The organism is Streptosporangium sp. NPDC053982, assembly GCF_055585205.1.
This window is the reverse complement of record NZ_JBVJKQ010000011.1, coordinates 255,725-311,227: the sequence shown is the minus strand read 5'-3', so window position 1 is coordinate 311,227 and position 55,503 is coordinate 255,725. Positions and strand designations below refer to the sequence as shown.

Here is a 55,503-nt window from a genome sequence, read left to right as displayed (position 1 = left end):
TCCCGGACCGGGAACGGCGGCGGTACGGCGAGCACGTGAGAGGCCGTGGAAAAGCAGTGGATGGCCGGCACGGAGGGACCGCAGACTGGGACCCGTGATCGACATCACCGCCGAACTCGTGCACACACTGGTCTCCGGGCAGTTCCCCGAATGGGGCGACCTCCCGGTCCGGCCGGTCGACCGTCAGGGCTGGGACAACCGGACCTTCAGGCTCGGCGAGGAACTGGCCGTACGGCTGCCCAGCGCCGAGGGCTATGTGGCCGCCGTCGAGAAGGAGGACCGCTGCCTACCCCTTCTGTCCGGATGTTTGCCGCTGCCCGTTCCGGTGCCGGTCGCGGTCGGACGCCCGGCGGACGACTACCCGTTCCCCTGGTCGGTACGGCGCTGGCTTCCCGGGGACACCCTGGATGACGCGGCGGACGTCGACCGGATCGGGCTGGCCCGCGATCTCGGGGGCTTCCTGACCGCGCTCCGGGAGGTTCCGGCACACGGGGGACCCGCCGCCGGGCGCCATTCCTTCTTCCGGGGCTGTCACCCCAGCGCCTACGGCGACCAGGTCGAGCAGGCGCTCGGCACGCTCGGGGACGTCGTCGACGTCGCCGCCTGCCAGGCGGTGTGGGCCGCCGCGCTGACCTCGGCCTGGCCGTCCCGGCCGGTGTGGTTCCACGGTGACGTCGCCGCAGGCAACCTGCTCACCACCGGCGGGGAGCTGTCCGCGGTCATCGACTTCGGCACCTCCGGCGTCGGCGACCCCGCCTGCGACCTCGTCATGGCCTGGACCTACTTCGCCGGTGACGAGCGGAAGGTCTTCCGGGAGGCGGCCGGTCTGCCCGACGACGCCTGGCGGCGGGCACGCGGCTGGGCGCTGTGGAAGGCGCTGGTGACCATGGCTCACCTGTCCAGCCCCGATGCCGGGGGCTTCCAGAGCCGTGTCCTCGTTCAGGTCCTGGAGGACCCGGTCGTCGGCTGACCGGGTGTGAGCGGCCGGCGGGGTCGCGGAGGGCCGGACGTGCCGGAGCCCTCCGCCCTCACCGCCGGCCTGCTAGGTCCGGGAGTCCGGTGGGTCCGGGAGCCCGGTGGGTCCGGTGGGTCCGGGAGCCCGCGAGGTGCTCCCGGACCCTGCGGAACGGGCCTCGCTAGCAGGGCGCGGTGGCGACGGTCACGCAGCAGACCGTCGAGGCACTCGCGACCGGGACGGCGACCGGGATCGGGACGGTGACCTCCGGGCACGCGACGGACGGAGGACGCCAGGCGCCGGGACGCCCCCCGATGACGGCCGTACCGGTCGTGACGGCCCTACCGGGGTAGACGGCCATGCCGGCCTGGGCGGGGGAGCCGATCACTCCGAAGGAACCGCCGCCGGTGAGCAGGCAGGCGACGCCGGGGTACTCGATGAACCCGACCGCTCCGTACCCGCAGACCGGGGTGATGGACGCGGGGAACGGCCGCGGACGCCCGGCGAGCCACATGACGCCTTCCGCGACGCCCGTCATCTGGCAGTAGGTGACGGACGTTGAGCTGGTGAGGCTCGGCGTGCAGTTCGAGGACGCTCCCGCCGGGCCGGCGGGCCCTCGCGGACCGGCCGGTCCCTGCGGCCCCGCCGGCCCGGCGGGTCCCCGTGGCCCCTGCCCCGGACCGAGAGCGGCGCCGGGTTGCCCGGGAGGCCCTTGAGGTCCGGCAGGACCCTGGGGACCCGCAGGTCCGGCAGGTCCGGCAGGGCCTGTGAGTCTTGTCAGACCGGTCAGTCCGGTGCGGCCGATCGGTCCGGCGGGTCCGGTGAGTCCGATCGGTCCTGCGGGTCCTGCGGGTCCGATCGGTCCTGCGGGTCCGGCCGGTCCGGCGGGTCCGGTGAGTCCGATCGGTCCTGCGGGTCCGGCCGGTCCGGCCGGTCCGGTGAGGCCGATCGGTCCGGCGGGTCCGGCAGGCCCCGCCGGTCCTGCGGGGCCGATGAGTCCCGGCGGTCCGGGCGGTCCGGGGGGGCCGGGTGGTCCGGGGGGACCGACGATCGACTCTCCGGGCCTGCCGTCCAGACCCCGGGGACCCACCGGGCCCACCGGGCCGCGGAAGCCGCGCGGTCCGCGGCATCCGCGGTGGCCGCCGCAGCCGAACCCTCTCCGGCATCCTCGGCAGCCTCCGGGGCAGGCGCAGGAACGTGGCCCCACGGAGACGTGCCGGGCGTGCGGGACGATGCCCTTCTCGGCGTTCTCGTATATCGGAGGGCCTCCGTAGGCGTTCGCGGGCATCTGGTTCGACGCCATCGTGAGGACGCCCGCCGTCGCGGCGAGAGCCAGGCCCGTGAGGCGCCCGCGATGGGAGGAAACCGGCATACGCCTTTTATTCTGAGAAAATCCTCTGTTTTCCATGTCGTTCCAATTCTGGAGGGGTGTATCTCTCAGTGCCATGACAGGCGGCACTGTTCGGCAGATACCCAGAAAATGGGTGTAGGTCATATTGGAACGGTTCGGCGAGGGTAAACAAAGCTTCAGGCGTTCTGTCGGTAATCTGCACCGGCCTGCCGTCCGACCGCCCTTTTGCTGATATTTCCTGGAAAACGGCGGTGTTTTCTGCCGGCCGATGCCCGGCGACCGTGCTGATCCAGTGACATGGCTGGGATTTCGAACTATGGCTCGCTGGTCACTGTTTCAGTGCATTATCCTGATTGTAGGAGAAGAATCGCATATTCCGGCGTTCGCCGCTGTCCGACGGTGCCGGGCCCGCCCGGCGGACGTCTCCACCGGGCGGCGGTGCCGCTCAGTTCGGCGGGGTCAGGTCGATGAACGGGATGCAGTTCTCCGGCCACCTGGGGTTCCCCGGCGTCCCCGGGGTGGGCTGTACGACGCACGAGGTGTAGGCCAGTTTGCCGTTCGCGTTCCGCACCGTCAGGTGGAGGTCGTTCCCCAGGCTCGACATGGTGAGGCCGACCACGCCGCCCGGATAACCGGGCACCGACGAGAGGTCGAACCAGCGAGGGGTCGTCCGCGGATCCCGGAGCAGCAGCGCTCCGTCGCTGCGGGGGGCGCCCAAGAAGGCGGTGCCGCCCTGGAACGCCATGGCGACGCCCGCACTCGGTCCCTGGGGTCCGGGCCGGCCCGGCGGGCCGGGGATCCCGGGCGGCCCCTGGGGTCCGGGCGGTCCCTGGACGCCGGATGAGCCCGGGGGCCTGGACGGAACGGGCTGTCCCCGGAGGTTCCCCGATCTCATGGCCGGGCGACGGCACCTGCCGTTCCTGAAGACGTATCCCTTCCGGCCCCCGCAGATCTCCCTGGCGAAGGCGTCCCCGGCGCCGGGGGACGGCCGTACGGCGGCCCGGTCCGAGCCGTGGGCCGCCGGCTCCGAAACATCCGAAGCCTCCGCCAGGTCGTCGGCGGTCTCCGCTCGGTCCCCGGCGGCGAGCCCGGCGAGGAAGTCCAGGGCGAGGTCCTGGGCGCCCTCGGCCGTGCCGGCCGCCATGTCCCCGGCCGTGTCTTCCGTGCCCCCGGTCATGACGACCTCCGCGTCCTCGGCCGCCGAGGCTTCCGCGCCCACGGCCATGCCGGTTTCCTCCTCCCCGATCCCACCGCTTTCCGTGCTTCCGGCCGTCTGGGAACCGTCGCCCGAGACCGTGCCGGTTCCCAGGATTCCGGCCGCTCCGGTGAGGCCGGTCGCCCCGGCGGATTCGGCGGCTTCGGCGTTCGCGATGCCGACGGTTCCCGTGCCGCGGGCCGTCCGGTGGACCGCGGCGGTCCCGGTGTCCCGGGTCGTGGCGGCCCCGTCCGTTCCGGTCGCGGCCTGTGCGGGCGCGTGGAGCGGGGCGGCCAGGTGGAGGACGGTCACCGTCACCGCGACGGCCCAGGCTCGGGCGTGCCCGCCGTATCCCTTCTCAGGGCCGTATCTACTGCTGCTCGATATCATTTCATTCCATATCGTTCGTGGCGTATGGGAAATCAGGTCCGTCCGGGCCGCGAGAGCGGCACCGGTCAGGAGATACCCGACGCCAGACACGACAGGGTGTTGATTCAGATGACGAACGTTAAACGCGCGTCACATCGGTAGGAAAAGCAGTCCGGTCTTCCCGCCGGCCGACGCGTAATGCGCAGCCGATCGGCCTTTCAGTGCTGATATCGGCCTTCGGGGCATTCGCGCGTTGATCCCTGTTTTTCGGGGTTCCCGTGCGCGCCGCCGGACCGGAGGGCGGGCCGTCCCCGCAGCCGTTCACGGAGCGGGGAAACGTTCCGGCGGTCGTTCACGGAGCGGGGAAACGTTCCGGCGGCCGTTCACGGTACGGCGGGGCGCGCGGCCCGCGCGTAACGGGACGCCATCGCGCCGAACACCTCGCGGGGCCGCCACCGGGTTTCGTCGAGCATGCCGACCACGCCGTAGGAGGCGAGGTCCCGGTCACCGACATGGGAGAAACCGGCGAAGGTGAACCACAGCGCGGTGTCCACCCCCTCCTCCTCGAAGACGTCCATCAGCTCGGTGAAGTACCGGACCTGCTCACCCTCGTCGCGGACCGCGTCCCGGGGCGGCCGCCAGGCCATGCCGCCCAGGTCGGCCGCGCCCCGGTAGGGGCAGGTGCCGAACTCGGTCACCGCGACCGGCTTGCCGTGCCCGAACCGCTCGCGCAGCTCGGCGCGGAAGGAGCCGGCGTTGCGGGCGTCGCGGTAGGCGTCGACGCCGACGATGTCGAACGGGCTCCAGTCGACGAACTCCCACGGGCCCGAGGCGTAGGTGATCCGCCCGCCGAATCCGGCCCTGACGGTCGCGGCGGCCTCGGCGAGGAAGCCGTTGAAGCGCTCCATCACCTCGTGGAACGACGCCCACCACGTCATGTCGGCGGTCATCAGCTTCGCCAGGCGGTCGAGGTAGCCGTCGCCCGGGATGAACCCGGCGCCGAAGGCGCTGCTCTCGCACCCAGTCACGAACACCACCTCGGCGCCGCCCCGCCGTACGGTCTCGGCGCGGCGGGCGCAGTCGGCGAACAGCGTGAGCATCGCGCCGGGCTCCAGGTCCACGGGGAAGGGGGCGAACCAGACCTCCAGCCCCGCGGCGGCGGCGTGCCCGGCCGCCACGCCCAGCCGCTCCGGGTCACCGCCGGAGATCCGTACGGCGTCGCAGTGCAGCTCGCCGGCGATCACCTCCATGTCGCGCCGGACGGTCTCGGCGTCGAACGCCCTGCGGCCGAGGTCCGGGCCGGGAAGGAACCCGGTGTCGTAGTTGATGCCGCGTGCGCGCATGTCAGTGTCCTTCCGATCGTTCGATGCCGTGTCGCAGCAGGTCGAAGGCGAGGTCGATGTCCCCGGTGAGACGGGCGCCGGCCTCCTCCGGTGACGCCCCGGCCATCAGGCGGCCGAAGAACGTCTCCTGGACGGTCTGCACGGAGGCGGTGATCTGCGCGGCCGTCAGGGCCGCGACCGGCTCGCCGTACTCCTCCTCCAGCGCGCGGGCCAGCTCCCGCCGCTGGCGGTAGAGGAGGGCGCCGGCGGCGGCGGTGAGCGCCGGGCTCTCCGTGATCACCCTGATCCGGGTGATCAGCTCGTCCCGGTCCATCGCGTCCGCGGGCACGGGCGCGGCGGCGAGCCCGTGGTAGTGCGCCCGCAGCGCCTCCAACGACGACGTCCCGGCCGGACGCCCCGTCACGGCTCCCGCGGGGTCGTCCTCGCCGACCCCTCGCAGGACGAGCGACTCCTTGGTCGGGAAGTACGCGAACAGCGTCGCCTTGGCGACCTCGGCCGCCTCGGCGATCTCGTTGACCGTCACCGCCTCGAACCCGCGCTCGGCGAACAGCCGCATCGCCGCCGCGGTGATCCGCCGGCAGGTCTGTTCCTTCTTCCGCTCCCTCAATCCCGCCATGCCCATAGATTAACTCGTACCGAGTACGAATTCATACCCGGTTCAAATTTTTCGGCGGCACGCCGAAGGACCGCGGAGAAGGGGGATGCAACAGATGCGGTCCCCCGGGCGTCCCTGGGATGTGGAGTTCACCGATTTCGTCGCCGCACGGGCCGACGCGCTGTACCGGTACGGCTACGTGCTCACCGGCAACGCCGACGACGCGGCGGACCTGGCGCAGGAGGCGCTGATGCGCCTGGGGGACGCCTGGCCGAGGATCAGGAAGCGCGATGACCCGGAAGGGTACGTCCGCACGACCATGGCCCGCCTGCACATCAGCGTCTGGCGGCGGCTGCGCAGGGAGCGGCTGGTCGCGGCGGTCCCCGAAGGGGCCTACACCGACGACCGCGTCGGGGACGACACCGGCCTGTGGAAGGAGCTGAAGGGGCTGCCGCCCAGGCAGCGGGCCGTACTGGTCCTGCGGTACTACGAGGACCTCTCCGACCAGGAGATCGCCGAGCTCCTCGGCGTCTCACGCGGCACGGTGCGCAGCCAGGCGGCCCGTGCGCTGGACAAACTCAGGGTGCGGGTCACCGCTCTCGAGACGGGGCGAGTGTGATGAAGGACAGGGACGAACAGGATCTGGTCCGCGCGCTGCGCGGAGCCGCGGATGACGCGCCCGGGCCGGCCGGGGACGTGCTCACGGCGATCGCCGACCGGCGCAGGCGTCGGACACGCAGGCGGGCGCAGTCGGTGCTCGCGGTGGCCGGCGTGGTGGCGGTGATCGGCGGCGGTACGGCGGTGGCCAGGGGCGCCTTCCCCAGCGGGGGCGGGGAAAGCGCCCGGATCGCCGGCGTGGCGGCCGGCCCGTCGGAGCCGGCCGCCACGTCCTCCGCCGAAGCGGACGACCCCTCCCGGGCGGCCGGGGGGGAGCCGGAGGCGGACGTGCGGCCCGTCACGGAGGTCTGGCCGGAGGCGGTGTCCACCATCCCGGCCAAGGCCGCGGACGGCTGGAAGTACCGGCCGATCACCGGGCTGAGCGCCACGGAGCTGCTGCTCTCCGCCGAGTCGTCGTTCGAGAAGGCGGGCCGGCTGGAGGTCTACGACACCGCGGCGCACAGGAGCACCGTGCTCGCCGAGATGCCCGCCCCGCCGGGTGTGAAGGGCTATTTCGCACAGGACGTCGAGGCGGGGGCCGACTCCATCGTGTGGTGGGGGGAGACCCCCAACAACAGTGACGAGTGGGCCGACTTCTGGGTCGTCCCCCGAGGCGGCGGCACGGCGCGGCAGGTCGGCGAGGTCACGGGCGCCCAAGCTCACGTGGAGCGGATCGGCGTCACCGCGGACTCCGTCGTCTGGTCGGTGAACGCCGGGGGGCTCTACCGCATGCCGCTGACCGGCGGCTCCCCGGAGCCGATCCCGGGGACGGACGGCCTGCACCTGCTGTCCTGGCCGTGGGCGTTCGACGTCGCCAACGGAGAGGAGGGCGAGGACTGGGACAGGAACCAGACCAAGCTGGTCAACCTGGAGACGGGCCAGGCGACCGAGGTGAACGTCCCGGACGCCGCCCGAGGGCTGCGCTGCGGTCCGGCCTGGTGCTTCGGCGCGCGCGGCGAGGAGACCATCGTGCAGCGGACGGACGGCTCGGGCCGTAAGGCCCTACCGGGACTGCTCGGCAGGATGGAGTACACACCCCTCGCTGACGGCAGGTTCGGGTTCTTCAGTCTGTCCCCGGTCACCGGTCTCGACACGGAAGGAGAGGAGATCGAGGACTTCCACCTACCGCTGGCCGCGGTGTACGACCCGGTCACCGGCCGTGCGGCAGGCGTCGGTAAACGGAACTCGTCCGGCGGCGGGGGCCTCGGCACCGGGATCTCCTCCTCGCCGACCTCGATCATCTACTGGGACGAGGACCGGCGTCAGGTGGAGGAGTGCAGGATGGAGGACGCGTCCTCCATCCCCAGACCGTCGGGGGCTCCGAGCCCGACCGGGAAGGTCAAGGCCTGCTCGACGGTCGAGAAGGGCGGCGGCAAGGAGTTCACGGTCGTGAACCTTCTCGCCGTGCCCTCGACGGAATAACGTTCTGCCCATGAGGATCTTCAGCGATGTCAGGGAGCTCAAGGCCGCCCGCGGCGAGCACCTGGGACACACCGAGTGGCGGCCGATCACCCAGGAACGGGTCGACGGGTTCGCCGACGCGACCGACGACCACCAGTGGATCCACGTGGACCCCGAGCGGGCGAAGAACGGCCCGTTCGGGGCCACCATCGCCCACGGGTACCTCAGCCTGGCGCTGCTGCCGTCGTTCATGGCGGAACTGGTGCGGGTGGACGGCCTGGCGATGGGGATCAACTACGGGCTCGACAAGGTCCGCTTCCCCTCGCCGGTCCCGGTCGGGGCACGGATCCGGGCCGGAGCCGAGCTCCTCGACGTCAAGGGGACCCCGGCGGGCTACCTGGCGAAGGTCCGCATGACCGTCGAGGTCGAGGGCGGGAAGAGGCCCGCCTGCGTCGCGGAGACCCTCTCCCTCTACGTCCCCGCCGAGAACGACTGAGCCCCGGCGCTCCGGCGGGTCCGGGCGCCGTCGGCGGTTCCGGATGCCCCGGCCGGGGCCGGCGGATCCCGGACCGGCCGGGGCCGCGGAGGTCCGCGCGGCGGGCTCCGGCCCGGGTGCCCCTCACGCCTCCGGCGGGAGTCCCCGGGCCAGGATCGCCGCCTGGACGCGACTGCGCAGTCCCAGTTTGCCCAGAAGCCGGCTGACATGGGTCTTCGTGGTCGCCTCCGCCATGTCCAGCTCGGCGGAGATCTCCGCGTTCGACAGGCCCCGCCCGACGCACGCCAGCACCTGGCGCTCACGCGGGGTCAGGCTCCCCAGGTCGTACGGCTCGCGCTCCGGCACGGACGTGGCGAAGGCCGAGATCAGCCGCCGGGTCACCGAGGGCGAGATGAGCCCGTCGCCCCGGGCCACCACCCGCACCGCGTCCACCAGCGCGTCGGCGTCGGTGTTCTTCAGCAGGAAGCCGGCGGCTCCGGCGCGCAGCGCCCCGAAGACGTACTCGTCGAGGTCGAACGTGGTCAGGATCAGCACATCGGCGACCCCGCTCAGCTCGCGCGTCGCCGAGACGCCGTCCAGCCTCGGCATCCGGACGTCCATCAGCACCACGTCGGGCCGCAGCTCGCGCGCCATCGCGACGGCCTGCTCGCCGTCCGCGGCCTGCCCGACCACCTCGATGTCGCCGTGGCCGCCGAGGATCAGGACGATCCCCGCGCGGACCGCCGCGTGGTCGTCGGCGACCAGGATCCGGATGGTCATGCGAACTCCTCGGTGGGCAGCAGGGCATGGACCCGCCAGCCGCCGCCGTACGGCCCGGCCTCGAACTCGCCGCCGACGAGGGCGGCCCGCTCCCGCATGCCGATGATCCCCGCACCGGCGCTGACGACCCCCGCATCCGCGCCCGCGCCCGTGATCACGCCCTCGCCGGAGAGCGGGCGCCCGGCGTCGTCCAGCGGATTGTCCACGGTCAGCGTGACCGCACCCGGCCGGTAGCCGACCACCACGTCGGCGGCCTTCCCACCGTGCTTCAGCACGTTGGTGAGCGACTCCTGGATGATCCGGTATCCGGCGAGATCCACCGGCGCGGGCAGGTCGCGGGCCTCGCCGTCCACGTGGAACCGTACCTCCATGCCCGCCTCCCGGGCCCGCTCGGCCAACTCGCCGGCCTCGGCCACCCTCCGCCGGACGGCCTCGGCCTCCTCGTCCTCCCCCCGGAGCAGACCGATCATGGCGCGCATCTCGGTCATGCCCTGGAGGCTGTTCTCCCGGACGGATTCCAGCACCGTCCGCACGGTGTCCCCGTCCAGGTCGGCGCGGGAGAGCACCGCGGTGGACTGGATGGCGATCGCGCTGAAGTGGTTTGCGATCATGTCGTGCAGTTCCCTGGCCATCCTCGCCCGCTCGGCCTGCACGGCCGCCGTCCGGTCCAGTTCGGCGAGCCGCGCCACCTGCTCGGCCCTGGCGCGCTCGGCCGCGGCCTGCTCCTCCAGCTGTCTGATGATCATTCCGGTGATGACGGGGGTGGTCCCGACGAGGGCGCACTGGACCAGGATCACCGCGGCCATCTCCACCTCACGCATGAGGATCCCGGCCGTCACGCCCGCGACGACGGCGAAGACCGAGGTGATGCCGAGCATCCACCGGCCCAGGGCACGGGGGCCGTACCTGACGGCGGCGTAGATGTTGTCGGTGACCACGATGACGGTGCCCAGGGAGAATCCCATGGCGAAGTCACCGGCGAAGGCCACCACCCCGAGGCCGAGCGCGAGCAGCGGCCTGCTCCGCCGTACCGCGACGCCCAGGCACGTGAGCGCCAATGGGACGGCGAACAGCGGGGCGGGCGCCCAGCGGTGCTGGTAGACGCCGGCGGCGAGCAGGGCGACGCCCCCGAGGAACGATGCCACGGCCCACAGCACGTCGTCCCGTCTCATGCCTCTCATCTCACCATCCGGGCCGCGTGGTGGACATACGCGTACGGGGCGGCTTGGCCGTACATACAAGTATGTACGGTAGTTCCTCACCAGCGACGATGTCCCGCGGGCGCGGGGCGGCGATGCTGGAGGCATGATTCTGGCCGTCATCATCGGGTGCGAGATCGGGTTCTGGGTCCTTCTCGGACTGGGGCTCGTCACGCGCTATCTCTGGCGCATGCGGCGGATCAGCACGGCCCTGCTGATCGGGGTCCCGCTGCTCGACGTGGTCCTGCTGGCCGCCTCCGTCATCGACATGCGCGACGGCGCCACCGCCGACTGGCGCCACGGCCTGGCCGCCGCCTACCTCGCGTACTCGGTCGTCTTCGGCCACCGGACCGTGAAGTGGGCCGACGCCAAGTTCGCCCACCGCTTCGCCGGAGGCCCCGAACCGTGGAAGCCGCCGGCCGGAGGCATGGCACGGGCCCGCTACGAATGGGGCATCTGGTTCAGGATCGTCCTCGCGTGCGGCATCGCCTGCGGCCTGCTGCTCGGCCTCGCCTGGATCGTCGGAGACCCCTCACGGACCGCCGCTCTGAACGATTTCATGCTCAGCCTGCCGAGGATCATCCTGATCGCCCTGATCTGGCCGGTGAGCTACACCCTCTTCCCGAAGAAGGCGAAGGAGGGCCGGGGAGAGGCGGATGACGTCCCGGCGGAACCGCGGGAGTCCCGGAGGGTGTGAGTCTCGGCGGGTACGAGCTCCGGAGGCGCTTCGGAGGAGAGCGGACAACTGGTTCGAGGTACTCCACGGAACCCGCTATAGTTACTTACGCAGCGAGCGGCCGTAGCTCAATGGATAGAGCATCTGACTACGGATCAGAAGGTTAGGGGTTCGAGTCCTCTCGGCCGCGCCAGGCGAAAGCCCAGGTCATCAACCGGTGACCTGGGCTTTTTCGTGCTCTGGATCAGCTGTTGGTGTCCGGCTGTCGTCGGTTGTCTCCGGTTGATCGTGCCGAATACGTGCCGAAGGTTCAGCCCAGAGCTTCGCTGATCCGGCGCATGGAGACCTCGTCCTGGCCCACGAGGCACTTGGCGTAGGCGCGCAAGAACACTTCCACGCCGATGCCTGCCCACTCGGCCACCCGCCTCGGCGAGGTGCCGGTGTTGAGCCGGGTGGATGGGCGCGCATGACGGGGGTCGTAGACGCGCTTCACTGGCGGTGAGCCGTACTCCTCCGGACCGAGGGCGGCGCGGCGGGCCTTGTCCCGGATCCGCTGAATGGTGCTGGTGGCGAGCACGCCACCGTGAGCGCCGTAGAGGACCCGCCCGTCCGGACCGGCGCCGAAGGTCTTGAAGTGATCGCGGAGGACGGTGACGAGTTCGGAGGCGCGCGGCCCCTTGGCTCTCGATCCGTCGGCGTTCCGCCCGCCTGTGCTCGGTCCTCATCAGTTTTTCGGTCACCGAGCAGGGCAAAAGGAGCGCACCGCGGCAGGAAGAACCGGGGCGGGCAGGAGAGGAGACGGGGCGGTCAGCTCTCCGGGTCCGGAAGCAGGACGGAGGGGAGGGAGGTGTCGGGGGAAAGGCGCAGTAGCTGGTAGAGCATGCCGCCCACTCCCGGCATCAGACCTGGGCTGAAGGCGTCACGTGAAAGGCCGCTCACCGGGCCGTGCTCCTCCATGCTCCCGATCATGTACGCGGCGAGGTACTCCGTGGTCAGCCCTTCGGGTCCGACACCCCCATCGATCGCGTGGCGCACGATTTCCCAGTTGCCGAGGTCTCCGTGGCAGAGCGTGTGGTTCCAGCCGATGCCCCTCGACCAGGACGACGCGGCGGCCCGGCGCAGCACGTCCGCCCAGCGCGGGTCACCTTCGCGGGCCAGCCGGTCGGCCGCGACGAGGCCGATGCCGGCGGCCCCGTGGCACCACGCGCTGGAGGTCACGCGATGGTCATCCATTTCGCGCAGGTCACGCCAGCCCTTCTCCGCCGGGTCGTACAGTGACTCCTCGTACAGAAAGGCCCTGTCCGCCAAGGCGCGGAAGTCCGCAGCGCCGGCCGTGGCGCTGTCGGCGAGCCGGGCCAGCGCCCAGGCGATCCCGGTGGCTCCGTGTGAGACCCCGCCCAACCCCTGTGGGAACGCGGTGCTGGGCCAGCGTGCTCCCCGGCCGTCGATGTGGGCCAGTGAGAGCAGGCGCTCCCCGATGCGGTCGGCCTGCGTGGACCACTGCTGGTCACCGGTCTGTTCCGACAGGCGGAGCAACGGCACGATGGCGCCTGCCATGCCGGTGAGCAGGTCGTACACCCCGTCGGCGGCCACCGCCTCGGGCAGTCGCCCCGCCAGGGCGCCGGCCCGGGCGACCGCCTCCTCCGAGCCGACGGCGCCCAGCCTGCGCAGCAGCAGCCAGCTCCAGATCTGCGAGCCGATGCCGACATAGCCGCCTGGGGTGGCGGGGCGGCGCCGCGGCCCGGTGCGGCGTGCCTCCGCGTCGCGCTCCTCGGCCAGTCTGATCGTATGGAGGAGGTCGGTGAGCAGTCCGTCCAGCCCCGGCACCTCGTCGGCCCTGCCCTGCCCGGTCTCACTCACGTAGGCGGCCAGAGTGATGGCGACCCCGTACGCCCCGCCGTACACGTCGGGAGACAGTGACTGTACGAACCAGCCGTCGGAGGTGAGCACCGGCGCGGTCCAGGTGACGGTGCCGTCGTCGCCCCGGATCGCCGTGTCGAGCATGTCGCGGGCGATCCCGGCCGCGATCCGGCGCCGGCGCCGCTCGAGGTCCCGGTGCCGGATGGGAGGCACGGTCATACGCTTGTTGGCGGGCATCCACCCTTCGTTGAGGTAGGCGCTGACCAGAGCGGACCGGATCACCTCGCGGTCCAGGGCCGCGTCGCGGTCGCGCCAGCGCCGCAGCGCGTCCGCGATGAGGTCCTGCTCGTCTCCGTAAGAGGTTCCGCCAGGGCCGTCCAGACGGCCGCGAGCAGGAGTCGTGGCGAAGAAGGGGATGTCGCCGACCAGCAACTCGGCCACCTCGGCGTCGATCACCTCGGGGTCCGAGGGCGCGCCGGGCAGGTTCTCGGCATGCTGGGCCAGCAACCCCGCCGCCTTGCCCATCGCGGTCGGCTCGTCGTGCAGTGAGGCCGGGTGCCACAGCATGCGGGCCAGCTCGGCGTACGCCTCGGTGGCGCGGAGCACGACCCGGATCGGACGGTCGGCGAAGTCCGTGAGCAGCCCGGCGAGCTCATCCCGCCGATCCAGCATGTCGAGGTGCTCGACCAGCTCGGTGAATCCGGACAGCACCAGGTCCCAGTAGTGGACGAGGATCGGATCGGGGCTCGGGTGGTTGCTCACCGCTCCCAGCTCGACCCGTTCCATCCCCAATCTCGCCATGTCCGTGCCCGCGTCGACGACGACCGGCATCTGCGTGTACGGCTGCTGGCCGGGCAGGCCTCCGACGGCGGACATGTCGACGCCGCGCCAGGCGAGTGAGACACCACGTCCGGGAAGGAGTCCGGTGCGCAGCACCGATCCGCTGAGCAGGTCGGTCGCCTGGTCGACGGCGTCGCCGTATCCGGAAGGTTTGGCCGGGACGTGCGGGGTGAACAGCGTCTCGCAGTCGACGACGACGGGCGCGGGACCGGCCGCGATGAGGTTCTCCATGTGCAGGTCGCTGCCGCCGATCAGCCGCATCAGCGCCAGCCAGTGCCCGACGCCGCGGTAGAAGGACCGCAGCTCCGTCTCGTCGGCGCAGTAGCGGTGCTGGATGTGTTCCGCCCAGCCGTACTCCTGGCGAATCAGCACGTCGGGTACGCGGATGCGGCTGCCGGCGGGCAGCCGGGGTGCCAGGCGGTCGATCAGTCTCGCCAGCGCCTCGTCCACGGCGAGGGACCGGGGCTTGTAGACCACCTTGCCCTGCGAGCCGTGCAGGACGGCGACGCTGTGCCCTCCGCGATGGCTGTCTCCCGTCCCGAAGTCGACTCCGACCAGCTCGCCTCGGAGACCGCCGGGCAGTGCGGTGAGCGCCGCACGGTCGGCGGCGAACCTGCGGGCCAGTTCCACGGCCGCGGCGCACCTGTTGTCGATGATCGTGCCGAGCCTGGACAGCATCGTGGGATAGTGCCCGGCCAGAGACAGCCAGAACTCGGGCGTCGCGGCCGTCGCTTTCCATTCCTGCCACCGCAGCTGCGGCGTCTCGGCGGTCAGCCTCCCGGTGATCCTGGCGGCGTTGAGTTCCAGCAGCAGGACCCTGTTGACCTTGAGGCGGACGGTCTCCTCAAGCGCTTCGGCGGTTCTCCGGCATATCAGCCGGGCTTCCGCCTCCGTGAGGCCGGGGATCGATCCCAGCGTGGCGGACAGCCCGACCAGCGCCGGTGCGGTCAGAAAGTCCAGCGACGGGTCGAAGTCCCCGGCCATTCGGATCATCCTTCCTTGATCAGCAGCAGAAGCGGCTGCAGGTGCACGAGCTCGCCAGCCGGGTGTCCAGGGCCGTCAGCGTGATCTCCGACTCGGCGTAGTCACCGATGAACAGCGGACCGGCCGGGTTGTCCCAGCCCTCGATGTCGGCTCCGCTGCGCCACGCGGAGACGATCTCCTCAGAGCGTTCCAGGGTGACAGGCATTATTGCTCCCTCCATGACCGGGCGTCCCGATCAGCGTTGGTCAGCCGATCGAAAAAATCAATACATAGCGAATGAAATATAGACTTGTCGGCATTCAGTAGAAATAGCGAAAGCTGCCGTTGACTGTGACGGAGCTTGCCCAGACGCCGACGGGATGTCCGGAACACGCGAGCGAGACCGGCCACCCCTCCACGCCGCCGGCCCACGCCCATCAAGGGGGCGACAGCGCACGTCAGGGGCTTCATCCCGCAACGGTCCATGACCACCGCCTCGGCGACGGCGCTCATGTGCGGGACGACCCGGCGAACCGCTTTCAACGGCCTCGGACCGGCGGCGGATCAGAAGGCCAGGGGCTCGAACCCTCTCGGCCGCGCAGCAGGACAAAGGCCCTCCGGAATCATTCCGGAGGGCCTTTTCCATGGTCGTGCAGCGGCGGAATTCAACAACAAGGTCTGCCGAAAGCAGCCTCTGGCGGAAGGCTCCGCCCGGATGGCAAACGGCCGACGTTCGCGGGGTTCTTGTCAGGGCCTGGAATCCGGGTGCCCCTCCGGTTCCGCCAAGCCGAGCGGTTCAGGCGACTCGTGGTGCTCAGGCGTGCCCTTCTGCCGCCGACCGCGTGTTCGTGTCGCCGTAACGGTGCGGAAGTCCTCGTCGGTCATGTTCCTGCACGGTCATCAGCTGATCCTCTGTACGGTGGCACCCCGTCGGATGGCGCGAGGGATCTCGGCGACGGAGTCCACGATGTCGATCAGGTGGGCGATGCTCTCGGCTGAAGCAGTGGAGCTGACGTCGACGGTGTAGGTGATCCCGGTCGACCGCCAGCTCTCGATGTCGAAGCCGCCGGCTGCGGAAACGCGTACTCCCAGGAGCTCGATTCCCAGTGCGGCGGCCTCCCGGTAAAGGTCGTTGAGGACGCATCCCGCCGCCGCGAGGTGAAGGAGATGTCCTCCGGTGAAGTCCGCCCTGACGCTCACGCCCTCGGGCGTCCACCGATGCGGGAAATGCACCGCGTGTTCGTCCGTCATCTTCAGCGATCCCGTGCTCACGACCACGTTGAAACGATCATCCATGATTCGGCTCCCGGCACCTCGGGCGTGCGGACGTGACGACAAGAGCCGTCCTACACGTCTCAGCCGCCAACCGGCAACACCCGCTCATGCCGCTGGGCCGTCTGCTGGAGGACGCGTCCGTTCGGCTCGGAGTCCGCTCATGTGATACGCGTGGCATCTTCGCCACATGGCGTGCCGACGAAGCGCGCCCTCTCGTGCTGCCGCACAGCGGCGCGGACAGTGCCGGGGCGAATCGCGCGTCGCCGGTGAGCGTTGGCCGTCACCGGAGATGTTTGATGGGATTGACGTATGAAGACACGAGGACATGACATCGAGGTCACGCCTACGTCGGACCATGTCGTGGTACGGGTCAAGGACTCGGTCGTCGCGACCTCCTCTCGGCCGCTCGTACTCACCGAGACAGGCTGCCCACCGCGGTACTACCTGCCGCCAGACGATGTGCAGATGGATCTGCTCCGGTCGTCGATGACGACGTCGCACTGCCCGTTCAAGGGTGATGCCGTCTACTGGTCGGTGGACACCGGTGACGGCCTGATCGAAGACGTGGTCTGGTCCTACCCGGAGCCGTTCGCGCGGGTGGAGCAGATCGCGGGACGGCTCGCCTTCTGGGCAGAGAAGCCAGGCGTCACTCTTGAGGTGAACGGGCAGGGTGGGTAAGCGTCGCCGACTGCGGCCACCGCCACATGAACGGCCACCCGAAACGGCGGATCGTCCCGATCGGCGCCACCGGGCGTTCAGCGACGCCGAGGCTCGTACCCGATCCAGACATCTGATGCCACACCACCGGTGTCCGGGCCATTGGGGAAGGCTCAGTCGTCATCGTCGTCGCCGGTGTAGTCGTGGTAGAGCTTGCGGCGGAGGAGATCGGTCCGGACGGTCAGGGCGCCGAGGAGTTCCTCATCGCTCAGCCCGTCCGTGGTCCTGAACGCCCAGGAGGAATGACCTTCTTCGTCGAGGCACTTCACAAGGACTATCGCCCCGAGGGCGGTCCATCCCTCGGGCAGCGGATAGACGTCGAGGCCGTTCAGGGCCTGACCTACGGGTACCTCTTTCTCTTCCTCCGTCACGGAGCCTCCTGATGACCGGTGGGTACACGAATCGGAATGTGCCGCTCGACCGCGTCACAGCAGACGTCGAAGCCGCTGTGCCGGGGGCACTCGACCTCACCGGCCCGCGGGCAGTGATAGATGTCCGGGCAGCCGCGGTCGAAGAACTCGGGCAAAGGGTCAGGCGGTTCGGCCATACTTATGATCATCCAGCGGACGCTCCGTACTCCACAACCGCTTTGGTTCCGATGACGCGCGGTGTGCCGACCGGTACCGCGACCGTCGCGTGCGTCCAGGTTGCGTCCACGGAGGTGGTGTATGAGTTTCCGTGGTTTCGCCGGAGCCTCAGGCCGCGTAGACGGGGGCGAGGTCGACGAATATGCGGTAGTCGGTGATCAGGCCGTCGTCGCGGGTGCGCCAGATCGACACGGCCACGGCGCCGGTGTCCTTGCCGTCGAGCCGCCGGTAGGTCACCTCGGTCTCGGCGATGACGTCGGCGTCCACCTGCCAGCTTCTGACGATCCGGTGCCGCAGGCCGCCGATGGTGGAGTAGAACGCCTGTAGTCCGGCGACGATGGCCTCGCGTCCCGCCAGCGGTTCGGCGTTGCCGAACACCAGCGTGGCGTCTTCGGTCAGCAGCCGGGCGAACTCGTCGGGGTCGAATGAGTCGACCACCTGGAAAACGCGTCGCACCACGTCGTCGGTCATGCCGTCCCCTTCTCGTACGGCCGGGGTCACTGGTGGGGACGATACGGGGCGAGGAACGGCGTACAACTATCGCCGAGGTGGGGATCCCGTCGCCGTGCGAGCCGTACGGCTCGTCGAAGTTCCCCGAACCATCGCCAGGGCGGGGACTCCGTCGCCGTGCGAGCCGTATGACTCGTCCCGGAGGAGGTCAGGTCTGGAGATCCGGGGTCCGGGACCTGATCGCCGAACGGTGGGTGCGAGTACGGCGGTTCACGGACAGGGCGCGGTCCAGGTCGTCGATGAGGTCCACAGGGTTCTCCAGGCCGATGGACAGGCGGACCAGGGCCGGGGTGGGGCGGGCGTCGGAGGCCACCGGACGGTGGGTGAGCGCGCCCGGGTGCTGGATCAGGGAGTCGACGCCGCCCAGCGACACCGCGTGCGTGAACACCCGGACGGCTGAGGTGAGGCGGGCGGCCTGGTCGTATCCGCCGCGCAACTCAATCGACAGCATCGCGCCGGTGCCGTTCATCTGCCGCCCGACCAGCGGATGGTCATCGGCGGGATAGTGGAGGCGGGCCACGTCCGGGTGGTCGGCGAGCCAGGCGGCGACGGCGCGCGCGTTCGCCTGCTGGGCGCGTACCCGCACCGGCAACGTCGCCAGCCCGCGATGCAGCAGGTAGGCGCCCAGCGGATGGAGCAGCGCACCGGTGATCGCGCGTACCCGGCGCAGTGCCGCGGCGCGCTCCCGGTCGCAGGCGATCGCACCCGCCACCACGTCGCCATGCCCGCCCAGGTATTTGGTCGCGCTGTGCAGTGCCATCGCGGCGCCGAACCCGAGCGGGTTCTGCAGTACGGGCGTCGCGAACGTGTTGTCCACCAGCACCGGCACCCCGTCCGCCGCCGTCACGACGGAACGTATGTCGACCAGGTCGAGCGTGGGGTTGGCGGGAGTCTCCAGCACGACCAGCGCGGTGTCGCGGCGGATCGCCGCGGTCACCGCCGTTCCCGTGCCCTCGCAGAACGTCGTCTCGACGTCCAGCAGGCCCGATGCCAGCAGGTGATCGGCGCCGCCGTACAGGGGGCGGACGGCCACTACATGGCGTCGCCCGGTCTCCCGCGTCGCCGCGAGCAGCGCCGCCGTCAGCGCCGCCATGCCGGAGGAGAAGGCGACCGCCGCCTCCGCGTGCTCCAATCTCGCCAATCCCGCCTCGAACCGCGCCACCGTCGGGTTCCACAGCCGGGCGTAGACAGCCGTTCCCTCCGGATCACCACCGGAGGCCAACGTCTCGTAGGCGTGTCCTCCGGTCTCGATGTCCGGCAGCGGGTTGGTCGAGGAGAGATCGATCGGAGGCGCGTGCACCCCGAGATCCGCCAAATCCTCACGCCCAGCGTGTACGGCGACGGTGTCGGGATGAAGAGAACGGGATGTCATGGCCCGACTGTCGGGGAATCGTCGATCATTCTCAAGATGTGTTGTGGAAGGCGGCCTGTTTCCGGATAGTTGGTGCGGAATCCGCAAACGGGAGGCGCGATGTCGCGACGTGTACCGCAGGATCCACAGCTCGACGGCACCGATCTGAAGATCCTGGCGGCCCTGTCCCGGGATGGCCGCCTGACCAACGCCGCACTCGCGACTCAGGTCGGTGTCGCCGAGTCGACGTGCGCCTACCGGGTGCGCGCGCTGCGCGCTTCCGGTGTGATCACTGCCATCCACGCGCACATCGACACCGCCGCGCTGGGCCGTCCGCTGCAGGCGATCATCCGGGTCCGGCTGGGCGGCCACAACCGCGACCCGGTCCGCACCCTGTTCGATCGGCTGGTCGAGACACCCGGCGTCCTGGCGGTCTTCCATGTCAGCGGTGACGACGACTTCCTCGTGCATGCCGCCGTCGCCACCCCACAGGACCTCCGTGACCTGATCCTCGAACGGATCACCGTGCATCCCGGCGTACGGCAGACGCAGACCCAGCTCGTCTTCGAGGCCCGTGCCGGCGTCGGCGTCCTGCCGCCCTCTCCGGCCCCCGAAGCCAGGAAGACGACCAGGCCCACCCGGTAGCGAGCGGCCGCGTCCGTCCTCCGGGGCGACGTCGTCCAGGCCGGCCGGGCACCGGCCACGGTGGAGCGACTCAGGTGTTGCCGGGGTCCTCCGGAATGGGCTCGTTCCGCTCGCGGACGTACTCCAGCAGGTCGGATTCGTCGATGACCTCGTCGGCGGGCGGGGCGGTGATGACGAGACGGGAGAGCCTGCCCAGTTCCTTGCGGCTCAGGGTGCCCCGGTAGAGGAGGCCGCCGGAGACGCGTTCGCGTTTCGAGCACTTCAGCAGGGTCTTCATCAGGGACGTTGGGATCACCTGTCAGATGGCGCGTACGGCCTGTACGGAGCATCGTCGAACAGGCTGACAACACGATCTCGTTGTGGACGGCTTGAGCGTTCCGAAACGGTGGATTCGCCGCAGGGACCACCTGGCGGCGGATCCACACCGGGAGAAACGATGAAGCCGCCTCCACGCGCCACCGCCTTCACGGCGGCCGCCCTGCTCGCCTGCCTGACCGGAGTGTCCGGGATGCCGGCGGCGCGGGCGGCCGACGCCAGGGCTCTTCCGAGCGTGAACATGGAAGCCGTCGTCAAGGCGGCCCAGATCGACCCGCGGCGGCCTGACGACACGGTGACTCCGGGCGCCAAGGCCGGCGTGCTCCTCGTCGAGCGGGCGCTGCGCGACCGGAAGATGCTCGACGCGAAGTGGGTGGACGGCTACTTCGGCACCACGACGGTCACCGCCTTCGCGAAGTTCCAGAGGTCACTCGGCTTCAGCGGTCTCGCCGCCAACGGCCTTCCGGGCAAGACGTCGCTCACCAAGCTCGGAGCCGGCCGTTTCACGGTCACCCACGCCATCGCACCGGGTGCCCGGGTGCCCGACGGTGACTTCGTCGTCGACACCCGCACGCGGAGCATGCTGGCCGAGGCGGAGCGGCTGCTCGGCCGCGACCTCGTGCTGCTGCAGGGGTCGTACAACCCCGGCGGCGACCCCACGTCCGCGGGCACCCACGACGGCGGCGGCGTCGTCGACATCTCGGTCAAGGGGATGAGTTCCGCCACCCGCACCGCCGCCGTCCGCACGTTGCGACGTGTCGGCTTCGCGGCATGGCTGCGCAGCCCCGACCAGGCCGACTGGCCGTGGCACATCCACGCCGCCGCCATCAACGACACCGACCTCTCCAGCCAGGCCCAGCACCAGACCGGTGACTACTACCTCGGCCTGAACGGCCTCTCCGGCCGCGGCCCGGACGACGGCCCGAAGGTGACCATCCGCACCTGGGAGGAGTACCGGCGTCGCTGACCGTCCCGAACCCCGACCGAACAGATCGAACCCCACCTGCACGGACACGAAGGAGAACACCATGAAGACGCTCAACAGGATCCTCACCGCGTCGGCCACCGCGATGGTGCTCGGCGGGGCGGTGCTCGCCGCCGCCTCTCCCGCCTCGGCGGCCGCCCGTAACGGCGTCTGCGAGCCCGGCGAGTTCTGCTACTACTTCAACAGCGGCAACCAGGGATCCCTGTCCGACTTCACCGGATCCGTCGCCGACTACGGCACCAAGCAGCCCTCCTGCTTCGACTTCAAGGGCCCCGGCGCCGGCAAGGGCAAGTGCGTCAAGAACTCCGCCGCCTCGGTCTGGAACCGTACCGGCAAGACGGTCCGCGTCTACTTCAACAGCAACTACGGCGGCGGCTCCCAGGACTTCGCGTCCGGCGCCAAGGGCAACCTCAAGCCCGGCCTCAAGAACCAGAACGCCTCCCACCGGCTCATGAGCGGCTCCGCGCCGCCGACCGGGTGCAAGACCGACGGCACGCACACCAGGATGCCCACGACGATCCTCGTCTACCGGAAATCCCTCAACCGCGTTGAGCGGGTGGACTTCAGGACCTACGTCAAGAACGTCCTGCCCAACGAGTGGCCGTCGTACTGGCCGAGGGAGTCTCTCAGGGCCGGGGCGATCGCGGTCAAGAACTTCGGCTGGCGCTGGGCGCTGAAGTCGACGAAGAAGACGCCGAGTGGCCAGTGCTACGACGTCACCGACAGCACGTCCAGCCAGATGTACAAGCCGAACTCCGCGACGGCGGCGACGAACGCCGCGGTGGACGCGACATGGGGCACCCGGATGACGCGCAACGGGGAGATCTTCAAGGCCCAGTACTGCTCCACGTCCACGAAGTGCTCTGACTGGGTCACCGGCGACTGGATGTCGCAGACCGGCTCCCGTGACAAGGCCAGGGCGGGCTGGGGCTACTCCAGGATTCTCAAGTACTACTACAGGGGGATCGTTCTCGGCTCCTGAGCCCCGGGAGGCCGTCCGCCCTTGATTCCCCGTCGTGCCTCTGATTCCCCGTCGTGCCCCGCACGGCGGGGAATCAGGCGTCAGCCGACGATGACCTGGAAGTTGATCGGCCGGCCTCCGGGATATGCGACCTGCCCCGAACCGTCCATCATCTTGAACCGCACGTAGCACAGGCCGGGCTTCCCCGGCGTGGTGATGTCGGTCTGGATGTCGACCATCTCTCCGGGCCGTGTGTCCTTGATCGGCACGTCGGAGAGGGTCCGGCACTGGTCGGGTCGCTGCGGCAGGCCGAGGCGGCGCAGCGAATACCCCTTCCACGGCACGGTCCCGGTGTTCTTGAGCCGCCACACCTTGGTCACGGTCTGGCCGGGGCCGACGCGCGTGCAGTCGGGCAGCGTGATGTCCCCGATGAACTTCGCCGAGTCACCTTCGTGGGCGGCCGGCCTCCACGGCGGGTTGGTGGCGCGCACCGGGCAGTCGGTCGCCGACAACCGGGTCTCCGGTGAGCTCTCGGACGGGTTCAGGTCGTCCCCGTCGGTCCCGGAGCCGCGATTGACGGCGACCGCGATGAAGACCGCCGCCACCGCGACGACGGCCGCCACCGCTGCCGCGAGCGCGGCCGGGCGGGCCGGCCGGAACCGTCTCCGGTCTCCCGTCGTGGAGGAGACCGCCTGGACGTCGCCCGCGGTCTCATCGGGCGGCGGCGGTGTGGGTGGAGACACCGGGGTCTCACCGGCAGGCGCCGGGGCCTGCGACCCGGTGGCGCCGCGCGCGGTACGGCCTTCCGCGACGTCCGTGGCGGAGGCTTCGAGCCCGTCGGACGGACGGGCTCCCGGGGCGTCCGTGCGGCTCGGGGGATCTCCGGCGCTCACCGATCTGACCGCCGCGTTCGCCCTCTCCCAGCGTTCGCGGTACGCCGCCGGGTCCGCGCCGCACGCCTTGACGAACTCGACGGTGGTCTCCCAGCTCGGGAGCCGGTTACCCTTCGCGGCTTCGTGCAGTGTCGTGTGTGAGATCGCCCCCGACCGGCCGGACATCTCCCGGAAGGGCGGGTTGCCGACCGACCTGCGAAGCTCTCGCAGCGTCGCCGCGAAGTCCTCGATCGCCTCCGTCCGCGCGGGCATGTCATCCACCGAGTGAAGCTAACAGCGCCCACGGTGTTCACTCAAGGTCCCGGAGCATCTCGCATACGTCCTCCCGCGCCTCACCCGCCGCGGCGAGACCGGGAGAGTGACCTGCGCCCGGCTCGTCTCCGTCGGCTCAGGTCACGTCCGGGAAAGCGCTGTACGGCAGGCGGGTACGGTGACGCCGCCCTCTTGCCGCTCCCGACCGCGCGGAGGCGGGAAGGCCTCCGTGCGGGTCACCCGCTCGGAGGTTCGCCCCTCACTGAGATCTAGGCGTGCAGGACGACGAACAGGCCCCGCGCGCGGGCGCCGTCCGGTGTGTCCCAGACGCCCGCGACGTGGCCGACCGCTTCCGGCGGGAGGAGAGACGCGTCGTCCGGAGCGGGACGCAGGACCCGGTGCAGACGGAGGGCCATGCCCGGAGGGGCGGGCAGGTCGGTGCCCTCCCGGTCGTCGGTGGCGGTGGCGGTGAGGTCCGCGGGGGCGAGGCCGTCACCGGTGTAGGAGCGGGTGACCTCCGGGTCGGGGGTGTCGCTGACGCTCTGCTTCTGCGCCTGGGCCCGACCCTCGATCAGAGCCGACAACCGGTCGAGCAGCACCGGGTCGTGGCAGCCGTCGTAGGCCCAGCGTCGTCCCAGCACGCCGTGCTCCATGGTGCCGATGAGGGCGTGCTCCGCCCCGTCGAGCGGGGCACCGCGATAGGTGAGCGGCACCAGGTAACCGGCCGGGTGGGTGGCCGAGTCGTCGGTGACCACCATGAACTCGATCCCGACCTCACCCCGGGGATCGTCAAGCCGGAAGCCGCCGGCCTTGGTCAGCCGTGGTTCGCTCACTCCACCGGAGTACCACGGCCGCGAGGGCAGCCAAGAGGTCAGCAGTTCCAGCTTGGTCGGCGTGAGGGTGGTGTGGTGGATGACGGCCATGTCCGGGATCCTCTTCCATCGAGTGGATACGGGCTCCACATCCTGCCACCGGGCCGTGACGTGTTTTCCGTACGACCGGTAATCGACGGGGCCGGAGAGGGACAACTCGGTGTGGACGATCCCCAAGAACGCTTCACCGACCTCTACGAGAGGCGTTACCGCAGCGTGCTCGGTTACGCGCTCATGCGGACCGAACGCGATACCGCCGAGGACGTGGCCAGTGAGGAAGGTGACCGACCCGCTCGGGCGCCACGGTGCCGCGATCGTGATGAGAACGGCCGAGGGGGATCCCGAATACGCCTCCGACCGGGTGCCCGGGTTCCGCCTCGTCGTCGACCCGGAGACCGGCCGGCTGCTGGCCGACGAGGCCCTCGACGATGCCGCCAAGCCGATCCGGTCCGTGGCCTACGAGGCGATGGGCTGGACCGACGCCCTCGGCGAGCGCCCCTGACCGCCCGACCACCTGATCACGCGACCGCCTGATCGGGCGACCCCCTGACCGGCTGATCCGCTCTCCGCCGGTCAGCCGGTCAGGTGTCGTCGCGGGTCCCGGTGCGGCCGGCTTCGGTCTCGGGGGGCGGCCGAACGGGGGTACGGCGTGCCGTACCGTCGTCCGGTGGGACGGGACGCGTCAGGTGTTGCCGGAGTCCTCCGGAATGGGCTCGTTCCGCTCGCGGACGTACTCCAGCAGGTCGGATTCGTCGATGACCTCGTCGGCGGGCGGGGCGGTGATGACGAGACGGGTCCCCCAGCCGGTGTAGCGGGTGTCACTCCGCTTGACCAGGGCGTTCTTTCCCTCTCCCACGGTGTCGGTGGTGACGAGGCGCTCAGGAAGGCCGGTCCGGTCGGTCCAGAGCCGCCAGGAGACCTTCCCCTTGCTCTTCGCGCCGACGAGCCGTCCCGAGGTCCAGTCGACGAAGGCGCCTCCGGAGAGCCTGCCCAGCTCCTTGCGGCTCAGGGTGCCCCGGTAGAGGAGGCCGCCGGAGACGCGTTCGCGTTTCGAGCACTTCAGCAGGGTCTTCATCAGGGACGTGTCGTACAGGTCGATCGGCTGCAGGCTGGCGTCCCGGGCCATGTCCCGGTTGGCGCTTCCCCGGTGCTTCGCCGGGAACCGGATCCACTTCTTGCCCTCCGGGACCGGCCCGCCGGGGTAGTGGGCGGCGTCGTCGTAGGTGTTCTCTCCGACGCGGATCATGCGGTGGGAGGTCTGCTTACCGGGGTTACCGGGGTTCCCGGGCTTCGCGGGCTTCCCGGCCTTCGGCGCGGGAAGATCCCGCCAGGTGAGGTCCGCAGCGACCGGGCCCGACGGGGCGAGCCGGAGCCTGCCGGCGATCCGGGTCCCGCTTCCGGAGACCGTCGACTTCGCGCCGTAGTGGAAGCGGTCGGTCTCGGAGATCCGTACGCCGTGCTCGCCGCGTAGCTGCCGCTTGATCGCACGTGCCGGGTCGGGGGCGTCCGCCTGCGCGGCGGCGGGGTTCGTGGCGACCGGCGCGGCCCCGGTCAGTACGGCGGCCGCCAGCACGACCCATCGTCTCATGGGGGGTTCGTCCTTCTGCTTCGACGTCAGGGTGCCTGAGCTGAAAGATAAGGGTGAAAGTGATATTAACCTGCACGCTCCATCCAAACCCGGTTCACTTCGGTGCTCGATGCTCGGCCGCGTCCTCCACTTCGGGCCCCCGGCCGTCGCCTCGACGGGACCGTGGTGAGGCGGGTCCCGCGTCGCTAGGGTGAGGGGACGACCCCGCGCGTGGAGGAGCCGATGCCCGCTGGTCCGCTGGAGCCGGGAGACCCGCGCGCCCTGGGGGAGTTCGAGGTGGTCGGGCGGCTCGGCGAGGGCGGGCAGGGCATCGTCTACGAAGGACGGAGCCGGTCCGGCGAACGGGTGGCGATCAAGGTGCTGCGCAGCGGCTCGGATCCCGCCGCGCGCCGCCGGCTGGCCAGGGAGCTGCGATCGGCGCTGCGGGTGGCCCCCTTCTGCACGGCCCGGGTGCTGACGGCGGAGACCGGCCGGCCTGACCCCTACGTCGTCAGCGAGTTCGTCGCGGGTCCCTCCCTCCAGGAACGGGTGCGTGGTGGAGGGCCCCTGCGCGGAGGCGACCTCGACCGCCTGGCGGTCGCGACGGCCACCGCGCTCGCCGCCATCCACAGCGCGGGGGTCGTCCACCGGGATTTCAAGCCGGCCAACGTGCTGCTCGGCCCGGACGGCCCGCGGGTGGTCGACTTCGGTATCGCCCAGCTGCTCGACGCGAGCACGATGCCATCGTCGATGTCCGGAACTCCGCCGTACATGGCCCCCGAGCAGCTCAACGGCGTGTACGGCTCGCCCGCGGCCGACGTGTTCTCCTGGGCGTCGACCATGGTCTACGCCGCCACCGGCCGGGCGCCGTTCGGCAGCGACACCGTCGCCGCGATCTTCCGCCGCATCCTCGCCGCCGAGCCCGACCTCACGGGCGTTCCGTCGCCGCTGCGGGAGACGCTGGCCGTCTGCCTGGCCAAGGATCCCGGAGCGCGCCCCTCCGCCCGGACGCTCATGATCCGCCTGGTCGAGCCCGGCGCTCCGACCGTCACGGTCCCCGAGGTCGGCCCGGTGCCCACCGCCTACCTGCCCGCCGGCTGGGGCGGCTGGGCGGACCGGGAGACGACGCCGGAGCACGGCGGACCGGTCCCCGGGCATGGCGGACCGGTCCCCGGGCATGGTGAGCCGGTCCATGGGCGAGGTGAGCCAGCGCCGCGGTACGGCGAGCCGCCGCCCCGGCGCAGGCGGAGGCCCGCCGTACTGATCGCGGTCACCGGTGCCGTCGCGGTGCTCGCGACGGCGGCGGTGCTGTACGCCACCGGGGTCCTCGGCGGCTCCCCCGGCGGTGACGCGGCGGGGTCGCAGGCCGGGACCGGCGGGAAGACCGGATCGCGTTCGGCCGCGGACGGGCGGTCGGACCCGTCACGCCCGGTCGCGGACGAGCGGTCGCGCTCCACGACGTCCACGACGTCCACGACGCCGCCGTCGCAGCCTTCGGTCCCGGCCTCGGCCCGGCCGGGCGGGGGAGTCCCGGAGGCGTTCGCCGGGACGTGGACCGGCCGCGTCGTCTCGCAGGACGCCCGGCGGAAGGCCGTCGACGTCACGCTCACCCTGCCGGGCGACCGGCCGGCGGGGACGTGGCGGTCCGGCGCGTGCGACCAGCAGGTCACGCTGACCCAGGTCAGGGCCGGGAACGTGCTCGACCTGACCCGGGTGCAGCGGGACCAGTGCGTGGGGGGAGACATGACCCTCACCCTGAAGGACCCGGCGACGCTGGACTTCGTCGGTCAGGAGGGCGGGGGCGGGCTGGAGTACCGCGGAATCCTGGGCAGACCCTGAGCCCGGTCCCGGGCCGGTCCGACGCCGGGCTGAACACCGGTCCGACGTCGGACCGGCGCCGGACCGGTGTTCAGCCCGCCCGCGCGATCTGGAACGAGTACGGTCCCGTCTTCGCCGAGCCCGACCTGACCACGAGCGCGTACCGGCCGTCCCCGCCGGAGAGCGGGATGTCGGCCTCGTATCCGCACAGGGGGATGGGCTGCCGCGGGCTCGCGACGTTCCTCTCCGCGGCGTCCACGAGCTCCAGTTCGATGGCCTCGCACGCCCCGGTCCCGCCGAGGACCTTGATGGCCGACGCGCCGTCCGCGTCGAACTCGAAGCGGTCGATGCGCCCGGGGACGTCCAGCCGCCCCGCGCCGTCCGGGCCGCCCTCGCCGATCCGCAGGCCGATCGCCGCCGGGAACGTGCGGACCTTCACCGTCGCGATCCGGAAACCGTACGGCCCGACGACGTTCGTGTTCCCGAAGACCTCCAGCCGGTGCCTGCCCGCCTTGGTCAGCTTGACGACGGACGTGCCCCAGCTGAAAGCGATGTCGGACGGGCCCACCGGCCGGCCGTCCACCTCGGAGTACACCTGGAGCCGGATGTCGTCGCCGGTCATGTCCGTGACGTAGAACTCCCTGGCGTCGCCCAGGTCCAGGGCGAACCTGTCCCGCTGCCCGGCCCGGGTGAGTTCTGCCGCGACGACGCCGCCGTCGGTGAGGACCCCTCCCGGCTGCACCGCCGTCCGGGCCCCGGCCGGGTCATCCGTCCGGGCCCCGGCCGGGTCATCCGTCCGGTCTGATCCGGCCGGGTCATCCGTCCCGGCCGGGTCGTCGTTCTCCGGAGGGCGGCCGGACTCGGCGGCCCGGGTGGTCTGGGTGGTCTGGGGAGCCTCGGCGGTGACCGTGACGGGCACGCGTTCCGGGGCGGACCGGTCGTCCCCGAGGGAACCGGCGCCGGCGCCGCATCCCGTGACGATCAGGAGCATGAAGGCCGCTCCGGCGGCGAGCCGGAGGGGTGGCACGCCGCGGCGGCCGGGGGAGGAGGCTTCCATGCCGGTCATTGTGCGAAGTCCGCTTGCATCCTGCTTTCCGTCGCGGGTCCGCGCCCCGGAGCCCGCGGGGGCGACGCCGTGGCGCGGGGCCCCGGCCCGGCCTCCCGCGGGGCCGGCGGCGCCCCGGCCCGGTCGTCCGACACGCTGTCGGCGTCATCCGGCCGTGGGTGATGTCGAGGGGACCGGGATGGGCGCCTGATGGCACCGGCCCTCCGGACAGGGCCGTCAGCCGAGACGGTCGGCCCTGTCGAGCAGGTACCGCTGTTCGACCTGGTTGTCCGTCAGAGCGGCCGCCTCGCGGTACAACGCCGCCGCGCCGGCCGTTTCGCCGGTCATCTGGAGCAGATGAGCGCGTACCGCGCGTTCCCGGCGCCGGGTCAGCGGGTCCCGGTCCAGCCGGTGACGCCGGTTGAGGTCGTCGAGCAGCGCCAGCCCCCGGCCCGGACCGTACGCCCGGGCCACCGCCACCACCCGGCTGAGCCGTACCGGTGCGGTCGGGGTGAGCCGTTCGAGCCACAGATACAGCACCGCGATCTGCGGCCAGTCCGTCCGCTCCGGCGACACGGCAGCGGCGTGCACGGCGGCGATCGCCGCCTGCAGCTGGTACGGGCCCACCTCGTGCCGGTTCCAGACGCCGTCGATCAGTTCGGTGCCCTCGTGGATCAGGGCGGCGTCCCACAGTGTCCGGTCCTGCTCGTCCAATGGCACCAGCTCGTCGGCGCCGCGGACGCGGGCGGCGCGCCGCGACTCGGTGAGCAGCATCAGCGCGAGCAGCCCGGTCACCTCGGCGTCGCCCGGCAGGGAGGCGTGGAGCATGCGGGTCAGCCGGATCGCCTCGTGGGTCAGGTCGACGCGGGCGAGTTCCTCGCCGGCGGAGGCCGTGTACCCCTCGTTGAAGATCAGGTAGAGCACCTGCGTCACGGCGGCCAGACGGCTGCCGCGGTCGGCGCCGTCCGGCGGGGTGAAGCGCGCGCCGGCGCCGGCCAGCCGCTGTTTGGCACGGCTGATCCGCGTGCCCATGGTGTTCTCGGTCGTCCCGTAGGCGTGGGCGATCTCGGCGGTCGTCAGGCCGCCGACCGCGCGCAGCGTGAGCGCCACCTGGGAGGCGGGGCTCAGCACGGGATGGCAGCAGAGCATCAGCAGGGTGAGGCTGTCATCGGTCTCCCGCGGCGGGGACGGCCGGCGGGCCGGTTCCCACATGGCCTGGTCGGCCGCCCCGGCTTCCCGCTCGCGCCGGCGCCGGGCCTGTTCGGAGCGGAGCAGGTCGACCATCCGCCGGTAGCCGACCCGGATCAGCCAGCTACGCGGGTCGTCCGGCACGCCGTCGACCCGCCATGCCCGGCTCGCGGCGAGCAGCGCCTCCTGAACCGCGTCCTCGGCGACGTCGAAGTGGCCGAAACGCCGGGTCAGCGCGCCGAGCACCTGCGGCGCCTCCACGCGCAGCAGGTGCTCGACGTCCGCGCTCACGCCGTGAACTCCTCACCCATGATCGGCCGGATCTCGATCGGCTCGCCCAGCACCTCGACGATCCGTGAGGCGATCTCCACGGCTCTCTCCCGGCCGCTCACGTCGATCACGGCGAAGCTGGCCAGGACCTCCTTCAGTTCGGCGAAGGGCCCGTCGGTCGCCACCACGCCGTCGGAGGTCCTGCGGACCGTGGTGCTGACCACCGGGTGGCCGAGGCCCACGCCGGTGACGAACTCGCCGGTCTCGATCAGTTCCCGCTCGAACCTCTGGTACGTGGCGAAGGCGGTCATCGCCTCCTCGGACAGCGCGTCGGGGGTGGCGGCGTCCCAGGCGGCGGCCGGCGTGTAGCCGAGCAGCAGGTATTTCATGGGAATCCTCCCTGTTCGTTCCCAGTGAATGTACGCAAGATCAGGCGGAGCGGAGGCCGCTGGGTGCGGCGACGGCGGTCATGACCTCCTCCTCGACCGGATCACACCGGTACCTCGTGGCCGGGCCGGAGAATTCGACGCGATCCGACTGTGATTCAGATCACATCAGATGCGTGTCAAGGCGGACAGGCCGCCTCCGAGGTACCGGCGAGCACTCACCACGACTCACCGAGGAGACGAGATGTCCGAGAACTACCAGCCGAGCGCCGGCCTGAAGGCTCTGGACCGCCTGGTCGGCACCTGGGCGATCACCGGCGGCGCGGAGGGGACCGTGCGGTACGAGTGGATGCCCGGCGGGTTCTTCCTGCTTCAGCACGTCGATCTCAGCCAGTCCGGCGAGTCGGCCACCGGCCTGGAGGTGATCGGTAACCTGCGGCCGTTCGGCGAGCCGGCCGGTACGGACGTGGTGTCGCGGTTCTACGGCTCGTCCGGCGACACCCTCGACTACGTCTACGAGCTGATCGGCGACGAGCTGACCATCTGGTGCGGCGCGAAGGGCAGTCCCGCCTACTACCGGGGCACCTTCAGCGCCGACGGCGACACGGCCACCGGCGGGTGGGTCTACCCCGGCGGGGGCGGGTACGAGACCACCATGACCCGGATCTGAGGCCGGCCCGTACCGCGGGCCCGTGTTGTGAGCCCGTACCGCCGCTCCGGACACCGGGGATCGGTGAGGCCCGCCTGCCAGGGCGGCCACCGTTCCCCGGCCGGTGGATCCTTCCCCGCCGGTCGCCGCTTTCCGGCCGGTCGGTTCTTCCCCGCCGGTCACTGTTCCCTTGCCGGTCGGTCCTTCCCCGCCGGTCGTCGTTTCCCGGCCGGTCACCGTCACCCGCCGGTTAAAACCGGGTGACATCTCACATCGTCTGCCGGAATGCTGGACACGGTCGATGAGTTTTGTCGGTGGCATCGGTCACTCTTTACATGACCGCGACTTCTTGCGAGACCCGTGGCCGGGGTGCCGGCCATGACGACATCATGTCCGACGACCCTGATCGAGGTATCGTGTCCGTCCCCCAGCTCGACTCTCCCGCCATGCCCGCGGAGGCCGTTCCGGATCGCCCCCGGCCTGTTTCGGGGCGCACCCCGCCCGTGATCCGGTTGCTGGTGCTCGCCACGTTCGTCGTCATCCTCAACGAGACGATCATGGTCAATGCGATCCCCCAGCTGATGGAGGCGCTGAGCATCACCGCGCAGACCGCGCAGTGGCTCTCGACCGCCTTCATGCTGACCATGGCCGCCGTCATCCCGATCACCGGATGGTTCCTGCAGCGGGTCTCCACCCGCCAGGCGTACACCGTCGCGATGGGCCTGTTCCTGCTCGGCACGGCACTGGCCGCCGCCGCGCCGACGTTCGAGGTGCTGCTGGGCGCCCGCATCGTCCAGGCTTCCGGGACGGCGGTGATGATGCCGCTGCTGATGACCACGCTGATGCAGGTGGTGCCCGAGGAGGACCGGGGCCGGGTCATGGGCAACATGTCCCTGGCCATCTCGGTCGCGCCCGCGATGGGCCCGGCCGTCTCGGGACTCATCCTCCAGTTCGGGTCCTGGCGGCTGCTGTTCGCCGTGGTTCTCCCCATCGCCGCCCTGATCACGTGGCGCGGCCTCGCGCGGCTCAAGAACGTCGGGGAGCCCGAGTACAGCACCGTCGACTGGCTGAGCGTGGTGACCGCCGCCGCCGGTTTCGGCGGTCTGGTCTACGGGCTCAGCCTGTTCGAGGGCGGTGACGCCTTCGTCGCCGCCGCGACCGTGGCGGCCGGTCTGGTGGCCATCATCGTCTTCGTCGTCCGCCAGCTGGTGCTGCAGAAGCGCAGTGCCTCGCCGGAGGACCTCCACAGGGAGCACACCGCGCCGCCGGTGGACCTGCGCAGCGCGTCGCCGGTGAAGCCTCCCAAGAAGCACACCACGCCGCTGATGGACCTGCGCGCCCTGCGCCACCGCACCTTCACGGTCGCGCTGATCCTGATGTCGGTGTCCTTCATGGCGATGCTCGGCTCGATGATCCTGCTGCCGCTGTACCTGCAGAGCGTCCGCGAGCTCAGCCCCCTGCAGACCGGGCTCCTCGTGATGCCGGGCGGCCTGGCGATGGGGCTGCTCGGCCCGGTCGTCGGCCGGCTGTTCGACCGGTTCGGCGGCCGGGTCCTGGTCATTCCCGGTGCGATCGGCATCGCGCTCACGCTCACCGGCTTCACCCAGGTCACGATGACCATGCCGTTCTGGCAGCTCCTCGGCCTGCACGCGCTGCTGATGGTGAGCCTGGCCGCGACCTTCACCCCGGTGTTCACCCTCGGGCTCGGAGCGGTCCCCCCGCACCTCTACTCCCACGCCAGCTCGATCCTGAGCACGCTGCAGCAGGTCGCCGCGGCCTTCGGCACCGCGCTCGTGATCACCGTGATGAGCGCGCGGGCCGACGCCCTGAGGGCCACGGGCGCCACCGAGGCCCTCGCCACCCTCGGCGGCATGCGGATGGCCTTCGTCATCGGCGCGGTGCTGTCCGTGGTCGTGATCGTCACCGCCCTGCTCCTGCCCGCCCGCGCGGACAACGCCGGCGGACACGGGGGGCACGGCCACTGAGACCGGCGGCGGCCCGCAGGCCGTCCGTGTGATGACGTGGGACCCGGGGCCGCCCGTGCGGTGTGGTGACGTTGGACCTGAAAAGCCGTCCGTGTGGTGATGCAGGACCTGGGGGGCCGTCCGTGCGGACGGCCCCCGGGCGTCGTCATCGGGTCGTGCAGACGGTTCCGTTGAGGGTGAAGACCTCGGGCAGCACGTTCGGGCCGCTGTAGTTGCCGACGTAGCCGATCGTGGCCGTCGCGCCGGTGGCCAGCGAGCCGTTGCCGGGTTCGCTGACGGCCTTGACGTCCTGGCCGTTCTGCGTCCAGACGGCGCTCCAGCCGCTGCCCAGGCTCTGCCACGCCCTGGGCCAGCCGAAGGTCAGGGTCCAGCCGCTGACCGGTGCGCCGTTGTTGGTGATGTCGATGGAGCCGACGTAGCCGCTGCCCCAGTCGGACTGCTTGGTCAGCCGTACCGAGCACGAGCCGGAGGCGGGCGTGCCGGTGGTGAACGTCAGCGGCGCGGAGGGGGGCGAGACCCCGCCGCCGCTGTCACGGGCGAGCACGTTGACCGTGTAGCGCGTGCCCGGCTTCAGGTTGCGCGCGGTGAGCGAGGTGCCGGTGGTCTCGCCGATCTGCTCGCTGACGGCTCCGTTCTGGCGGTACACCTCGTACTTCACGATCGGGCGGGCGCCGGCGGAGGCGGCGGACCAGGAGATCGTGGCGGCCTGGTCCGTCACGCCCGAGGCCGACGGCTGTCCCGGCTCGCCCGGCAGGCCCGCCTGGGTGGAGGCGGGACGCACGATGATCGTGGTCAGCGAGAGGGGAGGCAGCGTCCGGCCGGTCGCGCCGCCCGTGGCCGAGGTGGTGATGCTCGTGGCGCCGTTGACGTGGGTCAGCACGGTGGGGGCCCCGGACGCCGGGCCGAACCCGGAGTAGTCGATCGCGACGGGGTACGACGTGTCGGACGAGGTGTTGATCAGCATGACGGCCAGCGAGCCGTCGGGGCGCCGTACGGCGTGCGCGGTGACCTTCGCCTGGTCTGTCGCGGCCCGGACGAACCGGTCACCGGGGCGGGCGAAGCGGCTGACCATCTGGAGCGCGTAGTAGGGCGCGAAGGGCGTGTTCGCCGCCGGTTCGCAGACGCCGCCGTCGGCGCAGGACCCGCTCGACAGCAGGCCGAAGTCGCCGTAGTCGGTGTGCCCCTCGACCTCGGTGACCTTGCCGATCCCGTTGTGGACGTTCCACCAGTCGACGGTGAACACCCCGTTGGCCAGCAGCGTCGCGTAGGCGTCGGCGGCGGCCAGGGCGCCGGGCTGGGTCGTCGTGCCGCGGTCGCTCGACCCGGTGTTGAACTCGGTCATCGCGATGCCGATCCGCTCGGATCCGGCTCCCACGTGCTTCGCGATCTGCTTCCGGGTGAGCTGGATCATGTCCGGAACCTGGTCGGCCCTGTCGAAGGAGCCGGGGTACCAGTGCAGGATCACGAAGTCGATCTTCGACCCGGCGGTGGCCAGGACGACGTCGTTCCAGCTCCCGGCGTCGCCGTCGGCGGTCAGGGCGTCGGGCCAGTTGGCCGGGGTGGTCAGCACCGCGCCGATCTTGATGGTCGGGTCGACGGCCTTCATCGCGTCGGAGTAGGCCACGACGTTGCGCGCGTACTCGGCCGGGCTCTTGTCGGCGTGGTCGTCGGCCTCCCAGGCGGCGCCGTAGTGGCCGTTGCCGTAGTTCTCGTTGCCGATCTCCCAGTACCTGACGCCGTAGCCCTTGTCGACGTTGGCGTGCCGTACCCAGGCCGCGGCCTCCGCCGCCGTGCCGGTGCCGTAGTTGGCGGTCACCATCGGCTGCGCCCCGGTGCGCCGTACCCCGCGCATGAAGGTGTCGAAGTCGGTGCCGGGGGCCACGTAGCCGCCGGGGGCGGTGTGGTCGGCCCAGTGGTAGATGTCGGAGTAGGAGCCGCCGGGATAGCGCAGCAGTTTCACGCCGGCGTCTTTCAGCAGGTCGGCGGTCTCGTCGGTGCCCAGCCGGGAGTCCCAGATCGCGTGGTTGGCTCCGACGGCGGTCTCGGGCACGGTGGCGAGCGCGGCGCGGGCGTTGACGGTCACCGCGACCGGGCCGGCCTCGTCGGCGTACGCCGTGGGCGCCTGGAGCGCGGCCAGCGTCAGCAGTACGGCGGACGCGGCCCGTAACAGAGGTCTTGGCATCGATGGACACCTCAATGTGATAGCGGCCTTCATTCGACGCCTCCCCTGACCCGGAGGCAACATGATCGTGGGGGGCCGCCTCACGCCCGTCAACCGAGGGTGAAACTTTCACGCCGAAGGGCCCCCGCGGCGGGTCGTACCGCGCCGCGGGGGCCCTCACGAGGGCCGGTCGGTGAGCGAGGTCAGCCGGTCCGGGTCCACTTCTGGTTGTTGCCGCCGTGGCAGGAGTACATCTGGAGCTTGGTGCCGTTGGCCGTGCCCGATCCGGTGGCGTCCAGGCAGAGCCCGGACTGGACGCCGACGATGGTGCCGTCGCCGTTCAGACGCCACTTCTGGTTGTCGCCGCCCCAGCAGGAGTAGATCTGGGCGACGGCGCCGTTGGCGGTGCCGCCGGCGTCGAGGCACTTGTTGCCGTAGACGCGGAGCTCTCCGGCGGAGGTGGAGGTCCACTGCTGGTTGGCGTTGCCGTGGCAGTCCCAGAGCTGGACCTGGGTGCCGTCGGTGGTGCTGCTGTTGGGCACGTCCACGCAGCGGCCGGAGGCCACGCCCCTGATCTGCCCGTTACCGCCGGGCGGCGGGTCGGTGGGCGTCACGGTGGGTGTCGCGGTGGGCGTCTGGCTCGGGTTCGGGGAGGCGGAGTTGAGGGCGTTGAGGACCGAGCTGTAGGCGGCCTTCTTGTTGCCGTTGCCGTCGAACAGCAGCGGAACGTCGCCCGAACGCCAGGAGTCGCTGTCGCGCACGCCCCACACGGTGATGCCGACGCAGCGCGGCACGGCCAGGCAGTCGTTGGTCACGTTGGCGTAGGTCGTGGCCGAGGCGCCCTGGATGTCGAGCTCGGTGATGGCCACGTCGACGCCGAGGGCGGCGAAGCTCTGCAGGGTGGTGCGGAAGTTGCTGTTGTAGGGGCTGCCGCTGTTGAAGTGGCTCTGGAAGCCGACGCAGTCGATCGGCACGCCGCGCTGCTTGAAGTCGCGGACCATGTTGTAGACGCCCTGGGTCTTGGCCCAGGTCCAGTTCTCGATGTTGTAGTCGTTGTAGCAGAGCTTGGCGGACGGGTCGGCGTTCCGTGCGGTGCGGAAGGCGACCTCGATCCAGTCGTTGCCGGTCCGCTGCAGGTTGGAGTCGCGCCGGCCGCCGGAGTTGCCGTCGGCGTAGGCCTCGTTGACCACGTCCCAGGCGTAGATCTTGCCCTTGTAGTGGGCCATCACGCCGTTGATGTGGTCGATCATCGCCTGGCGCAGGGTGGATCCGGACAGGGACTGCATCCAGCCCGGCTGCTGTGAGTGCCAGGCCAGGGTGTGCCCGCGGACCCGCTTGCCGTTCTGGACGGCCCAGTTGTAGATGCGGTCTCCGCTGGAGAAGTTGAACTGGCCCCGCTGGGGCTCGGTGGCGTCGATCTTCATCTCGTTCTCGGCGGTCACCATGTTGAACTCGCGGTTCGCGATCGTGGTGTACGCCGAGTCGCCGAGCTTGCCTCCGGCGATGGCGGTGCCGAAGTAGCGCCCGCTCTGCGCGGCCGCCGCGCCGAGCGTGTTCTCCGCGGCGCCGGCGGGAGCCTGTACCGCCGTCAGGGCGGTGACCGTGCCGAGGACGCCGAGGGCGCCGGCGATCAGAGCCCGGCGGAGGCCGCCGCGGGGTCTCCGGGTTCCGGGCGGGGGTGTGGCGTTTGCGCCCATGCCTTGAGCCTCCATAACTGGATCACGAGAAAACCGGATCATGGGAAAAGGGGGAGCGGGGAGAGACCCCGCGGGACCGACGCCGCGTCCCATCGCCTCACGGGGAACCGTGCACCGCCGGGCGTCGCGGACGGTGGCCCCCGCTGCGTACCACCACCCGCGGGGCCGTCCTGGGGACTCAGTTTGGAAACGTGCTTGAAACTTGTCAACACCTTCTTGAAACTTTCGGAACGCATTCTGGGTCTCGGCTCCACGAGTGTTCCGATGTCCGGCTCTTCTCCTGGGATTTCGCCGTGCTTCCCTGCCGGACGGTACGGCGTGGACTCATGCCCTCCAGGGCGTCGCGGGTGAAATTTTCAGCGGCGCGTCCGCCTTGTCCGGGCTCGGCTCACCCGATAACGCGAGATGAGCCCCGTCCGGCCGCCGCGCACACCGGTACGACGGGCCGCGGGCCCTTGACGCGCTTCCCCGCGTCGTATTTGCTCCGCCCACCACCACCCTCTCCACCCATCTGACGAAGAGAGGACTTGGCGTGAAACGAACATTCAGGGTCGTGCTGGCAGCCGTCGCCCTGCCCTTGTTGATCGCGGGCATGTTCATGGCGACCAAACCGGTGGCCGCGGCGTCCCTCACCCGGGTGACCGGTTTCGGCAACAACCCGACCAACCTGAACATGTACCTCTACGTGCCCGACCGGGTCGCCCCCCGGCCGGCGCTGCTGGTGCTGGTGCACTACTGCACCGGCACGGCCTCGGCGATCTTCAACGGAAACGGGCACGACTACGTCACCGCCGCCGACCGCTACGGCTACATCATCGTGCTGCCCGAGGCCACCCGCAGCGAGAAGTGCTTCGACGTGTCCACCCCCGCCGCGCTGCGCCGCGACGGCGGCAGCGACTCCACCGGCATCATGTCGATGGTCGCCTACGCCCGCCAGCGCTACAACGTCGACCCCGCCCGGATCGTGGTCAGCGGCTTCTCCTCCGGCGCGATGATGACCAACGTCCTGGCCGCCGAGTACCCCGACGTCTTCTCCGCCGGCTCGGCCTTCTCCGGCGTCCCGGCCGGATGCTTCGCCACCACCAACGGCTCGCTGTGGAACAGCCAGTGCTCCGGCGGCAACCTCATCAAGACCGCGCAGCAGTGGGGCGACCAGGCGCGGGCGATGTATCCCGGCTACACCGGCCGTTACCCGAGGATGCAGCTGTGGCACGGCACCACGGACACCACGCTGGCCTACCCCAACTTCGGTGAAGAGATCAAGCAGTGGACCAACCTCCACGGCCTGTCCCAGACCCCCGCCTTCACCGACCACCCGCAGTCGTCCTGGACCCGTACCCGCTACGGGAACACCACGACCCAGGCCACCGTCGAGGGCATCAGCATCAGCGGCGTCGGCCACTCCCTGCCGATGAACGGGCAACTCGCCTACGCCATCTCCTTCCTCGGCCTCGACGGCACCACGCCCACGTCCTCACCCACTCCGACGGTGACCCCGACGGCGACTCCCACGGCCACCCCGACGGTGACTCCCACGGTGACCCCGACGCCCGGCGACACGCCGCCGCCTCCCGGCGCCTGCCGGGTCAGCGCCACCGTCAACGCGTGGAACAACGGGCTGACCGAGAACCTCACCGTCACCAACACCGGAACCTCGGCGGTCAACGGCTGGTCCCTGGCCTTCACCCTCCCCGGCGGGCAGACCATCACCGGCGGCTGGAACGCCACCTACACCCCCGCCACCGGCCGCGTCACCGCGACGAACGTCACCTACAACGGCTCCCTCGCGCCCGGAGCCTCCACCGAGATCGGCTTCCAGGCCACCCACACCGGCGACGCCGGCAAGGCCACCGCGTTCACCCTCAACGGAGCCCCCTGCACCCTCTCCTGACACATTCTCCGACCGGCCCCTCGCCGGCTCGCCGTGCCCTCCGGTCCACCGGGCGGCACGGCGAGCCGGCGGGTCCCGTGCCACACTCATGTCCGACCGCGTCGGCGTCGACAGGGTGGAGGAACGGCTCGGATGGGGTTGGAGATCGAGGACCGGCCGTCCGACTCGCCGTACATCGATCGGGTGTGGCGGAGCACCAGCCACGGCGTCGACACGATGACCTCGGTCGCGACCGCACACTGGGACCTGGTCTTCTGGGAGCACCGCGGCCGGTTCAGCGCGGCCGTTCAGGGACCGGAGCCCCGGGCGTGCCCGGCCCCCGTGCCCGAGGAGGCCACGTTCTTCGGGATCAGCTTCTCGCTCGGGACCTCGATGCCGCACCTCCCGGCCGGCCGGCTCGTCGGCGGTTCCGCGGAGATCCCGGACGCGACCCCCGGATCCTTCTGGCTGAAGGGTTCCACCTGGCGTGTTCCGGGCTACGACGACGCCGAGGCATTCGTGCGGCGGATGGTGCGCGAGGGCGTCCTGGTCCGTGACCCGATCGTCGCCGCGGTGTTCCGCGGCGCCCCGCCGGACGTGTCCGAGCGGACCGTACAGCGGCGCTTCGCGGCGGCGACCGGACTCACCCCCGGCTCCGTGCGGCAGATCGGCCGCGCCCGCCGGGCGGCGGTCCTGCTCCTGGAGGGTGTGCCGGTGCACGACGTCATCCACCGGCTCGGATATTTCGACCAGCCGCACCTGGCGCGGTCGCTGTCCCGCTACATCGGGCGGACCGCCACGCAGCTGAGCGCCCGGAGCCCGTCGGAGCCGCTGTCGCTTCTGTACAAGATGTGAGCCCCGCGCCCGTCTAATCTCCTTTTCACAGCCACGGTCACGGCGGAGGACGGTTCCGCCGCCGACGCCGGCGAGGAGGGAGGGCCGGTCGCCCCGGTCCGCGGACGCGAGGCCCCTCCCGTGCCCCTGACGACGAAGGAACAGCGCAATGGCCAAGATCGTTTCCAACTTCTTCATCTCGCTGGACGGCGTGATCGAGTCGCCCGACCAGTGGCACACCCCGTACTTCGACGACCAGATGGGCGCGGCGATCGGGGCGGGCATGCAGGAGGCGACGGCGTTTCTGATGGGCCGCAGGCTGTACGAGGAGTGGTCGGCGTACTGGACGACGACGGACCAGGACCAGGACTTCGCCAAGTTCATCAACGGCACCCCCAAGTACGTCGTGTCGAACACCCTGCGGGAGGCGGAGTGGAGCAACACCACCGTCGTCTCCGGCGACGTCGCGGCCAGGCTGCGCGAGGTCAAGAAGCGGACCGACGGCACCATCCAGATGTCCGGCTCCGCGACGACCGTGCGGTGGCTGCTGGCCAACGGGTTGCTCGACGAGCTGAAACTGCTCGTCCACCCGATCGCCGTCGGCCACGGTCAGCGGTTGTTCGAGGACACTCCGACCCACAGGCTGAAACTGGTCGAGTCCGAGACGTTCCGGTCCGGCGTGCTCAACCTGACCTACGTCCCGGACGCCGGCTGACCCGTGCCGCCGAGCCGGGCGTAGGCCGCGGGCGACATGCCGACCGCCGCGGTGAAGTCGCGGGTCAGGTGGGCCTGGTCGGCGTATCCGAGCTCGGCGGCCAGCGTCGCCAGGTCGAGGCCCCGGTAGACCCGCTCCGCGGCCTCGTGCAGCCGGAAGCGGCGGATCACCCACTTGGGGCCGACGCCGACGTAGTCGCGGAACAGCCGCTGCAGTGAGCGCACCGACCGCCCGGCCCTGGCCGCCAGCGCGTCGACCCGGGTCATGGACACGTCGTTCTCCGCCGTCGCCACCAGCGCCGCGACCTCCTCGGCCACCGGATCCCGGCGGGGTCCCAGCCCCAGCAGGAAGTCATCGACGAGGGCGACGGCGGCCGGGATGTCCGGTTCGGTCAGGACGCGCCGGACCAGGGTCTCGCCCGCCGCGCCGTACATCTCACCGATCCCGGGGAAGCGGTCGGTCAGCCGGGACACCGGGCCGTCGAGGAACGGCCGGAAGCCGCCGGGGCGGAAACGCGTGCCGAGCACGCGGCCGCCGCCCCGCATCGTGTAGGAGAACCCGCCCCTGATCACCCCCGCGATCCGGTGGAAGTCATCGGTGATCGTCATGTTCACGGTGGGGTGGGAGACGATGCGCTGCTCGTACGGCTCGGCGAGATCGGTCCACGTGACGACCCAGAAGTGCTCGACGTACGCCGCGAGCCCGGGTGACGGCGCCCGCCGGACGTAGTCGAAGGCGTCGAGTCCCGCGTACGGGTCGACCCAGCCGCGCTGTCGCGTTTCTACAAGCCGCGCCTCGGGCGAATGGGGCACGCTGGCTGTCATGGACGACATGATGCCGTTGATGAGGCGTGCCACCGAACGGACCGCGGGACTGGTGCGCGAGGTGGGGCCCGAGCAGCTCGGGCTGCCGACGCCGTGTGAGAAGTTCGACGTCAGGGAGCTGATCAACCACCTGGAGTGGGTGGCGGAGATGTTCGAGTCGCTGGCCCACGGGGGGCCGAGGACCGAGCGGGGACCGTACGCGGGCGACTTCCCCGAGAGGGCGGAGCGCACGCTGGCGGCCTGGTCCCGGCCGGAGGCGTGGGAGGGCACGAGCCCCGGCATGGGCCTGCCGATGGACGTGCTGGCCCACATGTACCTCGTCGACATGGTCGTGCACGGCTGGGACCTGGCCAGGGCCGTCGGCCGGGAGTACGAGCCGGACCCCGGGACGGTCGCGCGGGCGCTGGACTTCACCGACCGGATGGTGGAGACGGGCAGGCAGCGCGGCGCCTTCGGGCCGCCGGTGGCCGTCCCGGACGACGCCCCGCCGTTCGACCGCCTGCTCGGCGTCATCGGCCGGGACCCGGCCTGGACGCCCTGACGCGCTCCCGCTCCCGCTCCCGTCGGCCGCTCGGACAGGACGGCATACCGGTTGATCCATGGTCACGGTGACCGAAGGTGCTCATCGGTCGTTATTTCTGAGCATCGACCCATTTTCCGGGCATTGATCATTAGCATCGTCGGATGCTCACTGTTCCGGCGGTGTCCCGGCAGGCCGGACGGCGCATGGCCTGGCTCGACGCCCTCCGCGGCCTCGCCGCCCTGGTCGTGGTCTTCGAGCACACGCTCCAGCCCCTGCTGCCCGGGGCGCGGATGCCGGTCAAGGCGGTCTTCGAGCCCGGATGGTACGGCGTGACCGTGTTCTTCCTGGTCAGTGGCTACATCGTGCCGGCGTCGCTGGAACGGCGGGGCGACGTGCGCGCCTTCTGGATCTCCCGCTTCTTCCGGCTGTATCCGCCGCTCGTGGTGTGCGCGGCGGGCATGGCGCTGCTGGCCGCGATGGGCTGGGACGAACCGCACGTCTGGTGGGGCTCGCGACCGCTCTCCCTGACGGTGGGCCACCTGACGATGCTGCAGAACCTGCTGGCCATGCCGAACCTGGTCAACGTGCTGTGGACGCTCTCGTACGAGATGGCGTTCTACCTGCTGCTGACCGCGCTGTTCACCCTCGGCCTGCACCGGCGGAGCACCGCGTACGCCCTCGCCTTCACCGCGGCGGCCGTGGCGGGCGCGGGCGCGCTGCCGGTCGCGCTCCTCTCGGCCGGTGGCTCCGGCCGGATGCTGACGGTGACGCTGGCGGTGGCCGCGTCGCTGACGGCGGGCCTGGCGGCGGTGCTCGCGGGGACGGGCACGGTACGGCGGGCGGGCGCGATCGTCGTCGGGGCCGTCGTGCTGGGACTGCTGGCGGTCAACCAGAGCTACCCCGGCCCCTGGCAGGGGCTACTGATCCTGGCCACCATGTTCGCCGGAACGGCGCTGTACCGGGCCGAGCAGGGTCAGATCCCCTGGAGCCGGGCGGGCTGGGCGGCGCTGGTGCCGGCGGCCGGGATCTGGCTGGCGCGCGGCGACCTCGGCACCCAGACGGCCGAGGCCGCCGCCTGGCTCACCTTCGTCGCCGCGATGGCGCTGCGGCACCGGCGGATGCCCCGGGTCCTGGCCTGGCTGGGGCTGGTCAGCTACTCGGTCTACCTGCTCCATCCGTTGCTGCTGGAAGGCGTCCAGTGGTTCTGGCCCGAGCCGGCGACCGTACCGCTGGGGGCGCGGCTGGCGGCGCTGGCCGGCGTGGTGGCGGCGCTGCTCGGCCTCAGTGCGCTGACCTGGCGCTTCGTGGAGGCTCCGGCGCAGCGGCTGGGCAGGCGTCTCATCACCCCGGGCGGCTGACGCCCCCGGCGGCGCGCTCCAGGTTGTCGGCCATGTGCCGCAGGGACTGAACGGTCCGGAGGTATTCCGCCTCGGTGAGACCGGTGAGGAAGGTGGAACGGACGCCGTTCATCTTCTCCCGGATCATGGCGTGACCGGCCCGGCCGTCCGGGGTGAGCGCGTGGCGGCCGGAGCCGTCCAGGGTGAGCCAGCCGCGGCGGGTCAGCTCGCCGGTGACGTCTTCCAGGGTGACCGAGCCGGGGCCCCAGAAAGGCCGCAATGTCTCGGCGAGGCCGTCCGGGGTCTGCGGGGACCCGTGCAGCGTGTTCATGATCTGCCAGTGCCTCCGGGTGAGCCGCTCTTCGGTGAGGGCCTGTTCGGCCGCGGCTTCGATGAGACGGTCGAGGTGCTTCAGCCAGTAGCCGATGGGCCGTTCCATAAAAATGTCCTCTCACATGTGCATGTATTTTAACAACTAACTGCGCGGGAGCATATGCTTCTGGACCGTGGAGCGCAACGGTGACGATCACATCGAGACGGTCGAACGCGCCATGGTGGCCATCCGCCGCAGCCAGAGCCGGCGCACCCTGGCGCGGCTCGCCGCCGACCGCCGGAAGGCCGGCTCCGGCGGAGGCCCGGAGACGGCGGCGACCGCCGCGCCGGTGGCCGGCGCCGAAGTGCTGGACGTCATCGAGGCGGCCGAGGACGCGGGCGACGCGGTGACCGTCACCGGTGTGGCCACCGCGTTGAACATCGACCAGCCGCGCGCCAGCAAGCTGGTCGCCGCCGCCGTGGCGGCGGGTCTGGTACGGCGGGAGGCCGACCAGGCGGACGGCCGCAGGGCACTCCTGGTGCGCACGCCGGCCGGACGCCGCCTGTCGGAGGAGATACACGCCTTCCGGCAGCGGATCTACGCCGAGGCCATGAGCGACTGGCCGGCCGCGGACCGCGCCGAGTTCGCCCGCCTTCTCGCCAGGTTCGTGGAGTCCCTGGGCACGGTCACCCGCTGAGGACGGCCCGGCGTGGCCGTACGGGCGCTTGTGCCGGGGCCTCGCCTACCTGGTGCGGCGGCTGCCGGGAGCCGGGCGGGTGCTGTGAGCGCGGCGGGCCCGCCACACGCCGCCCACCCCGCCCCGATAGATAACCGCAGGTCAGATCGGGTAGAGCAAGAGTTGCTCGTGCCGTACCGGCGGGGAAGACGTGGCCCGTGCCCATCGGTGGGACGGGCGGGCCGGAGGGTGGAGATGAGGCGGCGGGAGGCGTAGGCTCCGGGGCCGGGAAACGGCGGCCGGCCTGGAGAAAAGGGGAACAGGTGACCGAATCTTTCGTGCATCTGCATGTCCACACCGAGTACTCGATGCTCGACGGTGCGGCGAAGATCGGCCGGATGTTCGAGGAGGTGGCGCGGCTGGAGATGCCCGCCATCGCCATGAGCGATCACGGCAACATGTTCGGCGCCTACGAGTTCCAGGGCGAGGCCAAGAAGGCGGGCATCAAGCCGATCATCGGCATCGAGGCATACGTGGCGCCCGCGTCCCGCTCGTTCAAGAAGCCGGTGTTCTGGGGCAAACGCGCCGAGACCGGAGTCGCGGACGGCGAGGGCGGCAAGGACGTCTCCGGCGGTGGCCGGTACACGCACATGACCATGTGGGCCAAGGACGTCGCGGGCCTGCGCAACCTGTTCCGCCTGTCGTCCCTGGCCTCCTTCGAGGGCTACTACGGCAAGCCCCGCATGGACCGGGAGCTGGTCGCCCGGCACGCCGAGGGGATCATCGCCACCACCGGCTGCCCTTCGGGGGAGGTGCAGACCCGGCTGCGGCTCGGCCAGTACGACCAGGCCGTCGAGGCGGCGGCCGGCTACCAGGAGATCTTCGGCAGGGAGAACTACTTCCTGGAGCTGATGGACCACGGCCTGGACATCGAGCGTGACGTCCGCGAGGACCTGCTGCGCCTGGCGAAGCAGCTGAACATCCCGCTGCTGGCCACCAACGACTCCCACTACGTCACCGAGGACCAGGCCGACGCCCACGACAGCCTGCTGTGCGTCGGCGTGGGCCGCAACAAGGACGACCCGAACCGGTTCCGGTTCAACGGGTCGGGCTACTACGTCAAGAGCCCCGCCGAGATGCGGAGCCTGTTCACCGAGCTGCCCGAGGCGTGTGACAACACGCTGCTGGTCGCCGAGATGGTCGGCGACTACGACGAGGTGTTCGGCTACATCGACCGGATGCCGCAGTACCCCGACGTGCCCGAGGGGGAGACGCAGGAGTCGTGGCTGCGCAAGGAGGTCGAGCAGGGCCTGGTCATGCGCTACGGCGACCCGGTCCCCGCCGAGGTGTGGGAGCGGTACGAGACCGAGATGAAGGTCATCGGCCCCATGGGGTTCTCCTCCTACTTCCTCGTCGTCGCCGACATCTGCAAGTACGCCCGGGACAACGGCATCGCCGTCGGACCCGGCCGGGGGTCGGCGACCGGTTCGATCGTCGCCTACGCGACCCGCATCACCGAGCTGGACCCGCTGGAGCACGGCCTGCTGTTCGAGCGGTTCCTCAACCCCGAGCGCATCAGCCCGCCCGACATCGACCTCGACTTCGACGACCGCCAGCGCGACCGCATGGTGTCCTACGTGACCCGGAAGTACGGCAACGAGTACACCGCGCAGGTCAACACCTTCGGCACGATCAAGGCCAAGGCCGCCGTCAAGGACGCCTCCCGCATCCTCGGCTACCCCTTCGCGATGGGCGACAAGATCACCAAGGCGATGCCGCCGGACGTCATGGGCAAGGGCGTCCCCCTGGCGAAGATGTTCGACCCCGAGCACCCCCGCTACATCGAGGGCGGCGAGATCCGCTCCCTGTACGAGTCGGACGTCGACGTGCGCAAGGTCATCGACACCGGCCGCGGCATCGAGGGCCTGATCCGCGGCACCGGCGTGCACGCCGCCGCGGTCATCCTGTCGTCCGCGCCGCTGCTCGACCTGATCCCCATGCACATGCGGGACAAGGACGGCGTGGTCATCACCGGCTTCGACTACCCGTCCTGCGAGTCCATGGGCCTGATCAAGATGGACTTCCTGGGCCTGCGCAACCTCGGCATCATCGACCACGCCATCAAGATCATCGAGCAGAACCGTGGCGTGACGATCCGTACCGAGGAGATCCCCCTCGACGACGCGACCACCTACAGGCTGCTGGCCCGCGGCGACACCCTGGGCGTCTTCCAGCTCGACGGCGGCCCCATGCGGCAGCTCCTGAAGCTGATGGAGCCCACCCGGTTCGAGGACATCGCCGCCGTCCTCGCGCTGTACCGGCCCGGCCCGATGGCCGCCAACGCCCACACCAACTACGCCCACCGAAAGAACGCCCGCCAGGAGATCACCCCGATCCACCCGGAACTGAAGGACGCCCTGGACCCGATCCTCGGATCCACCTTCCACCTGCTCGTCTACCAGGAGCAGATCATGGCGGTCGCCCGGGAGCTGGCCGGCTACACCCTCGGCGGCGCCGACCTGCTGCGCCGCGCCATGGGCAAGAAGAAGCCCGAGATCCTCGCCAAGGAGTTCGTCAACTTCCAGGCGGGCATGCGCGGCAACGGCTACAGCGACGGGGCGATCCAGGCGCTGTGGGACGTCATGCTGCCGTTCTCCGGCTACGCCTTCAACAAGTCCCACACCGCCGGCTACGGCCTCGTCGCGTACTGGACGGCCTACCTCAAGGCCAACTACCCCGCCGACTACATGGCGGCCCTGCTCACCAGCGTCGGCGACGACAAGGACAAGGCCGCCATCTACCTCGCCGAATGCCGCAAGATGGGCATCCAGGTCCTGCCGCCCGACGTCAACGACTCCGACCTGACGTTCGCCGCGGTCGGCGACGACAAGGTCCGCTTCGGTCTCGGCGCCGTCCGCAACGTCGGCGAGAACGTCGTCGAGGGCATCATCAAGGCCCGCCAGGAAAAAGACGACTACACCGACTTCAACGACTTCCTCGGCAAGGTGCCGCTACAGGTCTGCAACAAGCGCGTCATCGAGTCCCTGATCAAGGCGGGGGCCTTCGACTCCCTCGACCACCCCCGCAAGGGGCTGCTGCTCACCCACGAGCAGGCCGTCGACTCCGTCATCGACATCAAGAAGAACGAGGCCAACGGCCAGGACTCCCTGTTCGGCGGGACCGAGGACACCGAGGAGAACGTCTTCACCGTCACCGTCCCCGACACCGAGTGGGACAAGAAGACACGCCTGGACTTCGAGCGGGAGATGCTCGGCCTGTACGTCTCCGACCACCCCCTCGCCGGAACCGAACGCCTCCTGGTCCGCAACCGCGACACCACGATCGTCGAACTGCTCGAAAGCGGCCGGGAACGCGGCGACGTCCGGGTCTGCGGTCTCATCACGAAGGTCGACAAGCGCGTCAACAAGGCCGGGAACCTCTGGGCGATCGTCGTGGTCGAGGACATGGACTCCGCCGTCGAGTGCCTGTTCTTCCCCAAGAACTACGAGCTGTACGGGCCGATGCTGCGGGAGGACGCCGTGGTCTCGGTGGGGGGTCAGGTCAACAACCGCGACGGCGCGATCTCGATCTTCGCCCAGGACCTCACCATCATCGACGTCTCCATCGTCGCCGGCGACTCCGGGCCGCCCGTCACGATCTTCCTGCGGGAGGAGCGGGTCACCGCCGAACTGGTGGAGGAGCTGCGCAACATCCTCAAGACGCACGAGGGCAAGGTGCCGGTGCAGGTACGGCTGCGCCGTCACACCGGCCGGACGGTGGTCATGGCGCTGCCGGACTACCAGGTCGACGCCGCCCCGTCCTTCGCCGGGGACGTCAAGGCGCTGTTCGGGTCGGACGCGATCGCCCTGTGAGCCGCCCCGTCGAGGTCGTCTCGGTGGTGGAGCCCCCGGTGTGCCCGCGCTGCGACGGTGAGGGCCTGCTGTCGGTGCTGGTCGGCCACGGCTGGACCAACGCCCGCGGATCCGCGGTGCGCGGCCACGTGCCGGTCGTGCTGTGCGCGGGATGCGACTCCGGCGACCCGCTCGCCGCGCCGCTCATCACCTGGTTCCACGTCCACGAGACCGTCACCGGCGAGGTCGCCGAGGAGTTCGCGCGGCTGCTCGACCGGTGGGCCGGCCACCTGCGGCCGCCCGCCCTGGACGGGGCCGCGCAGGAGGCCGACGCCTGGCGGCGCGGCGAACTGTGACACGGCACGGCCCCCGGCGCCGCGTCCTGCGGTGCCGGGGGCCGTGCCGCCATCGGTCGCCGATCACGCACCGGGCCGCTCGCCGGCGTCGCCGCGGCCAAGGCCGTCCGCGTGGAGGGGTAGGTCCTCTGCAATAGATAGCGAAGCATACTAAAGGTATCAAGATAAGCTTATCTAAGATATCTGTCAAGACATGCAAGATAGACTGATTGAATTCTTATGGCATTCGATGTTTGAATTGTCATTTCTTGTTCCTCTGGATGGCGGATCCCTCAAAGACGAGCAAGGAATCCAGATAGTAGATCTCTGTAAAGGGAATCCATGGAGACTGATCCGATCGATTCCGCGTCGTATCCATGGAGGTCCTGTGCAGCCAATACGGGATTTACGCGACATTCAGATCAAGCAGCTGTACGAGCAGGGAATGACCCTGGAAGAGGTCGGCGAGCTGTACGGCCTGACCGGTCCCCGCGTTCATCAGATCCTGCGTCAGGTGGGCGCGGGCTCGAGACCACCCAACCGCAGACCTTCCGTCGAGAACCTGGATCAGGCCGTCACATCCTTCGTCACCGAATACAAGGACGCCGTCGCGACCATGGCGTCCTCCGGCATGTCCCGTGCCGAGGTCATCACCCGTTTCCAACTGATCCTGCCCCACGTGGACATCACCGTCCTCGGCAAGGGCATTGGTGCCAGTGATGCCGTCTTCGGGCACTGGCACGCGAGGGACGTCGAGCTCTTCTCGGTGAAGGCCATCGAGGCCGGGGTCTGGTACCTGCTGGGGCGCAGCCTCGACCTGGCCGGTGACCACAGGACCGCACTGATGACGGATGACTTCGAGGAGTTGTGGGAGGTCTCCACGGTGCTCGGGGAGCAGAGAGTCGGCCGTTCCGACATCACCTCGGCACTGTGCCTCATCGCGACCACGCGCGCCTCTTACGGCGACAATCCTGACGTGGCGATCACAAGGAAGCGCTACGACGAGCTGCGTCTCCAGGCCATCGGTGAATGGGGTCTGTCCGCGGTCGGCAACGCCGTCCTCTGGCCTCCGACCGCCCTTACGGTCTCGAAGCGGCTCGGGGGCGGATACTGGACGGACGCGCTACGCAACATCGGTCTCAACCCGGGTGCCAAGGGGCGCTCCCGCGGTCCCTTGAAATATCGGGACGAGGACTACACATCGGCGATCACCGACTACTTCGAATACTCGAAGACCCACGGGCACGCGCCGAGCATCGAGGGATACCAGCGATGGGCCGATCTCGAGACCCGCGCAGGCTATGACAGGCCGACCTGGGGGTCCCTCCGGCTCCGTTACAACACCTGGAGCGACGTTCGATGGGTCGCCGCCGGGTCTCTCCACACTCGGAACGCTTCGAAGGTCAGCCGGATACCGCACAGCACGCGAGCCCTCCAGGACGCACAGCGCCAGTGGGAGCGCTTCGTGGCGGAATTCGGTTCCACCCCGCAGGCCAAGGCGTCGGCCACCGTCAAGAACTTCCTGCGCGCCTATGTGGAGGAGTTCGAGTTCCGGCGAAGGGAATGGCTGCGCGCGGTGGTGGCCGCCGACGCCGACGCGGTTAGGCGGATGCTGGAAGGGGACTCTCTGTCCAAGAAGCAACGCCTCGCGCTGGCAGAGGGAGCGGCGCCCGGGGTTGTTCTGACGGACAGGTACATCGATGGCCTGGGAGCCGGAGACCCGCGTGTGAACGACGGATGGCTCCGGCCGGAGGCTCAGACGGAGCTGAAATCCGTTCCCGAGGAGGTCGCCCTGCAGTACAAAGTCCTCAGGGAGATCCGCAACTACTTCACCCACACCTCGGATGAGTCCCGGCAACGTGTCCATCTCGCGATAGAGGCTCTCGCGGCCCTGGACCCGCGATTCACGATGAACAAGGCGGTCACTCCTCGGACCTTGCCCGACTGGCTGAGGGCCAAGGATCTCCAGCGACTGCGCCTGCTGTGCGGCTCCATCCAGGAGCTCTGGCGGGCCATGGTCGTCTGTGAAACGCTCCCGGACATCTGATGACCGCCATCGGGCGGACATGAGCCGGTCCTGCGTCACGGGCCGCACACCGTGGCGCAGCCTCGGCTGAACCTCTCCCGATCCGACTGACTCCACCCGGAGAAGATCGGCGCCCGCTTGACGACTTTGGTCACGCGCGTCGACGGAACGACCTCATGCGTGACCACGGCATCGGTGTCCGCTGCTCACGGAAACATGGAAGCTCAGCCGTTCAGGCTCGCCAGGAGGTCGAGGACGCGGACGGTGGCGCCGTGGTCGGGGCCGTAGAGCCGGGTGAGGCCCTCGCACAGGCTGGTCAGCGTCACCCGGGCCTGGTCCACGTCCCCGAGTTCGGCCTCCAGCTCGCCGATCTGGCGGCGCAGCTCCAGGAGTCGGGCGTCGTCCTCGGGGAAGCGGCTCGTCTCGTCGGCCAGCAGCTCACGCATGATGTGCAGCGCGAGCCGGGGGTCACCGGCGTGGAAGTGGCAGGTGGCCTCCTGCAGCCTGCACTGGGACACCCATTCGTGGTCGATCTCGGGCAGCAGGAGCAGGTCGTCGGCGAGCCGCTGGAATTCCTGGGCCGCGCGGCGGTGCTCCTTGGCGGTGAACAGGGCGTTCGCGAGGTGCCCGCGGAGCTTGAGCACCTCCGGATCGGTGGCGCCGAGCCGCCGGCTCGCCGCCTCGGCCGCCCTGGCGAGCAGGTCCACCGCGTCACCGTGACGCGACTGCCTGACCAGCGACATCGCCTGGCCGCGGGCCCGCCCGATGTCGGCGCGGCTGAAGTCGTCCGCCGGTGCGTCGTCCACCATGGCGGGGACCGCGGGCCGCGCTCCGGCGGTGAGGGTACGGCTGACCGCGTGCGAGTACATCCGGACCGGGCTGGAGCCGGGGTCGGTCATGTCGCCGAGCGGACCGGTTCCCGCGAGGTACGGCATGAGCCGCTCATGCACCTCGGCCGCCGTCGCCGGGCGGTCCTCCGGCCGCTTCTCCACCATCGCCAGGACGAGCTCGTCCAGTTCCCTCGGCACGTCCGGCCGGAGCCGCCCGGCCGCGGTGGGGCGGGTGTTGACGTGCTGGTCCATCACGCTGTACTCGGAAGGGCCGGTGAACAGCTGCCGTCCGGTGAGCAGCTCGTGCAGCACCGCGCCCAGTGAGTAGATGTCGCTCCGCTCGGTGGGCGGCTCGGTGCGGACCTGCTCGGGCGACATGTAGGCCGCGGTGCCGAGCTGCTGGCCGGTCCTGGTCAGCTTGGTCAGCCCGGGGTCGTCCATCAGGGCCAGGCCGAAGTCCACCACCCGGATGGAGCCGTCCCGGCACAGCATGAGGTTGGACGGCTTCAGGTCGCGGTGCAGGATGCCGAGGCCGTGCGCCGCCGTGAGGACCGACGCCACCTGGGCGCCGACGGACGCCACCCACCCCAGCGGGAGCGGGGCGTGCTCGGCGACGACGTCGTCGAGCCCTGTCCCGTCGATGAACTGCATCACCATGAACAGCCGGTCACCCAGCAGCGGGTCCCGGTGACGGTCGAAGTCGTGCAGCACCGGCGCGCCGGGGTGGGCGAGCCGAGACATGATCTTCGCCTCGTGGGTGAACCGGGCCTCCACCTCCGGGTCGCGCACCCCGCCGGGGAACAGGATGAACTTGACGGCCACCCGCCGGCCGAGCTTCTCGTCCAAGGCGCCCCAGACCACCCCCATGCCGCCCTTGCCCAGGTGAACGGGGTCGAGCCGGTAACGGTCGAGGATGAGGGTCACCCACGCCTCCGCGAGGATCAGGGGAATCAGGGGGGATCACTCGGGAGACAGGCTCCCGTCGAAGAGACCGTCGATGCCGGCCGCCACAAGATTATCGCTGATCTCACGGAGCCTCCGGGTGGCGTCCTCGTAGGCGAGGAGCTGCCGGAAGGCCGCGCCGTACCGGCGTTGCTCGTCGATCGGGAGCCTGGGCAGCTGCGCGCGGCGGGGGTCGAGCCGCATCGAGGAGCCGAGCCGGACACTGGAGCCGGCGGCGGCGCGCAGGCAGCCGGCCAGGAAATGGGGGTCCAGGCGGTCGGGATCGGTGCGGATGAGCAGGAGCTGCGGGCCGAGGACGGCCCCGGCCTCGGTCATGACCCGCGGGATCGAGCCGCTGCCCGGGACCAGCGGCGCGACGACGTCGTCGCGTTCCACCCGCGCCAGGCCGGGCGCGTCGGCGCTGCGGCCCGTGGGCTCGCGGCCGAGCATGAGGTCCTTGGCGGTGAGGACGGGCAGGTCGCCGTCCTCCGGGAGTCTCAGCGGCCCCTGGAGGATCGTGACGACACCCGCGCGGGCGAGCTCCCCGACGCTGGACATCGCCGTCTCCCGGCCCCGGGCCGCGGACAGGCGCGGCAGCAGGGAGGGCAGAGACGCGGCCAGGGCGGTCACCTTCTCGTGCAGCGCGGTGAAGCTCGACGGGTCCGGCTGGCCGAGGTCCGGGACCAGCCGGCTGGCCGTCAGATCGACCTCCTCGTCCAGCAGGTCGATGATCCGTACGGCGTCGCTGCCCTCGGGCAGCTTCCCACCGTCGCGGAACGCCCGCCACGCCGCCTCGGCCAGGGCGAGGTCCTCCCCGGCGTGCACCATCAGCACCTCGGACGGCGGCCGCGCACCGGCCTCGGGCCTGCGCAGCACCCACAGGTCCGGAGCTCCGCTGGAGGCCGGGGTGGCGCCCACGGAGAGCGTGATGATCGCCCGGAGCGCTCCGGCGCGGAGCAGGTTGCTCCGGACCCGGCGGCCGGACCGGCGGCTCGCGGCGACGCCCGGCATCATGATGACCACCAGGCCACCCGGCCGGACGTGCGTCAGGCAGTGCTGCGCCCAGGCCAGCTCCGACTCGCCACGGGGCGGGAGGCCGTACTCCCAGCGTGGGTCGTTGGCCAGCTCCTCGTAACCCCAGCCGCGTTCGTTGAACGGCGGGTTGCAGACGACCACGTCGACGAGCTCTCCACCGAAGGCGTCCGCGCGCAGCGAGTCGCCCGTCTCGACGCGGGAGTCAAGGCCGTGCAACCGCAGCCGGGTGTCGGCCAGGCGGGCGGCGCTCTCGTTCAGTTCCTGGCCGAGCGTCCGCGCTCCGCCGGATTCGAGGAGGAGCGTCCCGATCCCGCACGCGGGGTCGAGCACGACGCGTCCGGCCGTGCCGCCGATGCGCGCCATGAGCCTGGCGACGTCCGGAGGGGTGGTCACCAGCCGGCGGGAGTGCACGGCCACGTAACGCTCGCAGACGCCGTCGAACGCCGCGACGGCCCCCTCGGACCGGCCCACCTCGGCGATCGCCCCGACAAGGTCCGCGGTGACGTCCAGGCCGTCGGGGATCTCGGGGGACAGCCGCTTGAACAGCGCCCTGTCGTCGATGTCAGGCTCCTGCCGGAGAAGAAGGAGCACGGCTCCGGCGAACCCGACCGCGTCACCGAGCCGCAGGTCGTCGGTGGCGGCTCTCAGCCGCTGCCAGAGCCGCTCGATCGGCGCCACCTCGACGTAGCGGTCGTGGCGGCGCAGCCAGTCCTCCACCTCGGCCAGCGAGAACGCCGGACTCGACGCGGTGCCGCCCACCGGGCGGGGGAAGTCGTCGAACCGCTTGCGCCAGTTGCTGACCGCGGCCCGGCCGACGTCGGCGAGCCGGGCGATGTCGGCGGCGTTGACCGTGACGTCGTCGTGCATCATCGCCCTTCCTCGGGCAGCCAGAGATCGTTACCGGTACGGCGGAGCCGGTCACGGTGGTCCTCGTGACCGGGCAGCACCCGTCCGACGATCCGCCAGAACTCGGCGCCGTGGTCGGCGCGCTGGAGATGCGCGAGCTCGTGCACCAGCACATAGTCAATCAAAGTGGGCGGGAGCTGCATGGTCGCCCAGTGGATGTTGACGTGGCCGTCTGGTGAGCACGAACCCCACCGGTAGCCGAGCGGGCGCACCCGCAACCCGGCCGGCTCCACCCCCATCCGCGCCGCCCAGGGCTCGATCCGCTTGGACAGCCAGCGCACGCCGACCCGGCGGTACCAGCCGACCAGCTCCTTCGCGCCGCCGCCCCGGGGCAGCTCCAGTCGGCCGCGGACCAGCCGCACCTCGCCGCGCGCCCCGCTCGTTTCGCCTCGCGCCCCGCCCGCCGCCTTATCTGGGTCGACGAGGCGCAGCCGGTAGGAGCGCCCGAGGTAGAGGAACCCCTCGCCCGAGACGAACTCCTTGTCCGGCGGCACCTCGCCGAGATCCCGCTTCTCGGCGAGCTTGCCGTACAGCCAGGACCGTTTCGCCTCGACGAGCTTGGTGAGCTCGTCCCGGGAGACCTGCGGGGGGACGACGGCGGTGACCGAGGCGTCCCGTTCCACGGTGAGCCGCACGTGCTTACGGCGGTCGCTCACCGAGACGGCGACCTCCAGGTCGCCGACCCGCAGGACTCCGGGAAAATCACTCACGGTCACCAGCATGCCAGCATCAGACCCTGGGGATGTCCGCCTGGTTCTGTCTGATCACGTCGCACGCCTTGTCGGCCACCTGGTCCAGCAGGGAGAAGTCCCCCAGATTCCGGATGACCAGAATCTCAAGAATCTCCTTCCGGAAATCCTCGATGTCCGGTCTCTTCTTCCAGAAGTCGCGGCGGTGGACGGTCCTCGACGCCACCTGGCGGATCTCCCGGGTGGCTTCCACGAACCGCGGGTCCTCGGCGTCGTCGGCGGAGGTGGCCAGCTCGCTCAGCAACAGTCCGTACAGGGCGTTCTCAGCGGGGCTGAGGTCGTGCGGGTTGTCCCGCCGGTTCTCCACGATGTCGGCCATCAGGCTCCTGAGCGCGAGCAGCTGCTGCTCCCAGTCGTCTTTGAGCTCCACCAGGATCTGTTCCAGCCGCTCGCTGAGCAGCTGGTAGTGGTTCGGATCCTGGCCGCGGTGCACATCGATGTGGTGCCGGATGGCGTTCTCCATCTCCGACGCCTTGGCCCGCGTGCCGCCGGTCATCGCCTCGACCCTGGCCGCGAAGTTCGCGGCGGTCAGCGCGATCGGGGGAAGCTGCTGCTCGATGCCGAGCGAGGTGACGTGCTCGTCGATCAGCGACTTGATCTTCTTGCCGTACGCCCCGGGGTCGAATTCGCCGCCGTCCACCCGGTAGCGCCGGTTCGCGGTCAGCTTGATCACCATGAACCGCTTGAGGTCCGGCAGGTACGGCTTGGCCGCCGGGTCGGGCAGCACCGTGTTGACCGTACGGGCGAACAGGGTCAGTCCGGCATCGAACTCGTCGCGCAGCCGGGCGTCGGACAGCTCCAGCACGCACCCCTCCACGTCGGACGGATCGCGGAACATCATCCGGAGCCGCCGCGCCCGCGGCTCCAGCTTGGCGATCTCGGTCCGCAGGTCGCGCAGCGCCCCCGAGACGTCCTCGCCTTCTTGCGCGTCGAAGTCCTCGTCGGCGTA

The 55,503-nt window shown here is 70.6% G+C and carries 50 protein-coding genes and 1 tRNA gene (1 of these 51 running past the window's edge); 23 read left to right on the top strand and 28 right to left on the bottom strand.

Annotated elements, in window-relative coordinates; translation table 11 throughout:
* Positions 1-94: 94 nt before the first annotated feature.
* Positions 95-970, top strand: a complete 876-nt coding sequence (locus ACZ6W9_RS22065) for an aminoglycoside phosphotransferase family protein (protein WP_389969988.1) — start codon at positions 95-97, stop codon at positions 968-970.
* A gap of 166 nt (positions 971-1,136) precedes the next feature.
* On the opposite strand, the gene ACZ6W9_RS22060 is transcribed toward ACZ6W9_RS22065, so the two are convergent.
* From ACZ6W9_RS22060 to ACZ6W9_RS22045, 4 genes are all read right to left on the bottom strand, one after another.
* Positions 1,137-1,493, bottom strand: coding sequence for a hypothetical protein (locus ACZ6W9_RS22060; protein ID WP_389969990.1), 357 nt, complete (start codon positions 1,491-1,493; stop codon positions 1,137-1,139).
* Between the two features lie 1,258 nt (positions 1,494-2,751).
* Entirely contained in the window at positions 2,752-3,891 is a 1,140-nt protein-coding gene (locus ACZ6W9_RS22055) for a hypothetical protein (RefSeq protein ID WP_389969992.1), read from the bottom strand.
* A 362-nt stretch (positions 3,892-4,253) separates the two neighbouring features.
* A complete protein-coding gene (locus ACZ6W9_RS22050) occupies positions 4,254-5,213 on the bottom strand; it encodes a hypothetical protein (RefSeq protein ID WP_470119375.1) in 960 nt (319 codons plus the stop codon).
* Between the two features lies 1 nt (position 5,214).
* A complete protein-coding gene (locus ACZ6W9_RS22045; protein ID WP_470119373.1) occupies positions 5,215-5,829 on the bottom strand; it encodes a TetR family transcriptional regulator in 615 nt (204 codons plus the stop codon).
* Between the two features lie 85 nt (positions 5,830-5,914).
* On the opposite strand from ACZ6W9_RS22045, the gene ACZ6W9_RS22040 reads away from it, so the two are divergent.
* From ACZ6W9_RS22040 to ACZ6W9_RS22030, 3 genes are read left to right on the top strand one after another with little or no spacing between them, the layout of a single operon-like run.
* Positions 5,915-6,427 (top strand): SigE family RNA polymerase sigma factor, encoded by a 513-nt coding sequence (locus ACZ6W9_RS22040; protein ID WP_470119371.1) that lies wholly within the window; start codon positions 5,915-5,917, stop codon positions 6,425-6,427.
* Positions 6,427-7,887, top strand: a complete 1,461-nt coding sequence (locus tag ACZ6W9_RS22035; protein WP_389970000.1) for a hypothetical protein — start codon at positions 6,427-6,429, stop codon at positions 7,885-7,887. The genes ACZ6W9_RS22040 and ACZ6W9_RS22035 overlap by 1 nt, the downstream gene beginning before the upstream one ends.
* A gap of 10 nt (positions 7,888-7,897) precedes the next feature.
* Positions 7,898-8,362: a MaoC family dehydratase gene (locus ACZ6W9_RS22030; RefSeq protein ID WP_470119369.1), complete on the top strand. Its 465-nt coding sequence runs from the start codon at positions 7,898-7,900 to the stop codon at positions 8,360-8,362.
* Between the two features lie 123 nt (positions 8,363-8,485).
* Here the strand turns inward: ACZ6W9_RS22030 and ACZ6W9_RS22025 are convergent, their stop codons facing one another.
* Both ACZ6W9_RS22025 and ACZ6W9_RS22020 read right to left on the bottom strand, forming a co-directional pair.
* A complete protein-coding gene (locus tag ACZ6W9_RS22025; protein WP_470119367.1) occupies positions 8,486-9,121 on the bottom strand; it encodes a response regulator in 636 nt (211 codons plus the stop codon).
* Positions 9,118-10,293 carry a sensor histidine kinase gene (locus ACZ6W9_RS22020; protein WP_470119365.1) on the bottom strand — a complete coding sequence of 392 codons (1,176 nt, stop codon included), beginning with the start codon at positions 10,291-10,293 and terminating at the stop codon, positions 9,118-9,120. Before ACZ6W9_RS22020 ends, ACZ6W9_RS22025 begins: the two co-directional genes overlap by 4 nt.
* Positions 10,294-10,426: 133 nt before the next feature.
* Between ACZ6W9_RS22020 and ACZ6W9_RS22015 the strand changes: the two genes are divergently transcribed.
* Together ACZ6W9_RS22015 and ACZ6W9_RS22010 are read left to right on the top strand one after the other, a co-directional pair.
* On the top strand, positions 10,427-11,017 hold the full coding sequence (locus tag ACZ6W9_RS22015) for a hypothetical protein (RefSeq protein WP_470119363.1): 591 nt from the start codon (positions 10,427-10,429) through the stop codon (positions 11,015-11,017).
* Between the two features lie 96 nt (positions 11,018-11,113).
* Positions 11,114-11,189, top strand: a tRNA-Arg gene (locus ACZ6W9_RS22010).
* Between the two features lie 117 nt (positions 11,190-11,306).
* On the opposite strand, the gene ACZ6W9_RS22005 is transcribed toward ACZ6W9_RS22010, so the two are convergent.
* The 4 genes from ACZ6W9_RS22005 to ACZ6W9_RS21990 form a co-directional block, all read right to left on the bottom strand.
* Complete coding sequence (locus tag ACZ6W9_RS22005; protein WP_470119361.1) at positions 11,307-11,573, bottom strand: hypothetical protein; 267 nt, start codon at positions 11,571-11,573, stop codon at positions 11,307-11,309.
* Between the two features lie 230 nt (positions 11,574-11,803).
* Entirely contained in the window at positions 11,804-14,689 is a 2,886-nt protein-coding gene (locus ACZ6W9_RS22000) for a type 2 lanthipeptide synthetase LanM family protein (RefSeq protein WP_470119359.1), read from the bottom strand.
* A 10-nt stretch (positions 14,690-14,699) separates the two neighbouring features.
* Positions 14,700-14,885 carry a DUF6229 family protein gene (locus tag ACZ6W9_RS21995; protein ID WP_389970970.1) on the bottom strand — a complete coding sequence of 62 codons (186 nt, stop codon included), beginning with the start codon at positions 14,883-14,885 and terminating at the stop codon, positions 14,700-14,702.
* A 674-nt stretch (positions 14,886-15,559) separates the two neighbouring features.
* Complete coding sequence (locus ACZ6W9_RS21990; protein WP_389970967.1) at positions 15,560-15,955, bottom strand: OsmC family protein; 396 nt, start codon at positions 15,953-15,955, stop codon at positions 15,560-15,562.
* 288 nt (positions 15,956-16,243) lie between these two features.
* Here ACZ6W9_RS21990 and ACZ6W9_RS21985 point away from each other — a divergent pair, with 288 nt between their 5' ends.
* Positions 16,244-16,612 carry a DUF427 domain-containing protein gene (locus ACZ6W9_RS21985; protein ID WP_470119357.1) on the top strand — a complete coding sequence of 123 codons (369 nt, stop codon included), beginning with the start codon at positions 16,244-16,246 and terminating at the stop codon, positions 16,610-16,612.
* Between the two features lie 152 nt (positions 16,613-16,764).
* Here the strand turns inward: ACZ6W9_RS21985 and ACZ6W9_RS21980 are convergent, their stop codons facing one another.
* The 3 genes from ACZ6W9_RS21980 to ACZ6W9_RS21970 all read right to left on the bottom strand — a co-directional run bounded on the left by ACZ6W9_RS21980 (position 16,765) and on the right by ACZ6W9_RS21970 (position 19,120).
* Entirely contained in the window at positions 16,765-17,022 is a 258-nt protein-coding gene (locus ACZ6W9_RS21980; RefSeq protein WP_470119355.1) for a hypothetical protein, read from the bottom strand.
* Positions 17,023-17,346: 324 nt separating this feature from the next.
* Positions 17,347-17,709 (bottom strand): nuclear transport factor 2 family protein, encoded by a 363-nt coding sequence (locus ACZ6W9_RS21975; RefSeq protein WP_389967123.1) that lies wholly within the window; start codon positions 17,707-17,709, stop codon positions 17,347-17,349.
* Between the two features lie 187 nt (positions 17,710-17,896).
* Entirely contained in the window at positions 17,897-19,120 is a 1,224-nt protein-coding gene (locus ACZ6W9_RS21970) for a trans-sulfuration enzyme family protein (protein ID WP_362945130.1), read from the bottom strand.
* A gap of 99 nt (positions 19,121-19,219) precedes the next feature.
* Between ACZ6W9_RS21970 and ACZ6W9_RS21965 the strand changes: the two genes are divergently transcribed.
* Positions 19,220-19,744: an Lrp/AsnC family transcriptional regulator gene (locus ACZ6W9_RS21965; protein ID WP_389967119.1), complete on the top strand. Its 525-nt coding sequence runs from the start codon at positions 19,220-19,222 to the stop codon at positions 19,742-19,744.
* Positions 19,745-19,814: 70 nt separating this feature from the next.
* Here ACZ6W9_RS21965 and ACZ6W9_RS21960 read toward each other — a convergent pair whose 3' ends face one another.
* On the bottom strand, positions 19,815-20,039 hold the full coding sequence (locus ACZ6W9_RS21960; protein WP_470119353.1) for a hypothetical protein: 225 nt from the start codon (positions 20,037-20,039) through the stop codon (positions 19,815-19,817).
* A 141-nt stretch (positions 20,040-20,180) separates the two neighbouring features.
* Here ACZ6W9_RS21960 and ACZ6W9_RS21955 point away from each other — a divergent pair, with 141 nt between their 5' ends.
* Together ACZ6W9_RS21955 and ACZ6W9_RS21950 are read left to right on the top strand one after the other, a co-directional pair.
* On the top strand, positions 20,181-21,026 hold the full coding sequence (locus ACZ6W9_RS21955) for a peptidoglycan-binding protein (RefSeq protein ID WP_470119351.1): 846 nt from the start codon (positions 20,181-20,183) through the stop codon (positions 21,024-21,026).
* 61 nt (positions 21,027-21,087) lie between these two features.
* Positions 21,088-22,026, top strand: coding sequence for a SpoIID/LytB domain-containing protein (locus ACZ6W9_RS21950; RefSeq protein ID WP_470119349.1), 939 nt, complete (start codon positions 21,088-21,090; stop codon positions 22,024-22,026).
* 80 nt (positions 22,027-22,106) lie between these two features.
* Here the strand turns inward: ACZ6W9_RS21950 and ACZ6W9_RS21945 are convergent, their stop codons facing one another.
* Together ACZ6W9_RS21945 and ACZ6W9_RS21940 are read right to left on the bottom strand one after the other, a co-directional pair.
* Positions 22,107-23,150, bottom strand: coding sequence for an NBR1-Ig-like domain-containing protein (locus ACZ6W9_RS21945; protein ID WP_389967150.1), 1,044 nt, complete (start codon positions 23,148-23,150; stop codon positions 22,107-22,109).
* Positions 23,151-23,419: 269 nt separating this feature from the next.
* On the bottom strand, positions 23,420-24,073 hold the full coding sequence (locus ACZ6W9_RS21940; RefSeq protein WP_389967107.1) for a maltokinase N-terminal cap-like domain-containing protein: 654 nt from the start codon (positions 24,071-24,073) through the stop codon (positions 23,420-23,422).
* A gap of 220 nt (positions 24,074-24,293) precedes the next feature.
* On the opposite strand from ACZ6W9_RS21940, the gene ACZ6W9_RS21935 reads away from it, so the two are divergent.
* Positions 24,294-24,524, top strand: a complete 231-nt coding sequence (locus ACZ6W9_RS21935; RefSeq protein WP_389967104.1) for a hypothetical protein — start codon at positions 24,294-24,296, stop codon at positions 24,522-24,524.
* A 180-nt stretch (positions 24,525-24,704) separates the two neighbouring features.
* Here ACZ6W9_RS21935 and ACZ6W9_RS21930 read toward each other — a convergent pair whose 3' ends face one another.
* Entirely contained in the window at positions 24,705-25,610 is a 906-nt protein-coding gene (locus ACZ6W9_RS21930; RefSeq protein WP_470119347.1) for a hypothetical protein, read from the bottom strand.
* Positions 25,611-25,832: 222 nt separating this feature from the next.
* Here ACZ6W9_RS21930 and ACZ6W9_RS21925 point away from each other — a divergent pair, with 222 nt between their 5' ends.
* Positions 25,833-27,428: a serine/threonine protein kinase gene (locus tag ACZ6W9_RS21925; protein ID WP_470119345.1), complete on the top strand. Its 1,596-nt coding sequence runs from the start codon at positions 25,833-25,835 to the stop codon at positions 27,426-27,428.
* 70 nt (positions 27,429-27,498) lie between these two features.
* Here the strand turns inward: ACZ6W9_RS21925 and ACZ6W9_RS21920 are convergent, their stop codons facing one another.
* From ACZ6W9_RS21920 to ACZ6W9_RS21910, 3 genes are all read right to left on the bottom strand, one after another.
* The gene (locus ACZ6W9_RS21920; protein WP_389967095.1) at positions 27,499-28,464 is read right to left on the bottom strand and encodes a hypothetical protein; all 966 of its coding nucleotides are present in this window, start codon (positions 28,462-28,464) and stop codon (positions 27,499-27,501) included.
* A 225-nt stretch (positions 28,465-28,689) separates the two neighbouring features.
* Entirely contained in the window at positions 28,690-29,931 is a 1,242-nt protein-coding gene (locus ACZ6W9_RS21915) for an RNA polymerase sigma factor (protein WP_470119343.1), read from the bottom strand.
* Complete coding sequence (locus ACZ6W9_RS21910; RefSeq protein ID WP_389967089.1) at positions 29,928-30,299, bottom strand: YciI family protein; 372 nt, start codon at positions 30,297-30,299, stop codon at positions 29,928-29,930. Before ACZ6W9_RS21910 ends, ACZ6W9_RS21915 begins: the two co-directional genes overlap by 4 nt.
* 241 nt (positions 30,300-30,540) lie before the next feature.
* Here ACZ6W9_RS21910 and ACZ6W9_RS21905 point away from each other — a divergent pair, with 241 nt between their 5' ends.
* Complete coding sequence (locus ACZ6W9_RS21905; RefSeq protein ID WP_470119341.1) at positions 30,541-30,966, top strand: hypothetical protein; 426 nt, start codon at positions 30,541-30,543, stop codon at positions 30,964-30,966.
* 395 nt (positions 30,967-31,361) lie between these two features.
* Positions 31,362-32,930 carry an MDR family MFS transporter gene (locus ACZ6W9_RS21900; RefSeq protein WP_470119339.1) on the top strand — a complete coding sequence of 523 codons (1,569 nt, stop codon included), beginning with the start codon at positions 31,362-31,364 and terminating at the stop codon, positions 32,928-32,930.
* A gap of 145 nt (positions 32,931-33,075) precedes the next feature.
* Here the strand turns inward: ACZ6W9_RS21900 and ACZ6W9_RS21895 are convergent, their stop codons facing one another.
* A complete protein-coding gene (locus tag ACZ6W9_RS21895; protein ID WP_470119337.1) occupies positions 33,076-35,112 on the bottom strand; it encodes a cellulose binding domain-containing protein in 2,037 nt (678 codons plus the stop codon).
* Positions 35,113-35,294: 182 nt separating this feature from the next.
* Positions 35,295-36,788 carry an endo-1,4-beta-xylanase gene (locus ACZ6W9_RS21890; protein WP_389967077.1) on the bottom strand — a complete coding sequence of 498 codons (1,494 nt, stop codon included), beginning with the start codon at positions 36,786-36,788 and terminating at the stop codon, positions 35,295-35,297.
* Positions 36,789-37,320: 532 nt separating this feature from the next.
* On the opposite strand from ACZ6W9_RS21890, the gene ACZ6W9_RS21885 reads away from it, so the two are divergent.
* The 3 genes from ACZ6W9_RS21885 (at position 37,321) to ACZ6W9_RS21875 (ending at position 40,207) form a co-directional block, all read left to right on the top strand.
* The gene (locus tag ACZ6W9_RS21885) at positions 37,321-38,679 is read left to right on the top strand and encodes an extracellular catalytic domain type 1 short-chain-length polyhydroxyalkanoate depolymerase (protein WP_389967074.1); all 1,359 of its coding nucleotides are present in this window, start codon (positions 37,321-37,323) and stop codon (positions 38,677-38,679) included.
* Positions 38,680-38,811: 132 nt separating this feature from the next.
* Positions 38,812-39,513, top strand: a complete 702-nt coding sequence (locus ACZ6W9_RS21880; RefSeq protein ID WP_470119335.1) for a helix-turn-helix domain-containing protein — start codon at positions 38,812-38,814, stop codon at positions 39,511-39,513.
* Positions 39,514-39,661: 148 nt separating this feature from the next.
* Positions 39,662-40,207 (top strand): dihydrofolate reductase family protein, encoded by a 546-nt coding sequence (locus ACZ6W9_RS21875; protein WP_470119333.1) that lies wholly within the window; start codon positions 39,662-39,664, stop codon positions 40,205-40,207.
* Here ACZ6W9_RS21875 and ACZ6W9_RS21870 read toward each other — a convergent pair.
* Positions 40,186-41,031: a DUF6597 domain-containing transcriptional factor gene (locus ACZ6W9_RS21870; protein ID WP_389967066.1), complete on the bottom strand. Its 846-nt coding sequence runs from the start codon at positions 41,029-41,031 to the stop codon at positions 40,186-40,188. The two genes, ACZ6W9_RS21875 and ACZ6W9_RS21870, sit on opposite strands and share 22 nt — an antisense overlap.
* A 19-nt stretch (positions 41,032-41,050) precedes the next feature.
* Between ACZ6W9_RS21870 and ACZ6W9_RS21865 the strand changes: the two genes are divergently transcribed.
* A complete protein-coding gene (locus tag ACZ6W9_RS21865) occupies positions 41,051-41,572 on the top strand; it encodes a TIGR03086 family metal-binding protein (RefSeq protein WP_389967064.1) in 522 nt (173 codons plus the stop codon).
* A gap of 143 nt (positions 41,573-41,715) precedes the next feature.
* Positions 41,716-42,912 (top strand): acyltransferase family protein, encoded by a 1,197-nt coding sequence (locus tag ACZ6W9_RS21860; protein WP_470119330.1) that lies wholly within the window; start codon positions 41,716-41,718, stop codon positions 42,910-42,912.
* On the opposite strand, the gene ACZ6W9_RS21855 is transcribed toward ACZ6W9_RS21860, so the two are convergent.
* Entirely contained in the window at positions 42,896-43,330 is a 435-nt protein-coding gene (locus tag ACZ6W9_RS21855) for a MarR family winged helix-turn-helix transcriptional regulator (protein ID WP_470119328.1), read from the bottom strand. The two genes, ACZ6W9_RS21860 and ACZ6W9_RS21855, sit on opposite strands and share 17 nt — an antisense overlap.
* A gap of 67 nt (positions 43,331-43,397) precedes the next feature.
* Here ACZ6W9_RS21855 and ACZ6W9_RS21850 point away from each other — a divergent pair, with 67 nt between their 5' ends.
* From ACZ6W9_RS21850 to ACZ6W9_RS21835, 4 genes are all read left to right on the top strand, one after another.
* Positions 43,398-43,901 (top strand): MarR family winged helix-turn-helix transcriptional regulator, encoded by a 504-nt coding sequence (locus tag ACZ6W9_RS21850; protein WP_470119326.1) that lies wholly within the window; start codon positions 43,398-43,400, stop codon positions 43,899-43,901.
* Positions 43,902-44,203: 302 nt separating this feature from the next.
* Positions 44,204-47,752, top strand: a complete 3,549-nt coding sequence (gene dnaE / locus ACZ6W9_RS21845) for a DNA polymerase III subunit alpha (RefSeq protein WP_470119324.1) — start codon at positions 44,204-44,206, stop codon at positions 47,750-47,752.
* Positions 47,749-48,087: a DUF6300 family protein gene (locus tag ACZ6W9_RS21840; protein WP_470119322.1), complete on the top strand. Its 339-nt coding sequence runs from the start codon at positions 47,749-47,751 to the stop codon at positions 48,085-48,087. The genes dnaE and ACZ6W9_RS21840 overlap by 4 nt, the downstream gene beginning before the upstream one ends.
* A gap of 367 nt (positions 48,088-48,454) precedes the next feature.
* Complete coding sequence (locus ACZ6W9_RS21835) at positions 48,455-50,113, top strand: hypothetical protein (protein WP_470119321.1); 1,659 nt, start codon at positions 48,455-48,457, stop codon at positions 50,111-50,113.
* A gap of 203 nt (positions 50,114-50,316) precedes the next feature.
* Here the strand turns inward: ACZ6W9_RS21835 and ACZ6W9_RS21830 are convergent, their stop codons facing one another.
* The 4 genes in view from ACZ6W9_RS21830 to ACZ6W9_RS21815 are tightly spaced (at most 36 nt apart) and all read right to left on the bottom strand, a layout consistent with a single transcriptional unit that may run on beyond the window.
* Positions 50,317-51,846 (bottom strand): protein kinase domain-containing protein, encoded by a 1,530-nt coding sequence (locus ACZ6W9_RS21830; RefSeq protein ID WP_470119320.1) that lies wholly within the window; start codon positions 51,844-51,846, stop codon positions 50,317-50,319.
* A gap of 36 nt (positions 51,847-51,882) precedes the next feature.
* On the bottom strand, positions 51,883-53,769 hold the full coding sequence (locus tag ACZ6W9_RS21825; protein WP_470119319.1) for an N-6 DNA methylase: 1,887 nt from the start codon (positions 53,767-53,769) through the stop codon (positions 51,883-51,885).
* Positions 53,766-54,515 (bottom strand): M48 family metallopeptidase, encoded by a 750-nt coding sequence (locus ACZ6W9_RS21820; RefSeq protein WP_470119317.1) that lies wholly within the window; start codon positions 54,513-54,515, stop codon positions 53,766-53,768. The genes ACZ6W9_RS21825 and ACZ6W9_RS21820 overlap by 4 nt, the downstream gene beginning before the upstream one ends.
* 19 nt (positions 54,516-54,534) lie before the next feature.
* On the bottom strand, positions 54,535-55,503 hold the end of the coding sequence (locus ACZ6W9_RS21815; RefSeq protein WP_470119316.1) for a type I restriction endonuclease subunit R. 2,208 nt of this gene lie beyond the right edge of the window; the window shows 969 of its 3,177 coding nt (coding positions 2,209-3,177); its start codon lies beyond the right edge, outside the window; the stop codon is at positions 54,535-54,537.

Excerpts from the sequence above, each read along its gene's own strand:
- ACZ6W9_RS22060 (WP_389969990.1), bottom strand. The coding sequence starts at position 1,493 with ATGACGGGCGTCGCGGAAGGCGTCATGTGGCTCGCCGGGCGTCCGCGG.
- ACZ6W9_RS22055 (WP_389969992.1), bottom strand. The coding sequence starts at position 3,891 with ATGATATCGAGCAGCAGTAGATACGGCCCTGAGAAGGGATACGGCGGG.
- ACZ6W9_RS22050 (WP_470119375.1), bottom strand. The coding sequence starts at position 5,213 with ATGCGCGCACGCGGCATCAACTACGACACCGGGTTCCTTCCCGGCCCG.
- ACZ6W9_RS22045 (WP_470119373.1), bottom strand. The coding sequence starts at position 5,829 with ATGGCGGGATTGAGGGAGCGGAAGAAGGAACAGACCTGCCGGCGGATC.
- ACZ6W9_RS22040 (WP_470119371.1), top strand. The coding sequence starts at position 5,915 with ATGCAACAGATGCGGTCCCCCGGGCGTCCCTGGGATGTGGAGTTCACC.
- ACZ6W9_RS22035 (WP_389970000.1), top strand. The coding sequence starts at position 6,427 with ATGAAGGACAGGGACGAACAGGATCTGGTCCGCGCGCTGCGCGGAGCC.
- ACZ6W9_RS22030 (WP_470119369.1), top strand. The coding sequence starts at position 7,898 with ATGAGGATCTTCAGCGATGTCAGGGAGCTCAAGGCCGCCCGCGGCGAG.
- ACZ6W9_RS22025 (WP_470119367.1), bottom strand. The coding sequence starts at position 9,121 with ATGACCATCCGGATCCTGGTCGCCGACGACCACGCGGCGGTCCGCGCG.
- ACZ6W9_RS22020 (WP_470119365.1), bottom strand. The coding sequence starts at position 10,293 with ATGAGACGGGACGACGTGCTGTGGGCCGTGGCATCGTTCCTCGGGGGC.
- ACZ6W9_RS22015 (WP_470119363.1), top strand. The coding sequence starts at position 10,427 with ATGATTCTGGCCGTCATCATCGGGTGCGAGATCGGGTTCTGGGTCCTT.
- ACZ6W9_RS22000 (WP_470119359.1), bottom strand. The coding sequence starts at position 14,689 with ATGATCCGAATGGCCGGGGACTTCGACCCGTCGCTGGACTTTCTGACC.
- ACZ6W9_RS21995 (WP_389970970.1), bottom strand. The coding sequence starts at position 14,885 with ATGCCTGTCACCCTGGAACGCTCTGAGGAGATCGTCTCCGCGTGGCGC.
- ACZ6W9_RS21990 (WP_389970967.1), bottom strand. The coding sequence starts at position 15,955 with ATGGATGATCGTTTCAACGTGGTCGTGAGCACGGGATCGCTGAAGATG.
- ACZ6W9_RS21985 (WP_470119357.1), top strand. The coding sequence starts at position 16,244 with ATGAAGACACGAGGACATGACATCGAGGTCACGCCTACGTCGGACCAT.
- ACZ6W9_RS21975 (WP_389967123.1), bottom strand. The coding sequence starts at position 17,709 with ATGACCGACGACGTGGTGCGACGCGTTTTCCAGGTGGTCGACTCATTC.
- ACZ6W9_RS21970 (WP_362945130.1), bottom strand. The coding sequence starts at position 19,120 with ATGACATCCCGTTCTCTTCATCCCGACACCGTCGCCGTACACGCTGGG.
- ACZ6W9_RS21965 (WP_389967119.1), top strand. The coding sequence starts at position 19,220 with ATGTCGCGACGTGTACCGCAGGATCCACAGCTCGACGGCACCGATCTG.
- ACZ6W9_RS21955 (WP_470119351.1), top strand. The coding sequence starts at position 20,181 with ATGAAGCCGCCTCCACGCGCCACCGCCTTCACGGCGGCCGCCCTGCTC.
- ACZ6W9_RS21950 (WP_470119349.1), top strand. The coding sequence starts at position 21,088 with ATGAAGACGCTCAACAGGATCCTCACCGCGTCGGCCACCGCGATGGTG.
- ACZ6W9_RS21945 (WP_389967150.1), bottom strand. The coding sequence starts at position 23,150 with ATGCCCGCGCGGACGGAGGCGATCGAGGACTTCGCGGCGACGCTGCGA.
- ACZ6W9_RS21940 (WP_389967107.1), bottom strand. The coding sequence starts at position 24,073 with ATGGCCGTCATCCACCACACCACCCTCACGCCGACCAAGCTGGAACTG.
- ACZ6W9_RS21930 (WP_470119347.1), bottom strand. The coding sequence starts at position 25,610 with ATGAGACGATGGGTCGTGCTGGCGGCCGCCGTACTGACCGGGGCCGCG.
- ACZ6W9_RS21925 (WP_470119345.1), top strand. The coding sequence starts at position 25,833 with ATGCCCGCTGGTCCGCTGGAGCCGGGAGACCCGCGCGCCCTGGGGGAG.
- ACZ6W9_RS21920 (WP_389967095.1), bottom strand. The coding sequence starts at position 28,464 with ATGGAAGCCTCCTCCCCCGGCCGCCGCGGCGTGCCACCCCTCCGGCTC.
- ACZ6W9_RS21910 (WP_389967089.1), bottom strand. The coding sequence starts at position 30,299 with ATGAAATACCTGCTGCTCGGCTACACGCCGGCCGCCGCCTGGGACGCC.
- ACZ6W9_RS21905 (WP_470119341.1), top strand. The coding sequence starts at position 30,541 with ATGTCCGAGAACTACCAGCCGAGCGCCGGCCTGAAGGCTCTGGACCGC.
- ACZ6W9_RS21895 (WP_470119337.1), bottom strand. The coding sequence starts at position 35,112 with ATGCCAAGACCTCTGTTACGGGCCGCGTCCGCCGTACTGCTGACGCTG.
- ACZ6W9_RS21890 (WP_389967077.1), bottom strand. The coding sequence starts at position 36,788 with ATGGGCGCAAACGCCACACCCCCGCCCGGAACCCGGAGACCCCGCGGC.
- ACZ6W9_RS21880 (WP_470119335.1), top strand. The coding sequence starts at position 38,812 with ATGGGGTTGGAGATCGAGGACCGGCCGTCCGACTCGCCGTACATCGAT.
- ACZ6W9_RS21875 (WP_470119333.1), top strand. The coding sequence starts at position 39,662 with ATGGCCAAGATCGTTTCCAACTTCTTCATCTCGCTGGACGGCGTGATC.
- ACZ6W9_RS21870 (WP_389967066.1), bottom strand. The coding sequence starts at position 41,031 with ATGACAGCCAGCGTGCCCCATTCGCCCGAGGCGCGGCTTGTAGAAACG.
- ACZ6W9_RS21865 (WP_389967064.1), top strand. The coding sequence starts at position 41,051 with ATGAGGCGTGCCACCGAACGGACCGCGGGACTGGTGCGCGAGGTGGGG.
- ACZ6W9_RS21860 (WP_470119330.1), top strand. The coding sequence starts at position 41,716 with ATGCTCACTGTTCCGGCGGTGTCCCGGCAGGCCGGACGGCGCATGGCC.
- ACZ6W9_RS21855 (WP_470119328.1), bottom strand. The coding sequence starts at position 43,330 with ATGGAACGGCCCATCGGCTACTGGCTGAAGCACCTCGACCGTCTCATC.
- ACZ6W9_RS21825 (WP_470119319.1), bottom strand. The coding sequence starts at position 53,769 with ATGATGCACGACGACGTCACGGTCAACGCCGCCGACATCGCCCGGCTC.